This window comes from Cobetia sp. BMC6, from assembly GCF_029991385.1.
Taxonomy (GTDB): Bacteria; Pseudomonadota; Gammaproteobacteria; order Pseudomonadales; family Halomonadaceae; genus Cobetia.
On record NZ_JAKUMF010000014.1, the window covers coordinates 1 to 53529 of the forward strand.

Below are 53529 nucleotides of genomic sequence, written 5' to 3' on the forward strand. Positions count from 1 at the left end.
AACCGCTTAGCGCCGATGGTAGTGTGGAGTTTCTCCATGTGAGAGTAGGTCATCGTCAGGCACTTATACTGAACCGCCCCTGTAGCCTTGCTGCAGGGGCGGTTCTCTTTGTGCGCAGGAAAAGTGGGCTCAGGAAAGAATGCGGCTAGAACAGTTTCTCCCTGCAAGAGTCGCGGATGGCCGCCCCGATCCTCGTCAGGCACTTATACTGAACCGCCCTGTAGCCTTGCTGCAGGGGCGGTTCAGTATGTGACAGAGCGTAGAAGCGCAACCAGTCCTGCTGATGAAGGGAAGCGCGCAGGGATCCGCCTGTGGACAACCGGAACATGGGAGTGGCACCTGAATTACCCACAAGGGCTTGTCGAGCATGAAGAGTTTCCAGGGGCAGGCAACTCTTGCTGGAATCCTGGGTACAGCTGGCTGATGGTGGGAGCTGATCAGGCGTCGCGGGTTCTGCACCTCAGTGTTGCGCATGTTTTATGCGATCAGGCTGAACTAAAGCGCTATTGGCGACTCTGAGTATGTGAGTTTCGACGTTCCCTTGCTTAGAAACTTGTCTGTGCTATCCCATCAGCAGACTTTTTGCGATCTGGCGCTCCTGCCTTGCAGTCGAGCAGCCTATCCGCCGGTCACTTCCCCAGTGGCCGGTTTTTTTATGCCTGCCATTCGGGGCGGTGCCTTTGTGGTCTTCGGCGAACTGTTGCGAAGCCTCCGGTGATCTTCTGCAGCGAGACACAAAAAAAGCGGCCGGATGAGTGATCATCCGGCCGCCTTGGCATCTGATGTGGCCCTCACGGAATGAAGGTCATGTCAGTGAGAGGAGCGTCTTAGCTGTTCTGCTCGATGCCCTGGATGTGCCAGTCGGCGCCATCGCGCAGCTCACGGACCAGGTGCCAAGTCTCGTTGAACTCGTTCTGCTCGCCATTTTCATCCAGCACGCCGTGGAACAGGACCGTTGCTTCCGCCTGCTTGCCAATCTCCTGCACGCTGCCCAGTTCAGCAAACAGACGCACGATCTCGGTACGGTTGTTGGCCGGTTGCTGAGCGCGCTCTTCACGCAGCAGATTGTAGAGCTCTGGCGTGACGTACTCCTGAATGCGCGGCAGGTCATTGTTGTCCCAGGCGCGCTGCAGGGTCATGAAGTGTTCCTTAGCACCGCCGAGGAACTGCTCCTTGTCGAACCAGGCCGGTTCGCTGGTCGGGGCGCCGCCTGTCAGGCCTGCCCCGATACCACCGGCAGGAGCCAGCGACTCGCCTTGCGGTTGATGCGCTTCACGCGCCTGCACATTGCGGGGCTGGTCATCGTGGCGTGTAGAGGTACCACCACCGCTACCTGCCGGCCCGCCGCTCGCCATGGCGGCCTTCTTGCGCGCGCTGAGGAACTTGAAGGCAATGAAGGCGATCACCGCGATGATCAGGAAGTCTGTCATGCGCAGACCATCGAAGGCGCCGCCGAAGAACAGCGATGCCAGCAAACCGCCTGCCAGCAGGCCTGCCATAGGCCCGGCAAACTTGGACAAGCCGCTGGAGGGCTTGGACTTCGCTGCAGTGCTGCTGTTGGTGGCCTTGTTGCTGCCGAACAGTGAGCTGGAGGATTTTCCGCTGTCAGCGGAGCGTGAGTAGCTACCGAAACTCTTGCCGCCGCCGAGGCGCTTGGCCTCTGCGTGTTCGACGCTCAGACCGAAGCCGAGCAAGCCGACCATCAGCATGATGAACAGATGGCGCATGTGGGATCTCCTTGGATGCGCTAGCGTGTAAGTGGAAGCTCCATTCTAGCCTTAGAATCGTCGTGGGAGGACCAATGGACGACGAAAAGTCTCAACATCTGATGGCGAGGCGATCATTGTTGTTGCTGATCGATTTCCAGGCTCGCCTGATGCCGGTTCTGAATGGCGGAACCGAAGCCATCAACAGTGCCATCTGGCTGGGCGGAATCGCCCAGGCGCTGGAAATTCCCGTCTGGCTGACCGAGCATTGCCCCGACAAGCTAGGCGCAAGTGCCCCGATGACGCACCTGTTGAGCGAACGCACACGCTGCTTCACCAAGCGCAGTTTCAGTGCGCTGGATGCGCAGGACTTTTGCAAGGCATTGGAGCAGAGTGGCTGTGACCAGTTGGTGGTGTGTGGTGCCGAGGCGCATGTCTGTGTGATGCAGACCGTGCTGTCCCTATGCGGCGCAGGCTATCGAGTGGCGTTGGTCGCCGATGGGATCGCCAGTCGCCGCCCGCGGGAGGCGGCGCTGGGAGTGGCCCGCTGCGAGGCCGCGGGCGCCAGTATCGTCAGTGCCGAGATGGTGGCGTATGAATGGCTTGGGTGTGCAGACCACGTCCTGTTCGGCGATATTCATCGCCGTTACTTCAAACCGCGCGCCGCGGAACACCTGACTTTCCCGGGGCTGGGGGGGTGAGGCGTGAAGTGCCTGCCATCACGTATCAGGCGCGTGCCGCGTCGGCCTCACTGCGCGTGAAGACCAGCGTATCGACCTCGGAGGCGGCATTGGAGAAGCGGTAACCGGCTACGTCGAAGTCCTTGAGGTCTTCGGCTGTCTCGATATCGTGCTTGAGCATCCAGGCGCTCATCAGGCCGCGTGCACGCTTGGCGTAGAAGCTGATGATCTTGGACTGGCCATTCTTCTCGTCCTTGAAGACCGGCGTCACGATGCGATGGCGGAACGCCCTGGCATCGATGGCCTTGAAGTATTCATTGGAGGCCAGGTTGACCAGTATCGGTGTGCCACTCTCTTCGACGGCCTGTTCCAGTGCCGGTGTCAGTGTCTTGCGCCAGTAGGCATACAGATCCTTGCCGGCTGGATTGCTCAGACGCGTCCCCATCTCGAGGCGGTATGGCTGGATAAGATCCAGCGGGCGCAGCAGTCCATAGAGGCCGGAGAGAATGCGCAGCTTGTGTTGTGCGCGTTCGAAGTCTTCCTCGCTGAACGTCTCTGCCGCCATGCCCTGATAGACATCCCCCTGGAAGGCCAGTACTGCCTGCTTGGCATTCTCCGGCGTGAAGGGCGGCTGCCATTCCTGGAAGCGAGCGGCATTGAGGCCGGCCAGCTTGTCGGAGAGCTTCATCAGGCTTGCGATGTCCTGCGGCGACTGCTCGCGCAGGATGTCGATCAGTGGTTGAGCCTGCTCGAGAAAATCGGGTTGGCTATGACGGGAGGTCACGGGGGCGCTGTCGAAATCCAGCGATTTGGCGGGCGAAATCACACTCAGCATGTAGACCTCCAGGCAGGGAAAGGTCTCAGTATATCAGGCAGACAAGATGGCCCCGAGTCCGTCAGGACTATCGGGGCCATAGATTGCACTGCGTGACGCCAGAGGCATCAATAGCGGCGGATCAGGAAGACCCCCGCGAACAGCAGCAGGACGCCTGCCACGCGCCCCAGCGAAAGATCATGCTGCGGGAAGGTCGCCCAGCCGAAGTGGTCCAGCACTACCGAGGCCGTCAGCTGCCCCGCCAGGAAGGTGGCCATCATGGTGGCAGCGCCCAGCTTGGGGACCAGTATCACGCTGGCCGCGACGAAGAAGGCACCCAACAGACCGCCGGTCCAGCTCCACCAGGGGGCCGCCTTGAGGGCGCCGACGCCCGGCATGGGCAGGCGCATGGCCAGCACGATGACGACGAGCGCGATCGAGCCGACCACGAAGCTGACCATGGCAGCCATGAGCGAGCTGTGAGTCTGCAGGGCCAGTGTGGAGTTGACGCCAGCTTGAATCGGCATCATGGCACCGGCGGCGACAGCCATGAGGATCATGCTCAATTCAGCGAGATTCATGAGGGGTCCTTGGTCACGAGCAGGCCGGTCATGATGGCCGGCCTGTCGGGGGTTGTGTATCCGCTACGGGTCAGAGGTGATTCAGGGACACGGGTTGGGCGCGGTGTTGTGGATCATCTCGATCTCGGCCAGCACTTCTTCGCTCAGCTCCACCTCGAGGCTTTTGATGTTGCTTTCCAGCTGGGTCATCGTCGTGGCACCGATGATGTTGCTGGTCAGGAACGGACGAGTGTTGACGAAGGCAAGGGCCATCTGGGCCGGATTCAGGCCGTGACGGCGGGCGATGTCCACGTAGCAGGCGATGACGTGCTGAGCCGGCTCGGCGTTGTAGCGCTGGAAACGCTCGAACAGCGTCAGGCGAGCGCCTTGTGGACGGGCACCGTCCAGATACTTGCCGGACAGGGTGCCGAAGGCCAGCGGCGAGTAGGCCAGCAGGCCGACATCTTCACGGTGCGCAAACTCGGCCAGGCCCACTTCGAAGCTGCGGTTGACCAGGTTGTACGGGTTCTGGACGCTGGCCACGCGCGGCAGATTCAGACGCTCGGCCAGGTTCAGGCACTGCATCACGCCCCACGGCGTCTCGTTGGACAGGCCCACGGCGCGGATCTTGCCGGCGGTGACCAGCTCGCCGAGGGCTGACAGGCTTTCCTCCAGCGGCGTCATGTCTTCATCTTCGGTCGGCTGGTAGCCCAGCTTGCCGAAGAAGTTGGTCTTGCGGTCCGGCCAATGCAGCTGATAGAGATCGATGTAATCGGTGCCCAGACGACGCAGGTTGTCGTCACAGGCGGCGATGATCTGCTCACGCGTCAGGCGTGAACCACCGCGCAGGTAATCCATGCCCGGGCCGGTGACCTTGGTGGCGATCTTGACCTGATCACGATTGCCGCGTGCCGCCAGCCAGCTGCCGATGTATTCCTCGGTACGGCCCTGGGTCTCGCCATTCGGGGGCACCGGGTACATCTCGGCGGTATCGATGAAGTCGATGCCAGCGTCGAGCGCGCGGTCCAGCTGCTGGTGGGCATCGGCTTCGCTGTTCTGCTCGCCGAAGGTCATGGTGCCAAGGCATAGCAGACTGACGTCGATGCCAGTACGGCCAAGAGCTCTACGTTGCATGCAGGATCCCCTTATCGGGTAGGTGTCAATGTAGCGGGCAGGACGAGTGCTTCCAGCACGCGCGTGGCGCGTGGTTCGCGCGCGTACTTTATCCCAAGGATGGCGCACATATTAGCAGCGTAACAAAAACCCACAAGGCGGGCTTGAGTCCCCCCGATTGCGCGAGTATGCTTGGCGCCCCGCTGTCAGGGGAGCAGTCTTTCTAGGCCGCCCGCAAGGGCAAACTGACAGTGTTGGCAAGGAGAATAGCGTCGCGGGCTCAGGATCGGGCCAGGACACGGCGTCACCCCTCTTATTCTGTATCAAGGTTACTCGTCATGCCGCAGGCCCCAACCCTGATGACTGGACTGAAATACCGCCTGGCGGAGCGTCTGTTCCACGCCTCCTGGCTGTCCGGCTCTCAGCAGAAGCATCGTCTGACCATGCGTCTGTTCAATCACTGCGCCAACGCCGGTCACACCGGTGCGTTGTCATTGTACGGGCACATGCTGTTCCAGCGCGGCAACTCCGCTCAGGAAAAGGCCAAGGGCGCGCGTTTCGTCATCAAGGCCGCGCAGGCCGGTGACGTGCATGCCCAGTATCAGGCGGCGCGTATCTATGAGTATGGCTGTGCCCAGTATCAGAGCGATCCGGCCAAGGCCGTGACCTGGTACGCGCGTGCGGCCGAGTGCCGCCATGCTCTCGCGGCCCAGCGCCTGGCGCGAGCCTATCGTGAAGGTTCCCTTGGCCTGGCGGTCTGCCCGCACAAGGCCGAGCAGTGGGAAGCCCACGCCCGCACGGGTGGTGAGGCAGACCTGCACTGAGCTGATGTACTGATCGGATGCACCAGCTGCTGTACTGCCCTCGCTGCCACTGACAACGCCCTCTTCGTGAGGGCGTTGTCGTCTCTGGCCTTCCCGGGCGCGTCTCTTGAACGTGATGCCTGCGTGATGGAGCAGATCGACCTGATGTCTGCGTTGACAGCGTCGTGTTCAGGACTCGCCAAGCAGGGGGCAATTCCCGTAACCTGAGGACATTCAACCTCTTCTCGCCCGGGCCCTGTCTGCCTGAGATACCTTGGGAGATTCGTGTGACGCTGCCTATTCTGCTCGATATTGAAGCCTCCGGCTTTGGCCGTGGTAGCTATCCGATCGAGATCGGGCTGGCGCGTGCCGACGGCAGCAGTTGCGCCTTCCTGATACAGCCTCTTGATGAGTGGGTGCATTGGGACCCCAAGGCGGAGCTGTTGCACGGCATCTCACGGGCACGGCTGGCACGCGAAGGGCGGCCAGTGCGCGAGGTGGCGCAGTGGGTCAATGATGAGCTGGGTGAGGCCGGAATCGCCTACAGCGACAGCTGGGGCTACGACAATACCTGGCTCTCGCTGTTGTTCTATCATGCCGGCATGCTGCCGCGCTTCCGTCTCGAGGCGCTCAGACGGCTGCTCGATGAGGAGCAGCTGAATTGCTGGGCGGAGCTCAAGGAAGCGGTGATCGCCGAGGGTGGCATCCAGCGCCATCGCGCCGGAGACGACGCCCGCCTGTTGCAACTTACCTGGCAGAAGGCCCAGTCGATCGGGCGCAGCGAATAAGCCTGCGCGAGGCGCCTCGGGGTCTACGCTTGGCGGCATTAGCGACACTGCAGTCAAGCCGGGTGTTGTCAGGTCAGAAGTTGTCAGGCGGAGCTGCAAGCACGAGATCGTGCCAATAAAGCCAAAAAAGCGGCAGCCCAACGGGTTGCCGCTTTTTTATACTGCCGTTTTTTCATGCTGCGGATGTCATCAGCGCCATGATGAGGCTCAGGCGCCTGTCACCGCCAGCAGCACCTTGCCGGTGCTGGCGTTGTCCTGCACATAGGCATGCGCGGCATCGGCTTCCTGGATCGGCCAGCTCTTGTCGATATGCGGGCGCAGCTCACCCCGCGCCAGGCGTGGCCACACATGCACGTAGAGCGCATCCAGCACCATGCCCTTGCCATCGGGAGAGCGCGAACGCAGGGTCGAGCCGATCAGGCGCTGACGCTTCATCAGCATGCGGCCCAGATCCAGCTCATCCATGCGCCCGCCCATCAGGCCGATCAACACCATGCGGCCGTCCTGCTTCAGCACCTGCTGATTGTCGGCCAGATAACCGCCGCCTACCGGGTCGAGAATCATGTCGGCACCGCCCCAGTCGTTCACGGCCTCGACGAAGCTGCCATCGTGGCGGTTCCAGCCGGCATCCGCGCCGAGGCGCAGGCAGGTCTCCAGCTTCTCCTGGCTGCCGACGGTCACGAAGCACGGATGCCCGAACAGCCCGCAAAGCTGGATGGCGGTAGTACCGATACCGCTGGCACCTGCGTGCAGCAGTACGCGCTCCTTGTGCTTGAGATTGCCCTCGATGAACAGGTTCAGCCAGGCGGTGGCGAACATCTCCGGCAGGGCGGCGGCGTCTCTCAGGCTATAGCCCTCCGGCACTGGCAACACCTGCAGGGCATTGACGACCACCTCCTCGGCATAGCCGCCACCGGACAGCAGCGCACAGACCGGATCACCGACCTTGAAGCGCTCGACGTGGCGGCCAACCTCACGAATGGTGCCGCTGACTTCCAGTCCCAGAATCTGACTGGCGCCTTCGGGGGGCGGATATTGGCCGGCACGCTGCATCAGATCGGCGCGATTGACGCCGGCCCAGGCTACTTCTATACGCACCTCATCCGAGGCAATCCCGTGCGGGGCCTCGGTTTCCTGCCAGACCAGTGATTCATTCTCGACGGCTATCGCAAACATTCGCTCTCTCCTTGGCGTGGCAGTCGCGCTGCCTGTTCGTACGCGGATGATCTCTGTGCCGAGGCGCATCGGCCGCGGTCCACGTGGGCGACTGTCATCTCACTGTACGGGGACTGTGACGCATCTGTCATGAAGTGGCGCGAACCTGACGTGATATCAAGCCCCATGATCCAGACATCGCGCTCCGCACTCCGTGCGGCCAAGGAGAGAGCATGATCGATACTGCCCGCGTCATCGCTGCCAAGTATCCTGCCTTTGCCAAACGTCACCCGCTGATCCGACGGCCAGCTCTGGCCATGCTGCGACGCCTGGTGCATGAGGGGGAGATCAATGCCTTCCTCGGCGAGAACTCGGACCAGCGCGGCTTTGATTTCATTGACCGCGTGCTCGATCACTTTTCCTTCGGCTACTCGGTGTCCTCGCGGGAGCGCGAGAACATTCCGGCCTACGGGCGTGTCGTCATCGTCGCCAATCATCCGCTGGGGTCATTGGATGGACTCGCGTTGCTCAAGCTGGTCGGCGAAGTGCGCCGCGACGTCAAGATCGTCGCCAACGACATCCTGATGAAGGTCGAGCCGCTGGCACCCTTGCTGCTGCCACTGGACAACCTCAGTCGACGTGGCTATCGCAAGAGCAGTGGTCAGATCTGCGATGCGCTGATGAATGAAGAGGCCGTGATCATCTTTCCGGCCGGCGAGGTCTCGCGTGCAGGCCCGACCGGGCCGCGCGACGGCAAGTGGCTGTCGGGTTTCCTGCATTTCGCGCGCAAGACCAATGCGCCGGTGCTGCCTATCCACGTCAGCGGTCGCAACTCGACGCTCTTCTATGCGCTGTCGTCGATCAATCGCAGCTTCGGCACGCCCCTGCTGGCCCACGAGATGTTTCGCCAGCGCGAGCGGCAGCTCAAGCTGCGCATCGGCGAGCTGATTCCGCTGGAGCGCCTCGACAGTGATGCCCTCAATACCAACGCCAAGACGCGTCTGCTACGCAAGCATCTGTATCGCATCGGGCGCGGCAAGCGTGGCCTGTTCGTGACAGAGAAGGCCATCGGCCATCCGGAGGAACGCCAGGCGCTGCGGGAAGAGCTGACGCCCTGTGAATTGCTGGGCGAGACTCGTGACGGCAAGAAGATCTACCTGTTCGATGCCTTCCCGGGCTCCAGCGTGATGCGCGAGATCGGTCGTCTGCGCGAGATCAGTTTCCGGCGTGTCGGCGAGGGCACCGGCGAGCGGCGCGATATCGATCGCTATGACGCCCACTACAGGCATCTGGTGCTGTGGGATGACGCCGACCTCGAGATCGCCGGTGCCTATCGCATCGGAGAGGTGCGAAAGATCATGGCGGTACATGGCGAGAAGGGGCTCTACAGCCCGACCCTGTTCCGCTTTACACCGGAGATGTTCGAGCGCATGCAGGACGGTCTGGAGCTGGGGCGCAGTTTCGTGCAGCCGCGTTACTGGGGGCGGCGCAGCCTCGATTACCTGTGGCAGGGGCTGGGCGCCTATCTGCGCTGTCATCCCGAGATTCGCTGGCTGTTCGGCCCGGTCACGCTTTCCAACAGCTACCCGGAGCCCGCCAGGGCGCTGACCGTCAGCTACTACCGTCATTATTATGGCGACGATGAAGGCTTGGCGCGCGCGCGGGCGCCTGTCGCCCGGAGCGTGCCGGGCAGCGCCGCCCATGAGGCGGAGCGCCTGTTCGATGGCCAGGATGCCGATGGCGATTTCCGCCGCCTGCGTGCCCAGCTGGATGCGATGGGCGTGACGGTACCGACGCTCTACAAGCAGTACGCCGAGGTCACCGAACCCGGTGGCACCCGTTTTCTCGATTTCAGTGTCGACGCCGATTTCGGTTACTGCATCGACGGCCTGGTGATGGTCGATGTCGAGCAGGTCACCGCCAGCAAGCGGGCGCGTTATATCGGCAGCCCCGTTCAGCAACAGGCCGCCTCGGACGATACCGTTGAGGTTGTTGGCGAGGCGGTGCTGAGCTGAGGCGCACTGCTGAAAGAGCGCGCTGAACTGAGGCGGCCGCTCGCATCGTCACTCCCCATGGCGGCGGCGTACGCGCTTGATGGGGAGTGACACGACAGCCTGTCAGGCCTTACGTCTCATGCCTCACGTCTCGGGCGCCAGACGCTCCAGCAGGGGCGCGATCTCGCGCTCGCTGATCAGGCGTGCGCGAGTGTCCGCATCGAGGAAGCCTGCCTCGACGGTGCGGTCCAGAAACTCGAGCAGGGGCGCGAAGAAGCCGTCACTGTCGAGGACAGCGATCGGCTTGGCGTGAAAGCGCAGATACTGCCAAGTCCAGGTCTCGAACAACTCCTCCAGGGTGCCAATCCCGCCGGGCAGGGTCACGAAGGCATCTGCCAATGCGGCCATCTGCGCCTTGCGCTCATGCATGTCCGCCACCTCGATCAGGCGCGTCAGACCGGTATGCGCCTTCTCGTTGCGGACCAGCACCTGCGGGATCACGCCGATCACCTCACCGCCTGCTGCCAGCGCGGCATCTGCCAATGCCCCCATCAGCCCGGCGCGCGCACCTCCGTAGACCAGTCCCCAGCCGCGTTCGGCGATGGCCGTGCCCAGAGCCTCGGCCAGTTGACGGTGCTGCGGGGAGACGCCCTCGCGGGAGCCCAGATAGACACAGATGCGATGCATGTTGCTCTCCTGAATGTTTCTCGGCGGCGCTCACTGCTGCTGCCGTGCCTTGATGTCATGTCCTTCCTATCCTACGCGAGTTGTGCGGCGACGCTATGACGCCCATGAGGAACTCGGCATTGCCCCGTGGCCAATGCGGGCCGCGTGCTGAGTTTCGGCGTTGTCGCCTGCATTCGCGGGCCTGCTCTGCTACCCTTGCCGCCCCCGCAGGCGACGGCTGGCGGGCGCTGGCGCCCCGTGAGCTTGCACCGGGATGCACCCCAACTCATCGCGACGTCGTCTTCGACGGACGCGGAACAACAAGGCAGGAGAGGCAGATGGCGCAGGTGCGCGGACGCTTTGCCAGTCGGCTGGGCTTCTTGATGGCCGCCGCTGGTTCGGCAGTAGGACTTGGCAACGTGTGGGGCTTCCCGTCCCAGACGGCCAACAACGGAGGCGGAGCCTTCGTGGTGATGTATCTGGTGCTGGCCTTCCTGCTGGCATGGCCGGCCTTGATGGCTGAGCTTGTCATCGGCCGCCATGGTCAGGCCAACATCGTCACCAGCATGAGTCTCGGTCGAGGCATCACCAAGCGCTTCGGCGCGCTGGCGGGCTGGACGGGCATGCTGACCGCCAGCCTGATTCTGGCCTTCTATGCCATCGTCGCGGGCTGGCTGCTGGGCTATACCGCCGCGCCGGTCAGCGAGGCGCTGGGCATGAGCTCCGCCGCCAGCTGGCTGACCACCTTCGACTTCACGCGCAATGTCTCGCTGACGGCAGTCTTCCTCGCGTTGACGATGGCGATCGTGGTCGGTGGTGTGCGCGGCGGGATCGAGAAGTGGTCCACGCGTCTGATGCCGCTGTTGCTGATGCTGCTGGTCGGGTTGATCGGCTACGTACTGACCCTACCGGGTGCCGATGAAGGCCTGAGTGTCTACCTGACGCCGCAGTGGGACCGCATCTTCGATGCCGACCTGATGCTGAGCGCGATGGGCCAGGCGTTCTTCTCGCTGTCGCTCGGCGTGGGCGCGATGCTGATCTACGGCTCCTATCTGGGGCCGGAGCAGCACCTGCCGCGTCTGGGCGTGCTGGTGACGCTGATCGATGTCGGCATCGCCTTCCTCGCCGGTCTGCTGGTGATTCCGGCCATGTATGCCGCGCGTCATCTGGGGGTCGAGATCTTCGATGCCGACGGCCTGCTCAAGAGCTCGGATACTCTGCTGTTCGACACGCTGCCGGCGCTGTTCGGCCAGATGGGCGGCGCAGGTGACGTCCTGATGGTGGCATTCTTCGCGCTGATGAGCGTGGCGGGCATCACCTCTTCCATCTCGATGCTGGAAGTGCCGGTATCCTTCGTGGTCGAGCGTGGCTGGCTGGGTCGGCGTGCCGCCACTCTGGCCGTCGGTGCCGCCATCATGGCCATCAGCCTGACCATCGCCGCCAACTTCGGGGCACTATTCGGCCTGGTGATCATGTTGACCACCCAGTACAGCCAGCCGCTGGTCGCGCTGGTGATGTGCCTGCTGGTCGGCTGGGCGATGTCGCGCCATGCGCTGCTCAAGGAGATCCAGAGCGGGGCGCCGGACATCGAGTCCAGCCTGTTCTGGAAGATCTGGCCGTGGTACGTGCGCCTGATCTGCCCGCTGTGCATCGCGCTGGTCTTCGCGCACTCGCTGTAGACCTGACGCTCGTCCCGACGCAAGAAGCCCGCCAATTGGCGGGCTTCTTCGTCTTCTGCATTCAAGCCGACGGCATCGGGGCGAGCGTCGCCAGAGCTCAGGGCAGCTCGGACAGCACGTCGTAATGGGCATCGACCCAGTGACCGATGGCGTTGCCCTCGGCGTAGGCGAGATGCTGGGCGTACTGGGTGTGCAGGCAGCGCACCTGATTCCAGTCACGGATGCCGCCGACGCCACGTTCACGCATCAGCTCAGTGAAGCCCTGGGACTCGATGGCGTTGCGCTCGGCTTCGCTCATGAAGCTCCAGCGTTCGGCGACGTAGGCCTCATGGCTGGCACGGTAGCGCGCCAGCAGTTCCTCGTCGGTCTTGAGGCGTTCTTCCAGCCCCTTGATGACGCCTTCGGCCTCGATGCGTGACAGTGAGATCTTGAGGCGTTCATCGCACAGCCAATAGAGGGTCGGGAAGGGCTTGCCGTCCACCAGCGAATGCATGCGCAGCACCAGCGGGGTGCCCTCGCCATCGGTGGCGGCCACGGCCTGGATGCCGCGCGGCTTGCGCCCGAGCTGGCGCTCGATGATCTCGAGCTCCCGCGCGTCGGGACTATGATTGGTCAGGATCACCATGCTTGCGGTCAGGCTCCAGCACACACTTGTTGGACCGGGATACGGCCCGGAAGAAAGCCTGGTTGAGCTGCTGGGGGCTCGGCACATAGCCATGCCATTCACGCTCGCAGTAGTCACTGCCGCGCGCCATCAGCTCCGGGGCCAGACGATTGAACCAGCCATCATAATCGTAGGGGTCAAGGCCCGGCAAGCTGATGTGCGGGTAGTCGGCGAAGCGCTCACTGAACCATTGCTCCAGCGCCGCTTCGACCTGCGCATGCAGCTCGATCATGTCCGGATAGATCCACTTGCTGTAGCGAATGCCCATCGGGCCTCCTCGCTGACGCGGTGCTGTGGTGGCGGGGGGCGTCATGGTGTGCCACGCCCGTGGCCATCAGTCGTCACGAGCCAGCGGGGCGAACTGGCCATTGCCCAGCTCACACAGTAACGCGGGGGCGAGCGCTATCTCCAGTCCACGACGGCCGCCGCTGATGAAGATTTCCGCCTGTGTCGCGGCGCTGTCATCGACCCACAGTGGCAGGCGCTTCTTCTGCCCCAGCGGACTGATGCCGCCGACCACATAGCCGGTGGCACGTTCGGCGGCATCATGCGCTGCCAGCGCCGCCTTGCGTGCCCCGCAGGCGCGTGCCAGTGCCTTGAGGTCGAGCGTACCGCTGACCGGCACCACGGCGACCACCAGCGGCTGACGTGCATTGCCGCCTTCCAGCTGGCAGACGAGTGTCTTGAAGACCTGGGTGGGATCAAGCCCCAGCGTGCGGGCGGCCTCTTCCCCGTAGGCGGAAGCGCGCGGGTCGTGGGCATATTCGAGTGTGCGGTGCGGCTTGCCCTTTAGCAGCTTGAGCGCGGGTGTCATGCCGGCACGCTCCCCTCGGAGGTGGCGCTGTGCGTCCCGAGAGCCCGGGCGGCCTCGCGCAGGGCCGGGACATCCAGTTCGGCGCTGTCGGTGTGCTCGTGCACATGGCTGACCAGGGTCGCGCGCAGCTCGCCCTCGATGGGCAAGGATTGCTTGGCATGATGATCGAACTGCACCAGCACGCAGTGGCCGCGCGCGCCGCAGACGCCGCTTTGCCACGCCTCCTGGGTCACGGTGAAGGAACTGCCGCCGAGGCGCGACAGCCAGGTGCGAATCTCCACCGGCTGGCCGTATTGCAGCTCGGCAAGGAAGTCGACCTCGATGCGCGCCATGATCAGCGGCCACTTGCGCGGATCGAGGTCCGGCACGAAGACGCGGAACAGGTCATTGCGCGCCCACTCGAACCAGGCCGGCAGGCGCGTGTTGTTGATGTGCCCGAGGGCATCGGTGTCGAAGAAGGCCGGTTCCAGTGTCTTGAAGTACATGCGTCGCTCCTGGGCATCCATGCGGCATTTCAGCCTATCAGGAAGCTCAGGCGCTGGCTGTACGTCGTGAGGCTAGTCGACGTTGCAACGGCGTGAACACGCCCAGCCACGCCGTCGCCACGATGAAACCGAGCAGGGTGCCCAGGCCGACCCCCATGCCGGGGTAGCTGAGCGAGACCACCAGCGCATAGCACAATAGCGAGCCGAGGCCGGCCGGGTAGTGCTTGATGACGGTCGCGACGGCTACCGGCCCCTGGGTGAGATGCAGAATCACCAGCAGCGGGTACATGGTGACCGGGAAGGCTGCCACCAGGCCTGCCCAGGAGGGCGGCAGCAGGTGGGCCAGCGCGGTGATGCCGAACACGATGCCGGCGGCCAGTCCGGCGCGCGCCAGCAGCGAGACCCAGGAGAAGGGTGACTTGCGCGCCGTGCTTTCCGGTACGCCGCGATAGAGGCGCATGCACAGCACGATGGCGATCAGCGTCACGATCACGCCGCTGACGCGTGTGAACTCGAACTGCGCCAGTGCCAGACTGGCGATCAGCCAGCCCAGCAGGCCGCCCAGGGTGCCGTTGATGACGCCGCGCAGCCCTTGGGCACGCCCGCATAGCCAGTAACCGACCCCCAGCGCCAGCGTCGAGGAGAAGCCGGCCAGGGTATAGACGGCGCTCTGGCCGGCAAACTCGGGGGAAATCTCCACGCCGATGAAGCCCAGCGTGATGGCCGTACCCAGCGGGTAGCCGGACAGCAGCCCGGCCATGCGCGTCGAGAGGCGCTCCGCGATCAGTGACAGCCCGATCACCACCGCCACCGAGATCAGCAGCTTGAGCAGTTGCAGGCCCAGCTCACCCTGAAGTGCTGCGCTCATTGGGCGGCGTCCCAGAACTGACGACGCACCAGCGAGATCTTGCCCACTGCCTTGCCGGAGGCCTGATGACGATGAGCCTCGGCGACCTCGCTGAAGTCGAACTGATGCTCATCGAGGCGCACCTTGAATTCGCCTTCCTCGACCAGCTCTACCAGCTTGCCCAGCGCCTGGCGCTGCTGTTCATGTCCGATGCCAGCGGTCAGCGGCAGCAGGATCGACAGCACTTCCAGGCTGCGGCTGCCGGCGTGCAGCGGCGAGAGATCCACCGTGGTGCGCGCGTTGATGGTCACGATGCGCCCGCCCAGCTTGCTGGCGGCGAAGCTGGCGGCCAGGTTGTCGCCGCCGACGCAATCGAAGACCAGGTCGAAGCCCTCGCCTCCCGTCAACCGGGCCACGTAATCGGCCACGGCTTCCTCGCGGTAGCGGATGACGTGGTCCGCGCCGCAGTCGCGTGCTGCCCGGGCCTTGTCATCGCTGGACACCGTGGTCGCGACTTCCGCGCCGATGCAACGGGCGATCTGCAATGCCACATGGCCGACGCCACCGGCGCCGCCGTGGATCAGCACGCGTTGTCCCGCTTCCAGCCGGCCACGCTCCACCAGTGCCTGCCAGGCGGTGATGAACACTGCCGGCAACGCGGCGGCTTCCATGAAGCTCAGGCGGCGCGGCTTGCGGGTGATCAGGCGTTCATCGGCGAGCATGTATTCCGCCAGCGCACCCGGATGAGCGGCGACACCGCCGGCAAAGCCGAGCACCTCGTCGCCGGGCGAGAAGGCCAGCACGTCATCGCCGACGGCATCGATCACACCGGCCACGTCGCCGTGCAGCACGCAGGGCGCTGGCGGCAGGAGAGGCACCTGACCGCTGGCCAGCTTGAGATCCAGTGGATTGACGCTGGAGGCAGCGACACGAATGCGCACCTGGCCGGGGCCGGGAGTGGGCAGCGGGCATTCGGTCGCCACGAAGTCGGCATCCGGGCCGGGATTGCGCAGCACCATGGCATGCATGGAAGCGAGCATGAGACGTCCTCGTTGATACGGGTTCCGGCCAGTGTGGCCAGTGAGCGCCACACCCTACCCATTGCGCTGCGTTGCGGCAATCCGACTTGGGTGGTTTCAGCCATCCAATGCACGGAATTGCATGATCGACAACGAAAAAGCCCCTGCCGATGGGCAGGGGCCTGGGGTGATACGGCGGCTGACGGTGTGTCAGGCCTGCCTGGGCGTGATGGGGATCACGCGTTCTGGCGCTTGGCTTTCTTGTCCACCGGTGCGATCTCGCCGGACTTCAGCTTGGCGATGTACTGGGCCAGCTCACGCTTCACGACCGGCATCAGATAGTAGAGGCCGATGATGTTGGCGATGGACATGGCGAAGATCATGGCGTCGGAGAAGTCGATGACCGGGCCGAGGCTCATGGAGGCACCGATGACCACGAAGGCGAGGAAGATCAGCTTGTAGATGATCTCGGAGCCCTTGCTCTCGCCGAACAGGTAGGTCCAGGCCTTCAGGCCGTAGTAGGACCAGGACAGCATGGTGGAGAAGGCGAACATCAACACTGCCAGGGCCAGCACATACGGGAACCACGGGAAGGCGGTCTCGAAGGCGTAGGACGTCAGCTGGACGCCGCCGAGGCCTTCGACCTGGTAGGCGCCGGTGATGACGATGACCAGCGCAGTCATGGTGCAGATGACGACGGTATCGATGAACGGCTCGAGCAGGGCGACGATCCCTTCGGTCGCCGGCTGGGAAGTCTTGACGGCAGAGTGGGCGATGGCCGCGGAGCCGATACCGGCTTCATTGGAGAAGGCAGCACGCTTGAAGCCCTGGATCAGCACGCCGACGATACCGCCGCCGACCGCGACCGGTGCGAAGGCACCTTCGATGATGGCGCCGAAGGCGGCCGGAATCGCACTGAAGTTGAAGCCGAGGATGATGAGTGCCGCGATCACGTAGATGACAGCCATCATCGGCACCAGTTTCTCGGTGACACGCGCGATGGACTTGATGCCGCCGATGATGACCATGCCGACGATGGCAGCCATCACCAGACCGAACAGCCAGCCGTAGCCGACCAGGAAGCTGGCATCACCGCCGGTGACGTTGACGGCCTGCTGATAGGACTGGTTGGCCTGGAACATGTTGCCGCCGCCGATGGAACCACCGATGGCGCAGATGGCGAAGAAGATTGCCAGAATCTTGCCCAGCCCCGCCTTGCCGTTTTCCGCGAAACCCTTGGACAGGTAGTACATCGGGCCGCCGGAGATGGAACCATCCGCGTTGACGTTGCGGTACTTCACGCCAAGCGTACATTCACAGAACTTGGAGGCCATGCCGAGCAGACCGGCCAGAATCATCCAGAAGGTCGCGCCCGGGCCGCCCAGCGAAACGGCGACCGCGACACCGGCGATGTTGCCCAGGCCGACCGTGCCGGACAGCGCCGTGGCCAGTGCCTGGAAGTGGGATACCTCGCCTTCATCCTTCGGGTCGGTGTAGTCGCCCTTGACCAGGCGGATGGCATGGCCGAACAGGCGGAACTGCACGAAGCCGAAATAGAGCGTGAAGATGACGGCAGCGATGATCAGCCAGCCGACGATCAGCGGGAACTGGGTGCCGGCCACCGGCACTGAATAGAAGATGGTCGAGACGATCGGGTTGACGATCGGTCCGACGATGTCACTGATGGCCTGGTCCATGCCTTCGGCACGGGCAGAGCTTGCGGCCATGAGGGCTGCCATGGCGGCAGCCCAGGGGGCCAGGGAGCGGAATCGACTCATGAGAGGTAACCTCGAAAAGCGAATTGTCGTTATTGTCTGGTGCAAATCTCTGCAGGCGGCTGGTGCGGGAGGCGCCTGTCTCAGGGAACGATGGTGACGGGCACCGAGGCCTCTTGAATCAGATGGGCAGTGACGCTGCCGAAGATGCGTGAGCGGACGCTTTCCCCCTTGCGGCCGACGATGATCTGCTCGGCATTCACCTCACGCGCCAGCAGGCTGAGAATCTCGGCGGCATCGCCGTGGCGGACACGCCCCTCGACCTGATAGCCCTCCTTTTCCAGCTCGCTGATGGTGGGCGTCAGTACACGTTCGTGGGCCAGCTTGATCTCGTTCTCGCGGCGGCTGGCACGCTGGGCGTTCTCCTCCGGCGTGTTGAAGCTGTAGGGCGACCATTCGACCACGTAGCAGAGAATGATCCTGGTTTCCGCGCCCACCAGAGAGGCGACGCGCTTGGCATAGGCAATGGCACTGTCGCCGCCCGGGGTTCCATCCAGTCCGACAATCAGGGAGGTGGTCATGGAGCTTCTCCTGAAGCTTGCTGGTCGTCGTGTCGCGCCAGCGGATTCTTGTTGAATTACCGTTTCGTTGCGGTTGAAAGAACTTTACTCCTCGCTCACACAAGAAATCCCTGCGGGTGTGTCGCTTCACAAAACGATGATTAAACGAAATGGCGTCAGTTACGCGTTGACGAGACTCAGGTTTCCGCTACGCCATTAGCCGGTGGTGACAATATTCGCTGAGAAAACTGCTACCCATGGCTGTCAGCAATGCCGAGAGCGGGACGAGCTGTCCTATCGGGCGCCAGCAGGCCCCCCATCAAGGTCGCTTTCAGTGGCAGGGGGAGCGGGAGTGAAGAGGATGTGACCGGGGAGTGACGCAGGGGCAAGGAGAGGGAGCCACAAGAAGAAGTAGCGGCAAGGAGAAGTAGCGGCAAGGAGGGTGCGGACAGAGATAGAGCAGAGCGGACAAGAGAATAGAGCGGACAAGAGCGGGTAAGCAGAGGAGGGTAGGTCGAGGAGAGAGGTGAGGAAGGAGAGGAAAACGGAGAAAAACGCAGCGCTGCTCACCAACAGCGCTGCGGGCGCTCGACAACCGGCGCGGCTAGATCAGCCGCTGGTGCGTCAGGTCTTGCCAGGCGGCTTCGATGGGCCATGCCAGCGGCTGACGCAGGTGTTCCGGCAGCGCCATCAGGGCGGCCGCGGGACTGTCGTGTTCGCGCATGCGCAACCAGCAGTAGGCCCAGGCGCAGGCATCATCCGGCCCCTGCGGCACCGGGCGTGCCGGCATCTGCATCAACAGGAACAGCGCTGCCTTGGGCGCCCACAGCGGCGCACCTCCCTCGACGGCCCACTGTTCCAGTGTCTCGCCATCGGGGTTGCTGGTGGGCTGGCCAAGACTTGCGACGCGCGCGGTATCAGCCAGCAGCACGGCGAGGCGCTCGCTGTCGCCACGGCCATGGGTCAGCCAGGCGCGCAACAGACCGGGCAGCCCGCGCTGGGCCTGTGGGTAAAAGGTGTCTTCAGACATGCACAAAGGCTTATGCTGTAGTTGGTCCACAGGTATTCTTCTCGCCGCCAGAAGGCGGTGTGAGTCGAGCGCACTGCTCGCGTTGCCTGCCAAATTTGCCCGCCACAGGGAGACTCCATCTTGCCATTCGATTTCATCACCCCGCTCGATCGACGCCAGTACCCTTCCCAGAAGTGGGATCGCTACGCCTCGGACGTCATGCCCCTCTGGATTGCCGACATGGACTTCAGCGCCCCGCCCGCCGTGACACGAGCGCTGGCCGAGCGAGTGGCGCACCCGGTCTACGGCTATGCTAAGCCGTCGGAGAGCCTCGATGACAGCCTGTGTGACTGGAGTCGCGAGCATTATGGCTGGGAGGTGCCGCGTGACGCCATCGTCTGGCTGCCGGGCGTGGTGCCGGCCTTGCACCTGGCCAGTCTGGCATTGACCTCTCCCGGCGCGGGCGTGGTCACGACGACCCCGATCTACCCGCCCTTCCTCAAGGTGGCCCAGAAGACCGGGCGACTGGCGCAGATGGCGCCGCTGGCAGAGCCCGAGACGCAAGGCGGCCCCTGGCGTCTGGACCTGGAGGCCCTGGAAGCGGCCATCACGCCCGAGACCGAGCTGCTGCTATGGTGCCACCCGCACAATCCTACCGGCCGCGTCTGGCGCGAGGAAGAGCTCGAGGCGCTGGCGGAGCTGGTCGAGCGTCACGATCTGCTGGTGGTCTCCGATGAGCTGCATGCCGATCTGGTGGTGGACCCGACGGCCCGCCATATCCCGCTGGCCAGCCTGAACGAACGACTGGCGGCGCGCTGCGTGACCCTGTGGGCGCCCTCCAAGACCTTCAACACCGCTGGGCTGACGTTCGCCTGCGCGGTGATCACCGACCCCAGGCTGCGTGCACGCTTCACCGGCGCCGCCAATGGCTTGATGCCCGATACCAATGTGCTGGGCATGGCCGCGACCGAGGCGGCGTGGCGCGAGGGTGAGCCGTGGCGTCAGGAGTTGCTGAGCGTGCTGCGTGACAACCTCGATCTGCTGGAAAGCCATGTGGCACGCTGGGACGGCGTCAGCATGTCGCGCCCGCAAGCCACCTATCTGGCCTGGTTGGATATGCGCAAGGCAGGGCTCGGGGAGTCTCCGCAGCAGACGCTGCTCGAGGAATGCGATGTCGCGCTGTCGGATGGCGCCGACTTCGGCTGGCCGGGCTTCGTGCGCTTGAACTACGGCACCACGAGTGTGCAGCTGGAGAAGGCGCTGCAGCAGATGGATGAGCGCCTGCAGAAAGACTGAGGTTGGCGAAGGGATCGAGGGGGCGAGCGAAGCGGCCAAGAAGGGTAGTCGACAGAGCCGGAGTTGATCTGGGTCAGCCTGCAGCGTTTCGTTGGCAGCTATCGCTCATTGCAAACTTGAATTGAGAATCATTATCGTCAACTCTGAAGCTAGGCCGCTCATCGGGAGGGGCTTGTCATCAGGAGATGCGACGATGAGACATGAGGTGGCAGAGACGCCGCGACAGGGGCGGCCAGCAAGCAGGGATGCAGGCGCGACGGCCTGTCGTGAATGGTGTTGTCAGGGCGGAAGCCTGCGCCTGGCGCGTTCGTCGCCGCCATCTTCCCGCTGCCGTGCTCCCGCGGCGTCATCTGCTGCCCCGCCTGCGTCAGGCGCCGTGATGTCCGCGGGCCATGAGCTTGAGGTGGACTTTCCGCCCAGCGTGCGCGAATCGCGTGCCCGTCCCTCGCTTCTCAAGGGCTGGAGCCGTCGTCGTTAGTCCTTGAGTCGGCGCGACGGCTGACCATCAATGACAAGGCCCCGCTTCCTTGACCGGAGGCGGGGCCTTGTCGTCTGCGTGTCGTGTTCAACTCATTGCTACGATCAGCGCACCAGCACGATCAGTACATCAGGGCGAACAGTTGGCGACGGAAGCGCACGGTCAGCTCATGGGTCGCCCCAAGGGCGTCGAAGACGCGCAGCAGCGTCTTGCGTGCCAGATCATCGCCGTACTGGCGGTCGGTCTTCACCAGGCTGATCAGGGTATCCAGAGCCAGCTCGTAGTGGCCATCCGCCAGATCGCGCATGGCGCGTTGGTAGCGGGCTTCACTGTCGTCCCGCTCGATCATGGCCTGCACCTCTTCGGGAGACGGCGCCTCGGCGATGAAGTCGATGCGCGCACGTACGCCACGCGCCTGGGCGCCATCACGGTCTTCCGGCTTGAGGGAGTCCAGCAGTTGGCGGGCCTCTTCACCATTGCCCTCGGCAACCAGCACCGAGGCGAGATGGATGCGGTATTCCGGTGTCTCGGGAGATTCCTGCGCCAGCTGTTGATACAGCGTCTTGGCGGTGACGAGGTCGCCGTTTTCCAGTGCAGTGGCCGCCTGCTCCGCGAGGCTGGGGCCTGCCCCGGCCGCCGGCTGGACCTTGTGCTGCTCGAGGAACTGGCGAATCTCGGCTTCCGGACGTGCGCCGGTGAAGTTACCTGCCAGGCCGCCCTGGATGACCAGCTTGACATCCGGCACCGAACGCACACCCAGCTGGGCGGCGATGTCCTGTTGCTCCTCGGCGTTCAGCTTGGCAAGGATGAAGCCGCCCGCATATTCACGCGCCAGCTTCTCGAGGATCGGCGTCAAAACGAGGCAGTGCTCGCTCTGCGGCGACCAGCAATCCAGCAGTACCGGCACTTGCTGTGAGGCTTCCAGCACCTGCTGAAGATTGCTCATGTCCACATCGATGATGTAGGTATTGGCGTCTTCTGCCTGGCGCGGTGCACTGGCGGCACCGCCGCCGACTACCCCTTGTGGCTGGGTGGCGGTGGTGTCATTGCCGGTCAGTGGCTGGCCGGTATTGGGATCGATGATCATGGTGCATGCCCCGAAATTCTGTCTGCGATTCAAGGCTCGCGCGCGAGCCGGTTGGCCTGATGATGCGGCCCGTCGCAGTGGAGTTCAAGGCGCTGCCGGACACTTCCTCGCGCGATCGCCTCGGGCGCGTCGGTTCACGGCAGCAGGGTGTCGCCGGCCAGGCTGGCGATGCAGGCGGCTTCGCTCTCGCTGAGCGGCATCACGGACAGGCGTGCGCGGCGCACCAGGTGGCTATCCGCCAGCTCGGGCCGGGCCTTCAGGCGCGCGATGGGCAGGGAGTTGCGCAGCGGGCGAAGGTAGCTCAGGCGCGGGGCGACCCAGCGCGGAGGCTTGCCGGCATCGATATCCGCCACCTGACGTGGGTCGAAGCCCTTGTGCTCGGGGTCACTGGCCGTCGGGTCGGGCAGGGCGAGTTCGCTGACGATGGCAAGCCCGACCACTGCAGGTACCTTGCAGCTGGAGTGCTGGATGAGCACGACATCACCGAGCTGCATCTCGCGCAGGAAGTTGCGCGCCTGATAGTTGCGAACGCCATCCCATAGCGCCGGTGATTCGCGGCGCAGGTCATCCAGCGAGAAGGCATCGGGTTCGGTCTTGATCAGCCAGTGGCGCATGCGGCACTCCCTTGGGGCTTACGTGATGAGTGTGAAGGCGATGGGCGTTGAGAAAGGGACAGGCGAGGTCCGGGCGCTGGCCTCAGCGATATCCTCGCACAGGAATTTCACGCATACGAAAAAGGCCTGATGCATGGCATCAGGCCTTTCGAATTCTTGGTAGCGGGGACCGGATTTGAACCGATGACCTTCGGGTTATGAGCCCGACGAGCTACCAGACTGCTCCACCCCGCAACACTGGGTACTGCCTTTGCTCCAACTCTGACGCATCAGAAGTTGGTAGCGGGAACCGGATTTGAACCGATGACCTTCGGGTTATGAGCCCGACGAGCTACCAGACTGCTCCATCCCGCAACATCACGTTGGTGTCTGACTGGCAATCACCTTGATAGGCAACGACTTGTCAGTGGTAGCGGGGACCGGATTTGAACCGATGACCTTCGGGTTATGAGCCCGACGAGCTACCAGACTGCTCCACCCCGCATCAACGTGGGGCGTAGTATAAGGATATACAGTGCTGCGTCAACCGTTATCCCGTAATTGACGCAAACTTCTCGTGCCCGGTGAGTCGTCACCAACCCGTCTACGCATCTCGAGCGATTATCGGCATCTCGTGTGAGAGATCTGCTACATACATTCCCGCTGCATCCTGTCCATACTGAGAGTGACGCGCCTCGCACAGGCGGATGGCAGGCGTCACAGAGTGCACGATTGTCATCAGGCTGTTAGAGACACGGGTCATTGTTGTCGTTGCAGGCATTCTCGTTTTCTCAGGGCGGGGGTGTCCGCAGATTTGTCAAGCTGTGCCCAAGCCAAGGACACAGGACGTTCCAGGATTAGGGAGACACAATAAGATGACACAAACAGCACCCGTCGCATGGGTTACCGGTGGTACCGGTGGCATTGGTTCCGCCATCTGCCGCGAGCTGGCGAACCAGGGGTATCAGGTAATTGCGGGTTACAGGAACAAGGAAAAGGCAGAGGGGTGGCTATCGGAGCAGCGCGCTGCCGGGTTCGAGAACATCGCACTGTCCGGCATCGAGCTGGACAACTTCGAAGCCTGTCAGGCAGGCGTCAACGAAATCCGCGAGCGCTTCGGTCCGATCGCGGTTCTGGTCAACTGCGCTGGCATCACGCGTGATACCTCCATGCGCAAGATGAGCTATGAGCAGTGGCGCGAAGTCATCAACTGCAACCTCGACAGCGTCTTCAACACCTGCCGTGCCGTCATCAATGACATGCTGGAGCACAAGTACGGCCGCATCGTGAACATCTCCTCCATCAATGGCCGCAAGGGCCAGTTCGGCCAGGTCAACTACTCGGCCGCCAAGGCGGGCATGCATGGTCTGACCATGGCGCTGGCGCAGGAAACCGCGACCAAGGGCATTACCGTCAACACCCTGTCGCCGGGCTACATCGCCACCGACATGATCATGAAGATCCCCGAAGAGATCCGTGAATCAATCCGCGAGACCATCCCGGTCAAGCGTTATGGTCAGCCGGATGAGATCGCGCGTGCGGTCGCCTTCCTGGCCGACGAGAAATCCGGCTTCATCACCGGTGCCAACCTGGATATCAATGGCGGCCAGTTCATGGGCTGATGCTCTGCGCTGGAGTGAGCCAGTGCAGGGTCGGCACTCGGCTCCGCCTGGCGAGAGAATGAAAAAGCCCCCGTCTCGACAGAGGCGGGGGCTTTCCGTTGCCATGGTTTCAGTCTTGCGAGTGCATCATCACAGGTTCAGACGTCAGCGCTTCAGGCGTGCTGACTCAGTGATTGAACAGCGCATCGAAGCGCGGCAGTTCGGTCTGCCAGGCGTCCCAGTCCAGCGGCCCGTTGGCGAGCAGCGCATCCAGCACCTCATCCAGCTCTTCTTCACGCTCCATGCGCTCACCCAGCTGCTGGTTGATGCGCGCGACCTGCACGGTCAGGCGGCGTGACTCATCTTCGCTGCCCAGCGGGGCCTCGAACAGAATGGCCAGGTGAACACGCAGCTCGGCCAGGCGCTCGTTGGCGGCGCTGCAGTTGCTCGGCAGGGCCTGACGCATCTGGTTGCGCGCCGCATTGGCCTGGCGGCTGTTGTCGTCGAAGGCCGAGGTGTTCGGCAGCTCGACATCCTGCACGTCGCCGTTACGCGCGCTGGCATCCGCCACGGCGTGCTGTTCGAGCAGGTCACGCCATTGCTGCCATTCCTCGCGCAATTGCAGAGCGTGCAGTTCGTCCAGACGCTGCTCGCGACGCTTGAGAATGCCGGTCCAGCGACGACGCATGCCGTCGCCCCGCTTGCCGCGCGGTAGCGGGCCGAGGGTGTCGGCTTCCTTCAGGGCGTCATCAAGCAGGGCGGCGTCTTCCAGCGTCTCCGGCTCCCAGCTGTCGAGGCGCTCGATCAACGCCTGCCACTGATCCAGGCGTGCCTGCTCGCGGCTGTCGCGGTCTTCGCGGTCCTGATCGCGTGCGGCGAAGATACGGTCGCACGCCGCGCGGAAGGCGGCCCACAGGCGTTGTTCTTCGCCCTTTGGCGCGCGGCCCATCTCGCGCCAGCGACTCTGCAGGGCCTTGGCCTGTTCGGCGCGGGCACGTGCCGGCGTGTCCTCATTGGCCAGCGCCTCGACGGCCTCGACCAGAGCCTGCTTGGCGGCGGCGATCTGACCCGCGCGGCTGTCGATCAGCCCCTGCAGTGCCGTCAGCGCCTCGCCGAAGCGGTGTGACAGCTGGCGACCGGGGCCTGCGGGCACCGGCGTGTGGCGACGCCATTCCTCACGGGCGCGATCGCGAATCTGGCGCAGGGAGTCGGGGTCGGCATCGTCCATGGCGTTACCGTTGAGCGATTCAAGCTGCTCGCAGAGCGCTTCACGCATGGCCAGGTTGAGTTCACGCAGCTGCTTGCGCGATTCGCGGTAATCCCGCAGGCGCAGCTTGATGGCGTCAGAGGCGGTGCGGAACGCCTGGCTGGCATCGCGGCTGGCGGCCGCATCACCTAGCTCGCGCCATTGCTGAATCAGCTGCTGGTGCTGGCGGTCGCGCTGCTCATCGCTGATGTCATCGCGCTCGCTCAGGGTGGTGATGGCCTCGAGAAGCTGCTCGCGCTTGGGCGCCGCGACGAAGTTCTGCCAGTCACGGAGTTCGGCGACACGCGCGCCGAGCTGGCGCAGGCGTGTCTGGCGGGCATTGTCGAGCTGGCCTTCGGTGCGATCGCGCAGTGAGCGATGCAGGCGACTGGCCGGCTTTAGCTTGCCGGCATCGAGATCCGCTTCCAGGCGTGCCAGTTCGGCATCCAGTGCGTCCAGATCCAGGCTCGCCTTGCGCGCAGTGCCGTCGCCCTCGCGGGAGGCGTCAGCTGACTCTGTGTCTTGTGCAGGGCTTTCATCGAGCGCGTCCTGCTCTTGCGCTGCCTCTGCCGGTTCTTCCGGCTGCGCCGCGTTGATCGCCTGACGCACCGCGCTCAGGCTGGCGGTCTGCGGCAGACCCGCAGGCCAGGCCACCTCGCTTTCCAGACGACGCAGCTGGTCGATGTCATTGTCGACCAGCGCGGCATCCAACTCGCCCTGGCACAGCTGATGGCGATGCCAGGCATCGAGGGCATCCTGCAGCTGCTGTTGCAGGCGCTGCTGACGTTCGAGCAGTTCGGCCGGGGCCGAGAACTGGTCGGTCAGCTCGCGCCAGCGCTCTCCCTGCAGTCGGCGTTGGGCCTGCAGGCTGGCGAAGTCGTGATCATTGACGCAGTCGCGGCTGTAGAGGTCTGCCCGCGCCTGGTCCACGGCGCTGAGAATCTCTTCCAGGTGCGTGTTGAGGTTGGCGCTCAGGCGTTCATGGGCACGAATGGCTTCCTCGCGGGCCTCATGGTCGCTGATGACCTTGTGCGCCTGCTGGCGTGCCTCTTCGAAGCGCTGTTGAATCTCGTAGTCCGCGGCCGGCAGACGCTCCCACTCGCGCAGCAGCGAGCGGTAGCGCGAGGGCACGCTGTCTTCCCAGGCCTGACGCGGCAGCTTCTCCATCTGGCGCAGCAGGTTGTCGCGGCTGGCGGCCAGCGCGTCGGCCTGCTGGGCATCGGCACGGCGCTGGGCGAGGGTGTCGCGCGCCTGACGCTGCACGTGACGGTCCCGCTTGGCATCACGCACCAGACGCTCGAGGCCGGCCTGGCTGGTAATGCGGGCGGCAGCAGCATGGCGCACGGCGGCGATGGTGTTGTGGCAGGCCTGATGGATCAGCGTCTCTTCATCTTCCAGTCGGCTCAGTGCGGTCAGACGCAGTTGCTGGTTGTCGCCACGGGACGCCACGGCGGAGAGCAGTTCGCGATCTTCCAGGCGCGCGACCAGCTGTTCACGGCTCAACAGTGAGGGCGCATCCTGGCCGCCGCTCAACAGTTCGATCAGGCGCTCGCGTACCAGACCATCGGCGCGGTCGAGCAGCGGCAGCAGACGTTCGGGAGATTGCATGCGCGTCAGGGCGGCATGGCGCACCTCCAGGGCGTCATCTTCGAGAATCAGGGTCTCCAGGATCTTGCGCTGGTCTGGAATCTCCGGATCAAGCTGGTCAGTGGCAGCGGAGCGAATGGCAGGGTTGGCGTGTTGCCAGCGAGGAGTGAACAGGCGGCCAGTGAGGCGGGAGAGCAGTCCGGTCATGTGAGAGCGGTTATCCAGGCAAAAAATAGAGGGGCGCAACAATTGGCCGCACACTCGGCGGGTGCCATCGGGTGGGCACGACGGAGTGGGCGGAGTGACGGCGCATGAATTTCGTCACCCCGCTATCTTACCAGTCACAACCCCCCGTTGTGTGGTATCGCATGTCGATCGATGTGCCTTATTGCATGCGCGCGGCGGCGTGCGGGGCGAGCGGCGGCGGGTGACAGGTCGGCAAGGGAGCCACGTCGTAGGCACGCGACACCTGACAGTGCCTGCTGCTGGCCGTATCATCAGTTGCAGCACTGTGTTCGCTCACATAGTTTTGTACGTTACCGCTATGCCATTCAGTGTCTGTCATTCATGCTCGGCGCCTATCAAGCAGTCGCTGTGCCGTGTGCGACGGCGAGCTATGTTATTCAGGTGGCCTTTTTATTCGAGGGCCGCCTTGAGGATGCCGTGAACAGTACGTGCATCATCAAGAGTGTCGGAGGGCTTCGACACTCCTTACGCAACCGGAGTCAGGTCATGAGTCTCAGTACGGACAGGGCCCCTCAGGCCTTCACCTTCAAGGGCGGCATGCTGCCGATGACGGTCATGGAGCTGGTCAGCGGTGATCCGGAGCAGATCCGTGCTCAGCTGGCGAGCAAGCTCAGCCAGTCGCCGGCCTTCTTTCAACATACGCCGGTGGTGCTGAGCGTCGAGAAGCTCGACGAGCCGCATCTGGCGCTGGAGCGCATCTGTGCCGTCTGCCGTGGCCACAAGCTGTTGCCGGTCGCGGTGCGTGGCGGTGGAGACCCGGTGCGCCAGTCCGCCTGGGCGCTGGGGCTGGGGTGGTTCCCGCCGCAGGAGAATCGCGGGCGCTCCCTCGAGTCCGTGCCGCCGGTGGCCGCTGAGCCGATCGCCGAACCTGCCGAGACAGTCACGGACAGCGCGGCCGAGAAAGCGGAGCCGGCCCACGCCAGCAAGGTGTATCGCGGCACGGTGCGCTCGGGCCAGCAGGTCAGCGCACCGGAGGGCGATCTGGTCATCATCGGCGCGGTCAATGCCGGTGCCGAGATCCTGGCCGCCGGCAGCGTGCATATCTATGGCGCTCTGCGGGGCCGCGCGCTGGCGGGTATCCATGGCGATCGCAACGCCAGCATCTATTGCAAGGAACTGCACGCCGAGCTGCTCTCGGTGGCCGGAACCTACAAGCGGCTCGATGACATCGACAATCGCCTGCTGGGTGCCAATGTCGAAGTCGTGCTTGAACACGATCAACTCTGTATCGCACGACTCGGCTGATCTCAGCACTGTGTTCTGAACGATATCCAATATTTACAGGTGATCCTCGCTCGGCGAGGGACTCTCAGCAAGGAAGATACCTTTGGCCAAGATTATCGTAGTGACGTCAGGCAAGGGCGGCGTCGGCAAGACGACCAGCGCCGCCGCCATTGCCACCGGACTGGCTTTGCGCGGCAACAAGACCGTAGTGATCGATTTCGATGTGGGCCTGCGTAACCTGGACCTGGTCATGGGCTGTGAGCGCCGTGTGGTCTATGACCTGGTCAACGTCATCCAGGGCGAAGCCAATCTCAAGCAGGCTCTGATCCGCGACAAGCGCATCGACAATCTGCACATCCTTCCGGCTTCCCAGACCCGTGACAAGGATGCGCTGACGCTGGAAGGCGTCGAGAAGGTGCTCGACGCGCTGCGCGAGGAGTTCGATTACGTCATCTGTGACTCGCCGGCCGGTATCGAGCGCGGTGCCCAGCTGGCGATGTACTTCGCTGACGAGGCCGTGGTGGTGACCAACCCGGAAGTCAGTTCGGTACGTGACTCCGACCGCATCATCGGCCTGCTGTCTTCCAAGACGCGTCGTGCCGAGAATGGCGACACCCCGGTGCGTGAACACCTGCTGATCACCCGTTACCATCCGGCACGCGTCACCGGCGGAGACATGCTCAACCTGACCGATATCCAGGAAATCCTGTCGATCCCGCTGATCGGCCTGATTCCGGAGTCCGACGCCGTGCTGCGCGCGTCCAACCAGGGTGTGCCGGTCACGCATGACCAGAAGAGCGATGCCGGCCAGGCGTACGTGGATTGCGTGTCCCGCCTGTTGGGCGAGGAAGTGCAGTTGCGTTTCCACGAAGTCGAGAAGCGCGGTCTGCTGGCCAGAATGTTTGGAGGGGGGCGCAAGTGAAATTACTGGATTTTCTGAAGCGAGAGCGCAAGAAGACCGCCAATGTCGCCAAGGAGCGGCTGCAGATCATCGTCGCGCACCAGCGTAGCCAGCGTGACCAGCCGGATTACATGCCGATGCTGGAGCGTGAGCTGCTCGAGGTGATTCGCAAGTATGTGCAGGTCGACCAGGATGCCATCAACATCTCGCTGGACCGCGAAGACGACTGCTCGGTGCTGGAACTCAACGTCACTCTGCCGCGCCCCGGCGAGGCCTGAGTTCGCGGGGCGTCGGGTGCTTGCCACCTGAGGCGTTGCCGAGCGGGCAGCGCCTGCGACGTCCCGACCCAGCCCATGCCCATTGCCTGCCAGAGCACCGTGCCAGCCTCGCTGGAGACGGTGCTCTGGCACGTTCATTTTTCGACCGCCCGCGTGGAGACATCCTGTGGCAGAGCCCACCTTCCTGTGGCACGACTACGAGACCTTCGGCGCCGACCCGCGCCGTGACCGTCCTTCGCAGTTCGCGGCCATCCGTACCGATGCTGACTTCAATGAGATCGGCGAGCCGCTGACCCTCTATTGCAAGCCGGCCGATGACTTCCTGCCCCAGCCGATGGCGTGTCTGATCACCGGCATCACCCCGCAGCAGGCCGAGCGCCGCGGCATCCCCGAGGCCGAGTTCGCCGGGCGCATCAATGACGAGATGAGCGTGCCGGGGACCTGCACGCTGGGCTACAACAGCCTGCGCTTCGATGATGAAGTCAGCCGTCATCTGTTCTACCGCAACTTCCTCGACCCCTACGGGCGTGAGTGGCAGAACGGCAATTCGCGCTGGGACCTGATCGATGTCGTGCGCGCCTTCCATGCCCTGCGCCCGGAGGGCATCGAATGGCCCAAGCGTGAAGATGGGGCGCCCAGCTTCCGTCTGGAGCATCTGACGGCGGCCAATGGCATCGAACACGCCGGCGCGCATGACGCGCTGGTGGATGTGCGCGCCACCATCGCGCTGGCACGCCTGCTCAAGTCGCGCAATGCGCGACTGTTCGATTACCTGCTCAAGCTGCGCAACAAGCGCCATGTCGCCAGCCTGCTGGATATCGGCGCACGCAAGCCGATGCTGCACATCTCGCGTCGCTATCCGGCCTCGCGGGCCTGTGGCGCGCTGGTGGTGCCGTTGGCGGAGCATCCTTCGAATGCCAATGGCGTGATCGTCTATGACCTCTCGGTAGACCCGGCGCCGTTGATGGAGCTGTCACCGGAAGAGATACGTGCCCGTGTCTTCGCCAGTGCCGATGACCTCGCGGAAGGCGAGGAGCGGATTCCGCTCAAGGTCATCCATCTCAACAAGAGTCCGGTGCTGCTGCCGGCCAATGCGCTCAAGGATGTATCCGGGCCGCATGAGGGCGAATACGGCGAGATCGCGGCGCGCTTCAAGATCGACCCCGCCCAGTGTCGCGTGCACTGGAAATGGCTGAAGGACAACGCCGGTATCGGCGTGAAGGTGGCGCAGGTATTCGCCGAGGTGCCGCCGGCCGGGCCGGCTGATCCGGACTTGATGCTCTATTCCGGCGGCTTCTTCTCGCCCGCGGACCGCAAGGAGATGGAGCGGGTACGTGCCACCCATCCCGAGGCGCTGGATGATACGCCGTTCGCCTTCCAGGATGGCCGCCTCGAGGAGATGCTGTTCCGCTATCGTGCGCGCAGCTACGGCTACACGCTCAACTCCGCCGAGCGCGAACGCTGGGAGCAGTGGCGCTGGGAGCGCATGAACGATGAGCAGGTCGCGAGCCTGACCGTGAAGGGCTTCGTCAGCGAGATCCAGCGGCTGGCCCAGAGCGAACAGGACCCGGACCGCGTGCAGATTCTCGAAGAACTGGCGATGTACGTGGAAGGCATCATGCCGCCGCAGGCCTTCGGCTGATGACGGGCTAGCCGGCCCGCTGTGCTTGCCGGCAAGGCATGAATGAACAAGACCCCGACGCGGTCATTGAACTGCACCTCGTCGGGGTCTTGTCATTTCAGGCGCTCGTCCGGTGAGGGGCAGCGTCTGGTTTGCCCGTCAAGCCACTGGCGGGCCGTCGATGCTCAATGCTGAGCATTGCCACTGGCCTTGGCTGAGGGTGCCGCCAGGGTCGCGCCTGTCTCGGCGCGCGGCGCCTCGGGCAGCGGCGGCAGGTCCAGTTCGGTAAGGCGCTGGTCGAAGTCGCTGGGCGTGCCGGGGTCGAAGGCCAGTTCCAGCGCGCTGGAGGCATTCAGCTGCTGCCAGATGGCGCGGATATCCTGTGCGCTGACCTGCTCGACGGCCGCGACCAGTTGCTGGCGGCGGTCAAAGCCTGTCCAGCCGAAGCTCAGCTCGCTCCAGTTGCGCGCTGCCAGCTCGGACAGCTTGCGGGGCTTCTGGGTCAGGCTGTCGACGACGGCGTCGCGGTAGCTGGCAAGCGTGGCCTCATCCAATGACTGCACGCGGCTGTCGAAGCGGGTGAGGAAGGCATCCATGCGCGAAAACAGCGTCTTGCTGTCCCTGGACGGCGACTGCACCAGCAGGCTCAGCCCCGGCGCATCGAGCATGGGCGAATAGCGTGCGGAGACGATATAGCCGAGTTGCTCCTCAGTGCGCAGCTGGCTGTAGAAGGGGGCTTCGAGCAGCTGGCCCAGCACCGCGATGCGTGCCTGGGTCTGCAGCGTACGGTCCTTGCCCTGCAGGTAGCGCAGGGCGCCGGCATCGCCGCGTGTGCTGTCCGGACGCAGTACCGTGTGGTGGGTGGCCTGACGCACTTCCAGGTCTGGCACCGCATCACGAGTGATACGCGGCGCCAGCCCGTTGATCACCAGCTGTCCGGTCTCGCGGGCCTGGTCGGCGGTCAGGTTGCCGGTCACCATCGCCTGCACGTGCAGCTTGGCAAGGAAGCGCTTGCGGAAGCTGTCCAGTGACTGGGCGTCGATCTTGTCCAGGGCGGCCAGTTGTTGCTCGGCGGTGCTCGGCAGACCGACCAGCGCTTCACTGAGGCTGCGGCCCAGGCGCGTGTAGAGCGGTGCCTGAACGCGATTCTGCAGGCTGCGACGCAGGCGTTGAGTGATGCGCTCCAGGGTGGCGGGGGCCATCTCGCCATTCACCAGCTGGTCGAGCACTTCGCGCATTTCCGGCTGCTGACCATCACGCCAGCCACTGAACTGCAGCGTGATGCCACGCCCATGGGCGTAGACCAGCGCATCCTGCCCTGCCAGACGCGCCGGATACAGACGCGCGTTGAGACTGTCATTCAGCCACGCCGCCAGCACCTGACTCATGGCCTGGTCATCCACCGAGCGACTGACGTCGGGATTGAGCAGACCAAAACGCCATTCGGCCTTCGGCACACCGAAGCTCGCATCACCCTGATACCAGAGTTCGGCACCGGGCTCATCGATCAACTGGCTCGGCTTGGCGTCGGCCAGGTCGAGTACGCGGAAGTCCTTGGCCAGATAGGGGTTGGGCTTGGGCAACGCCAGCTGGCTGGCCAGGGTGTCGTCGCCGGCTGTCTGAGCAGCGGCATCCGCCGTCAGGCGCGTCAGGGTATAGGGCGCCTTGAACCACTCGCCCTGTTGATCCCCCTCCACCTGCGGGCCGGAGTAGACCTCCAGCAGGTTGTCGGGTGTCAGGCGAGCGAGGGTGTCCTTTATCAGGTCCGGATCGAAGTCCTGCATCAGGTAGGGCGCCGCCAGCACATCCTCGATCGGGTAGCGCGTCATCATCATCGCCAGATTGCTGGCCAGATTGACCGGTGAGCTGCGCTGCTGGAAGCGGAAGCTCTGCTCACCCAGCTGTGCCTGTTCGGTATAGCGCCAGTCGTTGATGCCCTCATCGCGGATCAGGGCCAGGTAGTCGAACAGCGCGGCACGGATCGCCGCCTGATGCTGCGCGCCTTCCGGGGTCAGGCTGATGTCGACGCTGAGCAGGGCATGCTCGCCATCACTGAGGCCACCGCCGGCCGAGAGGCCATCAGCCCAGCCCTTTTCCTTGAGCACCGCCAGCAGACTGCCTTCACCTTCATGACCGATCAGGTTGGCCAGGTAGCTGACCGGCTGCGATTGGTAGTGGGCGATCGGGTCGTCGATAGGGAACATGAATGACAGCTTGCGCTCCTGCTTGAGTGACTTGACCTCAAGGCGTGCCGGCAGTTCGTCACCGCTGGCCAGGGGCGTGTTGATCTCGGGACGCGACAACCCGCGATCTGGCACATCACTGAAGTTGTCACGGGCCAGCTGCTCGAGCGTTTCCAGCGACTGCGGTCCGACCAATGACAGGCGCATCACGTTGGCGCCGTAGTGGGCCTGATAGAAATCGACCAGACGCTGGCGCAGGCTACCGGCCTCGGTGTCCTTGAGGGTCTCGAGACTGCCGACGCTGAAGCGGTTGAAGGGGTGTTTTGGATTGAGGGCCGCTTCGACAGCCTCGTAGATGCGCCGGCCATCGTCCTGCAGGCGCGCCTGATACTCGGAATTGACCGCATGGCGCTCGCGATCCACGTAGTCGGCGTTGAACTGCGGTGCGACGAAGAAGCGCGCAAAGCGCGGCAGCGCTTCATCGAAGGCATCCGGGTCGATGTCGAAGAAGTAGTTGGTGTCCTGGCTGGCGGTGAAGGCGTTGTGCTGGCCGCCATGCCTGGTGATGAAGTCCTGGTAGGCGTCCGGCTTCGGGTAGCGATCGGTGCCGAGGAACAGCATGTGCTCCAGGAAGTGCGCCAGCCCCGGGACATCGTCGGGGTCCTGGGCGCTGCCGACTTCGACATCGACGGCGGCGGCGGCCTTGTCGGCCTTGGCATCACTGACCAGCAGGACCTTGAGGCCGTTGTCGAGGGTCAGGCTGCGATAAAGTCGCTGGTCGTTCTCGCTCTTGATGACCGGACTGGCCTGCTCGCCCCTGGCGGACGCCGTGCTTGAGGCGGAGTTGGCGGCCGGCGCGAGTGACGATGCGGGCGCAGAAGCCGGGCGGGTATCGGCATGGCTGATGGCCGGCGCCAGACCACCCATGACGATGGCTGCAATGGCCGTGCTCAGTGCAAGAGGGCGAAATCCTGAAGGCAGTGACATCTTCTCTCCTGATTCATGCCACCGCTGCTCGGGCAGGTGGCGCTGACTCGGTGATGGTTCTCATTGGGCGAACATGTGCGCGAGGCGATAGAGCGATGCAGTGCCACCATCGTCAATACGTGCCGTCGACGCAGGCGGATTCAGGTCAGCATCGGGCCGGTGGGGTGGGCGACGCTCCACTCCTGATGCTCGGGGTCGTTGACGAGGCGTGCGACCGGAAAGGCGGCCAGGCTGACGTTCGGTGTCAGCATGCTGCGGGCTGTCTCCAGCGGCGTCTCGGCATTCAGCCAGTCGCGTACCTGATGCGGCGCGATCACGGCGGGCATGCGATCGGTCAGGCGTGACGTGACCCCGGCGCACTCGACACTGATCAGCGCGAAGCTGTCGCGACCCTCGGGGGGGAGCCCCTCCATCAGGGGAGCGCTGAAGTGGCGCGTCCAGAGGGCGGCCAGCAACAGCGGAGCGCGGGTCGGGTGCGTGACCAGAAACGGCTGCTTCATGCGCGGTTGTTCCTTCCACACATAGACACCGCCGACGGGGATCAGTGCCCGTTGGCTGATGAACGACTCGCGGAACATGCGTCGCGTTTCCAGCGACTCTGCACGCGCCACGTGCGGGGCGTGGTCCATGATCTCCAGCCAGCTGGGTGTCAGGCCCCAGAGTGCCGGCACCAGCCGCAGGCTGGGGCCTTCCAGACGCAGCATCGAGGCGGGCATGCGCGGGGCGCGATTGGCACTGACCAGCAGTTCGCTGCGCAACTGGCGTTCGAGCGCGGGAGTCGCCAGCGACCCGAACAGTTCGTCGGGGGGCAGGTCAGCGGGGTAGGGGGGGATATACAGACGACCGGCCACGAGAATCCTTTGAGGCGATGAGGCGAAGGGAACATGCAGCGGCAGCTGCTGCCTGAGATGGGGTGTGGATCGCGCTGCACGTCACGCATGCCAGCATGCCACACCTTGGTGATGCTTGCGTTTGTGCTCAGTCTCGATATGCTGGACGGAAACACTGTTCGATTCAATGACTGATACGGGGTGCTCCAAGAGGTGCCCGCAAGGCGTCGCAACCCTTTGCCCACCCGTGCTGTCCGAACACACGCCGCGTCAGACTCGCTACGCGGTAACGCATCTCAAGCATCAGAGGAATTCGATGGCCCGTCCACGTCAGCATGCACCGGAAGCGCTGCATGCGCGGGTAATGGAGACCTGCGATGAATGGCTCAAAGAGCAGCCCGTTCACGCCCTGTCTCTGCGCAACCTGGCTCGCGAAGTCGGTTGTGCGCCCAGCACCCTGCTCAAGCTCTATGGCAGCTTCGGCAACCTGCTCCAGCACGTCAATCTGGCGACGCTGGACAGGCTGCGCGATGCGATAGCCGGACAGGAGACGCCGAGTCCTTCGGAGCGCCTCAAGGCCTTGGCGCGCGCCTACTGGAGCTTCGCCCAGCGCGACCCTTATCGCTGGCAGCTGCTGTTCGACTTCCCGCTCGCCCAGGAAGGGGAGCTGGACCAGCGTCAGAACGCGATGATCGAAGGGCTGTTCGAGCGTGTGGAGGGGGCTTTGGTCGAGTACGCCCCACGCGTCGAGTCCGTCGAGGCCAAGCGCATGGCGCGCACGCTGTGGGGTAGCGTGCATGGTCTGGTGCAGCTGGGCATGAACGAGCGTCTGGGGCTCTGGCAGGGGCAGCCACTGGAAGTGACGGAGCTTCTCGATCAGTTGCTGGACACCATGTTGGCAGGGCTCAAGGTACGCAGCGAGGCTGCGTGTGCGGGGGATGCCACGGAAGCTGGAAAATGAGTCGAGAACTGCTCCGGCGACCCCGTTTTGCGCCCTTCTTCTGGACCCAGGCCCTCGGGGCCTTCAATGACAATCTGTTCAAGAACGCCTTGCTGCTGCTGATGACCTTCGTGGTCATCGAGCAGCGGGGCTGGGACACCGGCATCGTCAACAACCTGGCGGCCGGTCTTTTCATCCTGCCTTTTCTGCTGTTCTCCGCCTGGGGCGGCCTGTTGGCTGACCGCCTCGACAAGCAGCGCCTGATCGTGCGACTCAAGTGGCTGGAGCTGGCTACCATGAGCGTGGCGGCCGGCGCCTTGATCTTCGAAGCCTGGGAGTTGCTGCTGGCGCTGCTGTTCATGATGGGCACCCAGTCGGCGCTCTTCGGCCCGGTCAAGTACGCCATCCTGCCCCAGCATCTCAAGCCGGATGAGCTGGTCAGCGGCAATGCCTGGGTCGAGCTGGGCACCTTTCTGGCCATCCTGATCGGTACCCTTGCTGCCGCGGCCTTGATGGCACTGGGCGGCGAGCTGGCACGCTGGGCGCTCTCCGCGTCGCTGGTTTCCTTGTCCCTGCTGGGCGTGATGGCGGCCGGCAAGATTCCGCCGGCACCCTCCGCTTCGCCCGGCCCCGTGCCGTGGCGGCCGCTCTCCGGCAGCATCGCGGTGATGCGTGAAGGGCTGAGCAACCGCCGGCTACGCTGGGCGCTGCTGGGCATCAGTGCCTTCTGGTTCCTCGGCGCCAGCTATCTGACGCAATTGCCGGCCTATGCGCGCGATATCGTGCATGGGGCCGAAGGGGCGACCTCTGCCTTGCTGGCGGCCTTTGCCATCGGTATCGGGTTGGGGTCGCTGGCCTGTGAACGTGTCTCGCGCGGGCGCCTCGAGACGGGACTGGTCCCCTTCGGCGCGCTGATCATCTTCGCTGGCGGGCTGGATCTTGCCCTGCGCCCGGCACTGGCTGAGGCGCAGATGGCCATGCCCTTGATCGAGCTGCTGGGCATCGCCGGTTTCTGGCGCATGTGGCTGGATCTCGGCGTCATCGGGTTCGGTGGTGGCCTCTATATCGTGCCGCTCTATACCCTGTTGCAGATCCGCAGTCCTGAAGATCACCGCGCGCGCATGATCGCCGCCAACAACGTGCTCAATGCCCTGCTGATGGTGCTGTCGGCCGGTGCCGGCATTCTGGTGCTGGGCGTGATGGGGCGCGATATTCCGGATTTCCTGCTGTTGCTGTCCCTGATCAGCGGACTGATCGCAGTGGTCTGCATGCTGCGCGACCCGCGCCCCTTCCTGCGCCTCAATATCTTCATCCTCATCCACCTGATGTATCGCCTGCACCTCAAGGGGCGCTGGCGGATACCGGCGGAAGGGGCGGCGCTGGTGGTGTGCAATCACGTCAGCTTCATGGATGCGCTGATTCTGGGCGGGGCCAGTCCGCGTCCGCTGCGTTTCCTGATGGATGCCGAGATCTATCACTCGCCGTGGCTCAAGTGGTTCTTCCGCATTGCCGGGGCGATTCCGGTGGATTCCTCACGCAAGGACCCGGCAGGGGTGCGCCGTTCGCTGGAGGAAGTCGGCAAGGCGCTGCGCGAGGGAGAAGTCGTGATGATCTTCCCCGAGGGCAAGCTGACGCGTGATGGTGAGGTCGGCCGCTTCCGGCGCGGGCTGGAGTTGATTCTGGCGCGTGACCCGGTGCCGGTGATTCCGATGGCGCTGGGCGGACTATGGGGGTCCTGGTTCTCCCACGGCGGCGGGCCTGCTTTCGCCAAGTTCCCGCGGCGTCTGCGCGGGCGGGTAGAGCTGTGTGTAGGACGTACCTTCGACCCTGTCGGCACCAAGGCGGTGGAGCTCGAAGAAGCGGTGCGTGATCTGCATCGCAAGGCGACACGCCTGGCAGGCAATCGGTGACAGGATGAAGCGGCCTCGCTCGTGTTCAGCCGTCACCCCGGTTGGTGAGAGCCAGCCCTGCCCCTGAAGACAAGACGCCGCCCGTGATCTCGCGGGCGGCGTCTTTTTGCGTGTGCCTCATCCAGGGCGGCCGGTGGGCTCACTCAAGCAGACGTGGTGGCGCCACTGCGGGCACTGGGCTGATTGGACGGGGCGGTATGGCGCGTGATCCAGAAGCCGATGCTGCCGATCAGGCAGGCTGTCAGCATCACCAGGGGCACCGGCAGCATGTCAGTGCCGTTCAGCCACAGACTGGCAATGGCACCATAGAGCCCGCCGCCCAGGAAGAGCGTGGTGCCCGAGATGGCATTGGCGACACCGTGACCGCGGGCGAAGAGCGACTGGTAGTCTGCCATCACGTTGGGGGTGATCATGGCGCCTGCGCCAAGTACCACCAGCATGCCGGGAATCATGGTAGCGGCGCTGATCATGCCGCTCAGGCCCAGCCCCAGCAGCCAGCAGATGCCTGTCAGCTGGACACCCAGTGCCAGCTTGACCAGGGTGCGCATGCGCAGGTGCTTGAGGCCGACATGATTGAGACGATTGCCGACGAACATCGCCACCACGTTGGCACCGAAAGCCAGCGCGAACTGAGGCGGTGTCATCCCGAGCAGCCCCTGATACAGATAGCTGGCATTGGTGATGAAGGTGAACATGATGCCGGGGCCGCACAGGATCAGCATCAGATGGCCGGGTACACCGCGCGTGGAGAGGATGTCACGATAGCTACGCAGCACATTGCGGGGCTTGAAGGGCGTGCGCTCGCTGGGCGGGTGGGTTTCCGGCAGCCAGCGATGGATGATCAGGCCGACCAGCAGTCCGTAGACCCCCAGCGCGAAGAAGATTGTCGTCCAGTGGCTCAGCGAGATCACCAAGGCCCCGAGGGACGGGGCGATCAACGGCGCGGTCATCAGCACCATGGTGACGTTGGTCATCAGGCGAGCGGCGTCCTTGCCGGTCGCGACATCCCTTACCACGGTGCGTGAGACACCACCTGTCATGCCGGTGGCGATGCCCTGCAGCACTCGCCAGAACAGCAGCCAATGGAAGTCGCGGGTCAGTGCGCAGCCCAGACCGGCGACGAGAAACAGCACGAAGCCGCTCAGGGCCACCGGGCGACGCCCCAGGCTGTCGGACAGCGGACCGCCGCCCAGCTGCCCCATCGCGTAGCCGAAGAAGAACATGGTGATGGTCAGGCCGATACGATGCTCGTCCACGCCGAAGTCGCCTGCCATGGACGGCATGGCAGGCAGATAGGCGTCAGTGGCCAGAGGGGCGAGGGCGACCATCAACGCCAGCATCAGCGTGAAGCGGGCGGGGTGGTGCTGCAGTGCAATCTTCGAAGGGGAGGCTGAGGTCATGTCGGCCCTTTGTGCAGGTGGTGGGCGTGGCGGAAAGACGGTCGGCGGATTCGGTGGCGGTGATCGTGAGTCAACAGGCCGGATGTCACCGTGCTCGTCGTGGCGCAGGCAGAGGATAACGCGTGTCTTCGCCATTGGCCGCTTCACGGCATGCAACACGGCATTGCAACGAGCTGGAACGTGAAGAGCCCGCCGGGTGGCGGGCTCTTTTTGGCATCACGACGTGATGCCGAGGGGCAATGGCGACATCAGGTGCGTGTGGTGCGGGCTGCCTGCCAGCAGCGTGCCGAGGTGATCTGGTTGTCCTTCACCTGCTGGATCTCGATGCGCGTAGTGCCGATGGCGAGACTGGCCGGAGCATCCGGGAAGGATTCCAGGTGTTCCAGAATCAGGCCGTTGAGTGTCTTGGGACCGTCAGTCGGCAGCTGCCAGCCGATGGCCTTGTTGATCTCGCGGATGTTGGCGGTGCCTTCGATCACGTAACTGCCGTTGTCCTGCGGGTGGATCTCCTGATGCGTACCGGCGACATCGGTGGTGAACTCGCCGACGATCTCCTCGAGGATGTCCTCCAATGTCGCCAGCCCCTGCACATCGCCATACTCGTCGACCACGATGCCGATGCGGCGTTTCTGCTTCTGGAAGTTGAGCAGCTGGGTATGCAGCGGCGTGGACTCCGGGATGAAGTAGGGCTCGCGGGCTTCCTGGATGATGGAGGCCTTGGTGACCTCGTCCAGTGACAGGAAGCGCGCCGCGTTGCGCAGGTGCAGGATGCCTATGATGTTGTTGATGTCCCCCTTGTAGACCGGCACCCGCGTGTGCTGACTGGCGCGGATATGGCTGAGGATGATGTCGAGGTCATCGTCCAGGTCGATGCCGAAGATCTCCTGACGAGGCACCATGATGTCATCGACGGTGACGTTCTCGAGATCGAGGATCGACAGCAGCATGCCCTGGTGGCGACGCGGAATCATGCTGCCAGCCTCATGGACCACGGTGCGCAGCTCGTCACGAGTCAGGCTGTCGGCGCCGCCGCTGACATCGCGCACGCCGAAGAGACGCAGCAGGCTATTGGAGATGCCATTGACCAGCCATACCAGCGGGTAGAGCAGCTTGAGCAACGGCTCCAGTACCAGAGAGGCCGGATAGGCGATGCGCTCCGGGTTCACGGCGGCCATGGTCTTGGGCGTCACTTCGGCAAAGATCAGCACCACGATGGTCAACACGGCGGTCGAGACGGCCGGGCCTGAGACATCACCGAAGTAATGGATCGCGATGATGGTCGCCAGCGAGGCGGCCAGGTTGTTGACGAAGTTGTTGCCGATCAGGATGACGCCGATCAGGCGGTCCGGGCGGGAAAGCAGGCGGGTAACACGCTTGGCGCCGCGCTCACCGCCCTTGGCGCGGTGACTGAGACGGTAGCGGTTGATCGACATCATGCCGGTCTCGGAACTCGAGAAGAAGGCAGACAGGATGATCAGGATGACCAGTAGGCCGAACAGCAGCCCCAACGGGGTGTCGTCGCTCAAGAGTGAAGGGTCCTCGGTGGCGGATTTAGGCGCATGATACTGACACGCTCGCTGCAATGCATCAGGCGCAGCGAGCGATCTCTGTCGGGATGGCAGGACTTAGTGGGAAAATATCACTTGCAGCACGAACTTGGTGCCGAAGAAGGCCAGTGCCAGTACCAGGCAGCCGCCCAGTGTCCAGCGTGCGGCACGCTGGCCGCGCCAGCCCAGCACGTGATGCCCGAACAGCAGTACGGCGAAGATGATCCAGGCGCCAAGGCTGAGCACGGTCTTGTGAGCCAGATGCTGGGCGAACATGTTGTCCAGATAGATGGTGCCGCTGATGATCGATACGCTGAGCAGGATCATGCCGGCCCAGATCAGCTCGAACAGCGCGCGCTCCATGCTGGTCAGTGCCGGCAGCACCTGGACGATACCGCGGGTATGTCGCTTCTTGAGCGCATGCTGTTGCAGTGACAGCAGCCCGGCCTGCATGGCCGCGATGCTGAAGAAGGCCAACGCCGCCACCGAGGTGAAGATGTGGGCGACCAGGCCGGGGGAGAGCGGGTTCTCGGTGGTGGCGCTCGGCAGGTTCATCACGCCGAGCACGCAGGCGGCGGCGACCGGGAACAGCGCCGCGCCCCCGGCGATCACCGGCTTGAACAGGCTGGCGATGACCAGCAGCAGGCAGATGGCCCAGCTGACCAGCGAAGCGCTCTCGAACAGTCCGAGGTGCAGCGCGCCACCGTGGTTGAGCGTGACCCAGACGATGACGGAATGGCAGGCGACGGCGATCAGCGCCAGGCTGCGCACCAGACGCGTGCGTGCCGGGACGCGGCGTGTCAGGGTAAGGCCCTGCCAGAGGCCGGCGCCGAGATAGAAGATGATGGCCAGAAAGGCAAAAGGCAGAGCCTGCATGTGCTGTTGTCCAGGTGCCGGAGGGTAGCGGGAGATCAGGCCTCGCATGAGACACTGTCTATCTGCAGAGACTATACCGAATGCGCCGCCGGGATTGCATCCACTCGCGGTGTCCTGTCGCGTGCTCTGACGGGCGATGAGGCCCGCGCGGCAACAGACTCCGCATTGCATGACGATTGTCGGCGCTGCTTCCTTCATGCATGTCATCGCCAGGATGGCGACTTGCAAGTCTTGCATGCATGGAGACACGGCCGCCCTGTGCGTATAATGCGCGACAGGATAACCATTCACGCGCTGGGGCGTCATGCCGTGCGCCGGTCACGAGGTGGCTTACGCCCTCGTCCCCGCAGCGCGGACCCCAGACGTCCCTAGCCGGAGAGGCCCATGTTTCAAAGTTTGAGTGATCGCCTGTCGCATACGCTGAAGTCGATTACCGGCCAGGCCAAGCTGACGGAAGACAACATCAAGGACACCCTGCGCGAAGTGCGCAAGGCGTTGCTTGAAGCCGATGTCGCGCTGCCGGTGGTCAAGGCCTTCATCGAGCGAGTGCGCGAACGTGCCGTCGGTCAGGAAGTGTCCAAGAGCCTGTCGCCGGGCCAGCAGTTCGTCAAGATCGTCCAGCAGGAGCTGGAAGCGATCATGGGCGAAGCCAATGAAGGTCTGACGCTCAAGGGCAGTCCGGCCGTCATTCTGATGGCAGGCCTGCAGGGCGCGGGCAAGACCACCACCGTCGCCAAGCTGGCACGCTACCTGCGTGAGCGCGAGAAGAAGAAGGTGCTGGTGGTCTCGGCGGACGTCTATCGTCCGGCCGCCATCGACCAGCTGGAAACGCTGGCCAAGGAAGTCGGGGTCGATTTCTTCCCCTCCGACTCCTCCCAGCAGCCGGTGGCCATCGCCGAAGCGGCGATGAAGCACGCGCGTATCCAGTTCCACGACGTGGTGCTGGTCGATACCGCCGGTCGCCTGCATGTCGATGCCGACATGATGGACGAGATTGCCGCCCTGCACCGCAGCGTCAATCCCGACGAGACGCTGTTCGTCGTCGATGCGATGACCGGTCAGGATGCCGCCAACACCGCCAAGGCCTTCCATGAAGCCTTGCCACTGACCGGTGTCGTGCTGACCAAGGCCGACGGTGATGCGCGTGGCGGTGCGGCCCTGTCCGTACGTCACATCACCGGCAAGCCGATCAAGTTCATGGGCATGGGGGAGAAGGTCGACGCCCTCGAACCCTTCCACCCGGACCGCATCGCCTCGCGCATCCTCGGCATGGGCGACATGCTGTCGCTGATCGAGGAAGCCGAGCGCACCGTCGACAAGAGCAAGGCCGAGCAGCTGGCCAGCAAGGTCAAGAAAGGCGAAGGCTTCGATCTCGAGGACTTCCGTGACCAGTTGCAGCAGCTCAAGAACATGGGGGGCATGGGCAGCCTGATGTCCAAGCTGCCGGGCATGGGGCAGCTGGCGGAAGTCGCCCAGAGCCAGGCCAGCGAGAAGGAGCTGGGCAAGCTGGAGGCGATGATCAACTCCATGACGCCCAAGGAGCGCCGCAACCCAGCCCTCATCAATGGGTCGCGCAAGCGCCGCATCTGCATGGGCTCCGGTACTCAGGTGCCGGACCTCAACCGTTTGCTCAAGCAGCACAAGCAGATGGCCAAGATGATGAAGAAGGCCGGCAAGAAAGGTGGCATGCAGAAGATGATGCGTGGCATGTCCGGCATGATGGGCGGTGGCGGTGGTCCTGGCGGCCCCGGCGGTATGGGGGGCATGGGCGGTATGGGTGGCCCCGGCGGCATGGGTGGCGGACGCTTCCCGCGTCGCTGATTGCTGACCCGATGCCCGATGCAGCGCTGATGAGACATGGGCGCTGACACCTGGAATAGCGCTCCGTGGCACGTCCCGTGTCGCGGAGCGTGTGTATGGCCTTGGAAAAAGGTTTCCAAGGCTTGCCAATTTCCGTAGAATGTCGCCTCTTCGTGTGGACCCTCCATGCGAAGACGAGTTCTGTGGCACGATTTTCACTTCAACACGAAGGACAGATTACGCAATGGTTACCATTCGTCTGGCACGTGGTGGCGCCAAGAAGCGTCCCTTCTACCACCTGGCTGTAGCTGACTCCCGCACAGCCCGTGATGGCCGCTTCATCGAGCGCGTCGGCTTCTTCAACCCGGTCGCTCGCGGCCAGGAAGAGCGTCTGCGCGTCGATCTCGAGCGCATCGCTCACTGGCAGCAGCAGGGCGCACAGGTCTCTGACCGTGTCGCTCAGCTGATCAAGGAAGCTGGCAAGCAGCAGGCTTGATTCCAGGATGCCTACTCAACCGAACAATCCGCAGCCGACCGCAGCGTCATCGCATGACGATGATGTGGTGGTAATGGGGAAGCTTACCAGCCCCTATGGCGTCAAAGGCTGGCTCAAGGTGTATTCCTACACCAGCCCGATTGACGGCATCTTCGATTACGCTGGCTGGATGCTGAAGCTGGACGGGAAGCAGATTCCCGCCCGCCTCGCTCAGGCACGTCGCCATGGCAAGGGCCTGGTGGCACAGCTCGAAGGTATCGACAGTCGCGAAGCAGCACAGGAGCTGGCCGGGGCGGAGATTCTCCTGCCCAAGCAGCACCTGCCGCAGCTGGAAGTCGGTGAGTACTACTGGCATCAACTGGAAGGTCTCGAGGTGGTAACGCTGGATGGCCAGCGCCTCGGGAAAGTGAGCACCCTGATGGAGACCGGTGCCAACGACGTTCTGGTGATAAAGCCGAACGACGACAGCATCGATGAGAAGGAACGGCTCGTGCCGTACCTTCCCGATCAGGTGGTTCGCGATGTGGATCTCACCTCTGGGCGCATGAGCGTCGACTGGGATCCCGAATTCTGATGTTAAGCACAGAGAGCTGACGCCTGTGTGGATTGGTGTAGTGAGCCTGTTTCCGGAAATGTTCACGGCGATTACCGCCAGTGGCGTGACCGGCCGAGCGGTCGACAAGGGCCTGCTCGAGGTTGATTTCTGGAATCCTCGCGACTACGCCACCGACAGGCACCGTACGGTCGATGATCGTCCCTACGGCGGTGGTCCCGGCATGTTGATGAAGGTCGAGACCCTGCGAGGTGCCATTCGTGACGCCCGTGCCGCTGGTGGTGACGACGCCCGCGTGATCTATCTCTCCCCGCAAGGCCGCAAGCTGGATCAGGCCGGTGCCCGTGAACTGGCGACGAATGAGCGCCTGATCGTGGTGGCCGGACGCTATGAAGGCATTGACGAACGCGTGGTGGAAGAGGAGATCGATGAGGAGTGGTCGATCGGCGATTACGTCCTGTCTGGCGGGGAACTGCCGGCCATGGTCCTGATCGATACGGTTGCGCGCCTGGTGCCGGGCGTACTCGGGCATGAAGCCAGCGCGGAGGAGGATTCCTTCACTGATGGCCTGCTCGATTGTCCGCACTATACCCGCCCTGAAGTCATCGACGGCAAGCGGGTGCCGGATGTTCTGCTCAGTGGCAATCATGCCCTGATCAAGCGCTGGCGGTTGCAGCAGTCTCTGGGACGTACCTGGCTCAGGCGTCCGGATTTGCTGGAGAGTCGCACGTTGACTCGTGAGGAGCGCAAGCTGCTCGACGAGTTCATCGCGCAGCACGCCCGGAAAGGCAAGGCCTGACCGCTGCGAACCGAAGGTTCGCTGTCAGGAGAAGGCCACCACCGTGGCGGAGGTGCGGCACGGCCCGGAGTCATCTTGCGGGAGTTCCGTGGCGCGTCACACACAAGGTCGATCCCCGTGTTCAAGGCCGTTTGCGGTGCCGGGGTCATGACGAACATCAATCTCGGGATTGATGCTAACGAATTTGGAGCTAGCGATGAGCAGCAAGAATAAACTGATCCAGGCGATCGAAAACGAGCAGATGGCCAAGGAAGTCCCGGCCTTTGCACCGGGCGACACCATCGTCGTCCAGGTCAAGGTTGTCGAAGGTACTCGTGAGCGTCTGCAGGCCTTCGAAGGCGTGGTGATCGGCAAGCGTAACCGCGGTCTGAACTCCGCCTTCACCGTCCGCAAGATCTCCCACGGTGTGGGCGTCGAGCGTACCTTCCAGACTTACAGCCCGCAGGTTGCCGCTATCGACGTCAAGCGTCGTGGTGACGTCCGTCAGGCCAAGCTGTACTACCTCCGTGAGCGTAGCGGCAAGTCTGCACGCATCAAGGAAAAGCTGGGCTAAGCGCTCCGCATTCCCTGACTGCAGAACTCGGCAGTACTGCGGGGGAGCGAATTGCCACTTGCTCCTCCGCCACACGAAGACCCCGCCATGCATCGCATGGCGGGGTCTTCGTGTGTGCGCCAGGGAAATCCGGTGTGACTTGCAGCGGGTTCATTTCATCGTCAGGGCATCACGGTAGAATCGAGGCTCACGCAGGCCCGGTGCCGCGGTACATGACGGCCACGCGAGCGTGGATGGCGCGTCATTCAGGATGGGGGAGCGGGAATGATGGACGACGATGCGTTGGTCGAGGCCTTTCTCGATACGTTGTGGCTAGAGCGGGGCGCCAGTGACAATACGCTCGGTGCCTATCGCAGTGATCTCACGGCCTGGCGGCGCTGGTTGGCCGATCAGGCGGAGGCGGGTGCTGACACGGTGCCCTTGCTGAGCGTGGCACCGCAGAAGGTGCAGGTCTTCTGTGACTCGCGGCGTGAGTCGCATGCGCTGCGCTCCACGGCGCGCCTGCTGTCGGCATTGCGGCGCTTCTATCGCTGGGCGCTGGCCGAAGGCATGATCGAGGCGGACCCGCTGCATGAGGTGCGCCTGCCGCGCGTGATTCCCAGCCTGCCGGGCACGCTGGATGAGGAAGAGGTCGAGCGCCTGCTGGAGGCGCCGGATCTCGAGACGCCCATCGGGCTGCGTGACCGCACCATGCTCGAAGTGCTCTATGGGGCGGGGCTGCGTATCAGCGAGCTGGTCAACCTGAGTGTCGATGCGCTCAATCTGCGCCAGGGCGTCGTGCGTGTCACCGGCAAGGGCGATCGTGAGCGGCTGGTGCCGCTGGGCGAGGAGGCCTGTGACTGGTTGTCACGCTGGCTGTCCGTTGGCCGACCTGCGATGATGGCCGACCAGACGCGTCCGGCACTGTTTCCCGGCCGACACGACAAGGCCATGACGCGACAGACCTTCTGGCATCGCATCCGGCGTCACGCCGTGACTGCGGCCATCAGCAAGCCTCTGTCACCGCATACGCTGCGCCATGCCTTCGCCACGCACCTTCTCAATCACGGTGCCAACCTGCGTGTCGTGCAGCTGTTGCTGGGACATCGTGATCTTTCCACGACCCAGATCTATACCCATGTGGCCCAGGCGCGTCTGGAGCGTCTGCATGCCGAACATCATCCGCGTGGCTGAGTGTCCTTTCCTCTGCGCGCGGACGCCAAGGAGTGTTTGATGAGCAAGTCTTTCCGTCGTCCGCAGGCCCTGTCCCGTGCGATTCGCCTCTTGAGTGCCGGCGCCGTGCTGACGCTGGTGGCGCCATTGGCCCAGGCTGATGCCCTGGATGATCTGCGTGACAAGCTCGTCGTCAATGGCCAGCCGCTGCCGGTCGAATCACTGGCCTCAAGCCCCATCGATGGCCTCTATGAGGTGCGCCTGACCAGTGGCGAGAGCTTCTTTACCGATATCGACGGCAAGCATCTGATCGTGGGTGAGATGTACCGCAATGATGGCGACAAGGGGCTGGTCAATCTCAGCGAGCAGAAGGCCAATGGCGAGCGTCTCAAGCTGCTGGCCGAGGTCAGTGAAGATGATATGGTCATCTTCCGCCCGGCGGGTGAGGTCAAGGCGGTGATCAGTGTCTTCACCGACACCACCTGCCCGTATTGCCGCAAGCTGCACCAGGAAGTGCCGGAGCTCAATGCACGCGGCATCGAAGTGCGCTATCTGGCCTTCCCGCGCGGTGGCATGCGCTCGCAGGGCGCACGTGAACTGGCGCAGGTGTGGTGCGCCGAGAATCGCACCGAGGCGATGAACCAGATCAAGAATGAAGGCGAAGTGCCCAGGCAGGCGGCCAGCTGCGATGCGCCGGTGCAAAGCCAGTATCAGCTGGGCACGCGCATGGGAGTGCAGGGCACCCCGGCCATCGTGATGCCGGATGGCCAGATGGTGCCGGGCTACCTGCCGGTGGAGCGTCTTGCCACCATGCTGGGCATCGATGACTGAGCCACACGAATCACATGAACCACAGGCGACAAGACTGCGCGTTGACAGGGCGTCCTGCCTTGCTACCGTGGTCACGACAGACGTACGTGCAGGATGTCTGGATAATAGACCGACGTGAGATCGGCAAGGCCGTCGCTGACAGTGGCGCGGCCCTCAAGGCTGGATACCGTAACAAGAGAGGAAAGCGACGTTGAAACCGGTGAAAGTAGGAATCTGTGGTCTAGGGACCGTAGGCGGCGGCACTTATAACGTGCTGATTCGCAATGCCGATGAGATTGCGCGTCGTGCTGGACGCCCGATCATCGTCGAACAGGTCGGCGCACGACGCGACAATCCTGACTGCGACATCACCGGCGTCAGCCGCACGCATGACATCTTCGAGGTCGCGCGTAATCCCGAGGTCGACGTGCTGGTCGAGCTGATCGGCGGCTACGATGTCGCCTATGAGCTGGTGATGGAAGCCATCGCCAACGGCAAGCATGTCGTGACCGCCAACAAGGCGCTGATCGCCGTCCACGGCAATGAGATCTTCCGTGCCGCGGCCGAGAAAGGCGTGATGGTAGCCTTCGAAGCCGCAGTGGCCGGTGGCATTCCCGTCATCAAGTCGCTGCGTGAAGGTCTGGGTGCCAACCGCATCCAGTGGCTGGCCGGCATCATCAACGGCACCGGCAACTTCATCCTCAGCGCGATGCGTGATGAAGGTCGCAGCTTCGAGGACGTGCTGGCCGAGGCTCAGGCGCTGGGCTATGCCGAAGCCGATCCGACCTTCGATGTCGAAGGCATCGATGCCGCGCACAAGCTGACCATCCTGGCCTCGATCGCCTTCGGCGTGCCGCTGCAGTTCGACAAGGCCTACACCGAAGGCATCTCGCGCATCACGGCCGAGGACATCGAGCAGGCCGATAACCTGGGCTACATCATCAAGCATCTGGGCATCACTCGCGCCACGGCCAAGGGCCTCGAGCTGCGCGTGCATCCGACGCTGATTCCCAAGGAGCGTCTGCTGGCCAATGTGCATGGCGTCAAGAATGCCATCGAGGTGATGGGCGACGCTGTCGGCCCGACCCTTTATTACGGCGCTGGCGCCGGTGCCGAGCCGACGGCCTCTGCCGTGGTCGCGGACCTGCTCGACGTGGCGCGCGATATCGCCACCGACCACCGCTACCGCGTGCCGTATCTGGCCTTCTCCGAGATTAATCAGCACGGCGACACTCTGCCGATCCTGCCGATGGAAGAGATCGAGACGGCCTGCTATCTGCGTCTGCACGCAGTGGACCGCCCGGGCGTGTTGGCACGTGTCGCGTCGATACTCTCCGATCAGGGCATCTCCATCGAGGCGATCATCCAGAAGGAAGCCACCGAAGGGGAGCTGGTGCCGATCATTCTGCTCACGCACCGTGCGCGCGAACTGCACATGAACGAAGCGATTCGTCAGCTGGAAGCGCTGGTGGATGTCGCCGGGTCCGTGGTGCGCATTCGTGTCGAGGATCTCGACGACAACGCCTGATCGCGGGCAAACGGGGTGGGGCTATCGACGCTGATGGCACCGCCCCGCTGGGCAGCCGGCGCAGGCCGGAAGAGCAAGAATCATAACGGTGGCAAGAGCCACGGGAAGACACGACATGCGTTATATCTCCACGCGCGGCCAGGCGCCGGCGCTCGGTTTTGAAGATGTGGTTCTCACGGGGCTTGCCAGCGATGGTGGCCTGTACGTGCCGGAAACCCTGCCGCAGTTCAGCGCCGAAGAACTGACGGCGATGGCCGGTGAGTCCTACGCGGAAATCGCCTTCCGTGTCATGAAGCCCTTCGTCGATGGCGCCATCGATGACGAGACCTTCCGTGACATCGTGCGCGAGACCTACGCGACCTTTAGTCACGATGCCGTCGCGCCGCTCAATCAGCTCGACAGCAACCATTACCTGCTGGAGCTGTTCCACGGCCCGACGCTGGCCTTCAAGGATGTCGCGCTGCAGCTGCTGGGTCGCCTGCTGGATCACTTCCTCGCCAAGCGCGGCGAGCGTGCGGTGATCATGGGCGCGACCTCCGGCGATACCGGTTCTGCCGCCATCGAAGGCTGCCGTGCCTGCGATCATGTGGATATCTTCATTCTGCATCCGCACAACCGTGTCTCCGAAGTGCAGCGTCGCCAGATGACCTCCGTGCTGGCGCCCAACGTCTTCAACATCGCCATCGAAGGCAACTTCGATGATGCCCAGGCGATGGTGAAGGCCAGCTTTGCCGATCAGGACTTCCTGAACGGCACGCGTCTGGTTGCGGTCAACTCGATCAACTGGGCGCGTATCATGGCTCAGACCGTCTACTACGTGGCCGCCGGTGTGGCGCTGGGTGCTCCGGCGCGCCAGGTCAGTTTCACGGTGCCGTCGGCCAACTTCGGCAACATCTTTGCCGGCTATCTGGCCTCGCGCATGGGGCTGCCGGTGCGCCAGCTGGTGATCGCCACCAACGCCAACGACATTCTGCATCGCACCATCTCCTCCAATGACTTCTCGCGTCAGGAGCTGAAGGCGACGCTGGCACCGTCGATGGATATCGTGGTGTCCTCCAACTTCGAGCGCCTGCTGTTCGAGGCCTATGGCCGCGATGGTCAGGCGATCCGTGAGCTGCTCGAGCACTTCTCGCGTGAACCGGCAGCACTGGCGGATGTCCCGCTGGCGAAGCTGCGTGAGCTGTTCTCCAGTCACAGTGTCGATGACGAGACGATCCTCGAAGTCATCCGTGAGGCCCACCATCGCACCGGTGAGATTCTCGATCCGCATACGGCAACCGGCTATCGTGCGGCTGAGGTCTGCCGTACCGATAGCGCGACGCCGATGATCACGCTGTCGACGGCGCATCCGGCCAAGTTTGCCGAAGCCGTGGCGCGTGCCGGCTTTGCTGGCGTCGACCTGCCGCCGCACCTGCATGACCTGCTGGAGCGCGAGGAGCGCTATAGCGTACTGCCGGCGGAGTTGGCGGCAGTGCAGGACTTCGTGCGCGAAAATCGCCGCGGGTGATTGCAACAACTGCCGGTTTGCCCGCTCGGGGTGATCGGCAGTCATCTTTTCATGGCCGTCATGTCTGCAGTCCGCTGCCGAGATGACGGCCATGTCGTTTGTCAGGAGCTCTTCATGTCTGTCACTTCCCCCGTGTCGCCCCCATTCTCGCAAGATTCCATGAGTCGACCGGATGAGCGCATGCTCGCGGCCAGCATTGCGCGAGTCATTCAGCCGCGCGTGCGGGACGAGCGTCTCTATCAACAGGGCATCGCGACCGGGCTCAGTGAATTGCAGGCGCGTGTGCTGGCAGGGCGCCTGACGCTGGAGAGCTGCAAGGCCCCCCTGGAGGCGCTGGTCACACCGGCGCTCCGGCATATCGAGCATCCCGAACGGCTGGCCGATGGCCGGCGCGCGGCAGAGCGCATCGCGCGCGCCGTCGCCGAGGGGGAGCATATCGGCATCCTCACGGACTATGACGTGGACGGCATCACCTCGCATGTGGTGATGCTGCGCACGCTGACCGAGCTGTTCGATGTGCCTTACGACCGCGTGCATAGCCTTATCGGCCATCGCATCCATGATGGTTATGGGATCAGTCTGCCGCTGGTCGAGCGCATCATGACGCTGTCGCCGCGCCCGTCATTGATCGTGACCGCGGACTGCGGCTCCAGTGATGAGGCGCGTCTGGCGTTGCTCAAGGAAGCGGGGATAGATGTCGTGGTGACGGATCACCATGCACTGCCTCAGGAAGGGCCGCCGGCTTCCGCCTACGCGACCGTCAATCCGACACGCGATGACTGCGCCTACCCCGACGCGACCATTGCCGGTTGCATGGTCGCCTGGCTGACCATGTCCTTGACGCGCAACATCTTGATCGAACAGGGCAGGTTGGCGAGCGACGCCCCCAAGCTGTCGCCGTGGTTGTCGTATGTGGCACTGGGGACAGTGGCGGACTGTGTGTCATTGGGGGGGAGTGCGATCAATCGTGCGGTCGTCAATCTGGGCCTCACGCTGATCAACCGCATGCAGGAACCCTGCTGGCGCGCGATGGCAGAACGGCTCGGGGCGGATAGCGTGCCCTTCAATGCCGAGACGCTGGCCTTCCAGATGGGGCCGCGTATCAATGCCCGCTCGCGTCTGGATGACCCGTACGCCGCGCTGCATTTCATGTTGGCGCGTGAAGATGATGCTGCCCAGCGTGCACTGGAAGTGCTCGATCAGGACAACCAGTCACGCAAGGCGATCGAGGCCGAGATGGTGGAGTCGGCGCGTGCCCTGGCGCTCACCTCCTTGCGGGAAGGTCATCAGGTGATCGTGGTCCACCTGGAGGATGGTCATCCCGGGGTGCAGGGCATTGTCGCTTCGCGCCTGGTGCAGCAGTTCGGGCGCCCGACCGTCGTGCTGACACCAGCCGCAGTGCCCGGCATGTTGACGGGCTCCGGGCGCTCCATCGAAGGATTGCACCTGCGGAATGCGCTGCAGCGCGCCCATGATCTCGTGCCGCACTGCCTGCCGCGCTTCGGTGGACATCGCGGCGCCGCTGGGGTGGGCTTGCCGCTGGCGGAAAAGGATACCTTCACTCGTGCTCTGCAACAGGCAGCCGCGGAGCAGTTGGGGGAGAGGGCGCTCAATCCCTTGATTCTCAGCGATGGTGAGCTGGTGGAAGGGCAGCTGAGTCTGGAAACGCTGGATGAGCTCGAGCGTCTGGCGCCCTTCGGACGTGAGTTCGAGGCGCCTCTCTTCGAGGGCAGCTTCCTGGTCGAGAGTCTCAGGCCGGTAGGCGCCGATGGCACGCACCTGTCATTGGAACTCTCGCTCGGGCGTACGCGCCTCAAGGCGATCTGGTTCCGTGCGCTGTCGCCGGGGGAATCGCCGGCATTCGGTGTGGGTTCCTCTGTGAAGTGTGCTTACAAGCTGTCGCGCAATCGCTGGCGGGGGAGAGAGTCACTGCAGTTGATGCTGGAGCACGCAGTGCCTGCATGAGCTTGTTTGGATGAATTGAAATTCCAGGCCCAAAAACCCTTGCCATCAAACCGATTTCTGCGTAAAGTACGCATCCGCTGCCGGGGACGCATGGCGTTACCAGCGGTGAAAGAGGTTTGCAGGTGATTGTTTTGCTTGATGTTTTTGAAGCCCGCTTCGAAAATCATCGATTGACAATCCCGGGCGATTGGCTAGAATACGCCGCACTCCTTGTGGAACAGGTGATCGAGCAATGCTCCTCACCGCTTGATGATGCTTAGAGGCAGTCGATTGACTCATCATCAAGTGCTTGACTTATCAAGCGTTCCGGGTAGAATATGCCTCCTCGCTTCACAGTGACGCTCTTTAAAAATTTGATCAGGTAATTCGTGTGAGCGCTTGCCGATGAGTGGTGACAAGGTCACCAAATATCGGAGCAAGCCTCTCACGAGAAGTTTGACTCTGAACCAAGTTTGGTCTGCTTA

General features: G+C 63.7%; 45 protein-coding genes, 3 tRNA genes and 1 pseudogene. 23 read left to right on the forward strand and 26 right to left on the reverse strand.

Features of this window, described 5'->3' with window-relative positions; all coding sequences use genetic code 11:
- Positions 1-827: 827 nt before the first annotated feature.
- Complete coding sequence (locus tag MKZ40_RS16205; RefSeq protein ID WP_175090769.1) at positions 828-1727, reverse strand: TIM44-like domain-containing protein; 900 nt, start codon at positions 1725-1727, stop codon at positions 828-830.
- A gap of 74 nt (positions 1728-1801) precedes the next feature.
- Between MKZ40_RS16205 and MKZ40_RS16210 the strand changes: the two genes are divergently transcribed.
- Positions 1802-2407 (forward strand): isochorismatase family protein, encoded by a 606-nt coding sequence (locus tag MKZ40_RS16210; RefSeq protein ID WP_254627233.1) that lies wholly within the window; start codon positions 1802-1804, stop codon positions 2405-2407.
- Between the two features lie 25 nt (positions 2408-2432).
- On the opposite strand, the gene yaaA is transcribed toward MKZ40_RS16210, so the two are convergent.
- The 3 genes from yaaA to MKZ40_RS16225 form a co-directional block, all read right to left on the reverse strand.
- Positions 2433-3221 (reverse strand): peroxide stress protein YaaA, encoded by a 789-nt coding sequence (gene yaaA, locus MKZ40_RS16215; RefSeq protein WP_175090768.1) that lies wholly within the window; start codon positions 3219-3221, stop codon positions 2433-2435.
- A gap of 107 nt (positions 3222-3328) precedes the next feature.
- Positions 3329-3781: a DMT family transporter gene (locus MKZ40_RS16220; protein ID WP_175090767.1), complete on the reverse strand. Its 453-nt coding sequence runs from the start codon at positions 3779-3781 to the stop codon at positions 3329-3331.
- A gap of 81 nt (positions 3782-3862) precedes the next feature.
- Positions 3863-4894 carry an NADP(H)-dependent aldo-keto reductase gene (locus MKZ40_RS16225; RefSeq protein ID WP_175090766.1) on the reverse strand — a complete coding sequence of 344 codons (1032 nt, stop codon included), beginning with the start codon at positions 4892-4894 and terminating at the stop codon, positions 3863-3865.
- Between the two features lie 317 nt (positions 4895-5211).
- Here MKZ40_RS16225 and MKZ40_RS16230 point away from each other — a divergent pair, with 317 nt between their 5' ends.
- Both MKZ40_RS16230 and MKZ40_RS16235 read left to right on the forward strand, forming a co-directional pair.
- Complete coding sequence (locus tag MKZ40_RS16230) at positions 5212-5697, forward strand: sel1 repeat family protein (RefSeq protein WP_043336560.1); 486 nt, start codon at positions 5212-5214, stop codon at positions 5695-5697.
- Positions 5698-5957: 260 nt separating this feature from the next.
- Positions 5958-6464 (forward strand): hypothetical protein, encoded by a 507-nt coding sequence (locus MKZ40_RS16235; RefSeq protein ID WP_107335865.1) that lies wholly within the window; start codon positions 5958-5960, stop codon positions 6462-6464.
- Positions 6465-6671: 207 nt separating this feature from the next.
- Here MKZ40_RS16235 and MKZ40_RS16240 read toward each other — a convergent pair whose 3' ends face one another.
- Positions 6672-7640, reverse strand: coding sequence for an NAD(P)H-quinone oxidoreductase (locus MKZ40_RS16240; protein ID WP_043336555.1), 969 nt, complete (start codon positions 7638-7640; stop codon positions 6672-6674).
- A 212-nt stretch (positions 7641-7852) separates the two neighbouring features.
- Here MKZ40_RS16240 and MKZ40_RS16245 point away from each other — a divergent pair, with 212 nt between their 5' ends.
- Positions 7853-9634 (forward strand): lysophospholipid acyltransferase family protein, encoded by a 1782-nt coding sequence (locus MKZ40_RS16245; RefSeq protein WP_175090765.1) that lies wholly within the window; start codon positions 7853-7855, stop codon positions 9632-9634.
- Between the two features lie 123 nt (positions 9635-9757).
- Here MKZ40_RS16245 and MKZ40_RS16250 read toward each other — a convergent pair whose 3' ends face one another.
- Positions 9758-10300 carry a TIGR00730 family Rossman fold protein gene (locus MKZ40_RS16250; protein ID WP_175090764.1) on the reverse strand — a complete coding sequence of 181 codons (543 nt, stop codon included), beginning with the start codon at positions 10298-10300 and terminating at the stop codon, positions 9758-9760.
- A 317-nt stretch (positions 10301-10617) separates the two neighbouring features.
- Between MKZ40_RS16250 and MKZ40_RS16255 the strand changes: the two genes are divergently transcribed.
- Positions 10618-11958: a sodium-dependent transporter gene (locus MKZ40_RS16255; protein ID WP_175090763.1), complete on the forward strand. Its 1341-nt coding sequence runs from the start codon at positions 10618-10620 to the stop codon at positions 11956-11958.
- 97 nt (positions 11959-12055) lie between these two features.
- Here MKZ40_RS16255 and MKZ40_RS16260 read toward each other — a convergent pair whose 3' ends face one another.
- From MKZ40_RS16260 to MKZ40_RS16300, 9 genes and pseudogenes are all read right to left on the reverse strand, one after another.
- The gene (locus MKZ40_RS16260) at positions 12056-12583 is read right to left on the reverse strand and encodes a DUF501 domain-containing protein (protein WP_175090762.1); all 528 of its coding nucleotides are present in this window, start codon (positions 12581-12583) and stop codon (positions 12056-12058) included.
- The gene (locus tag MKZ40_RS16265; RefSeq protein ID WP_175090761.1) at positions 12561-12890 is read right to left on the reverse strand and encodes a hypothetical protein; all 330 of its coding nucleotides are present in this window, start codon (positions 12888-12890) and stop codon (positions 12561-12563) included. Before MKZ40_RS16265 ends, MKZ40_RS16260 begins: the two co-directional genes overlap by 23 nt.
- Before the next feature lie 66 nt (positions 12891-12956).
- Positions 12957-13436, reverse strand: coding sequence for a Cys-tRNA(Pro) deacylase (ybaK, locus tag MKZ40_RS16270; protein ID WP_175090760.1), 480 nt, complete (start codon positions 13434-13436; stop codon positions 12957-12959).
- A gap of 86 nt (positions 13437-13522) precedes the next feature.
- Positions 13523-13921 (reverse strand): annotated as a pseudogene (locus MKZ40_RS16275) (thioesterase family protein); the annotation flags it as partial.
- Between the two features lie 46 nt (positions 13922-13967).
- Positions 13968-14789: a hypothetical protein gene (locus MKZ40_RS16280; protein ID WP_175090758.1), complete on the reverse strand. Its 822-nt coding sequence runs from the start codon at positions 14787-14789 to the stop codon at positions 13968-13970.
- Positions 14786-15808 (reverse strand): zinc-binding dehydrogenase, encoded by a 1023-nt coding sequence (locus MKZ40_RS16285; RefSeq protein ID WP_217485973.1) that lies wholly within the window; start codon positions 15806-15808, stop codon positions 14786-14788. Before MKZ40_RS16285 ends, MKZ40_RS16280 begins: the two co-directional genes overlap by 4 nt.
- A gap of 215 nt (positions 15809-16023) precedes the next feature.
- Positions 16024-17565 carry an alanine/glycine:cation symporter family protein gene (locus MKZ40_RS16290; RefSeq protein ID WP_175090757.1) on the reverse strand — a complete coding sequence of 514 codons (1542 nt, stop codon included), beginning with the start codon at positions 17563-17565 and terminating at the stop codon, positions 16024-16026.
- A gap of 80 nt (positions 17566-17645) precedes the next feature.
- Positions 17646-18083 (reverse strand): universal stress protein, encoded by a 438-nt coding sequence (locus MKZ40_RS16295; RefSeq protein WP_175090756.1) that lies wholly within the window; start codon positions 18081-18083, stop codon positions 17646-17648.
- 583 nt (positions 18084-18666) lie between these two features.
- Positions 18667-19092 (reverse strand): hypothetical protein, encoded by a 426-nt coding sequence (locus MKZ40_RS16300; protein ID WP_175090755.1) that lies wholly within the window; start codon positions 19090-19092, stop codon positions 18667-18669.
- Between the two features lie 120 nt (positions 19093-19212).
- On the opposite strand from MKZ40_RS16300, the gene MKZ40_RS16305 reads away from it, so the two are divergent.
- Positions 19213-20367, forward strand: a complete 1155-nt coding sequence (locus tag MKZ40_RS16305) for a PatB family C-S lyase (RefSeq protein ID WP_175090754.1) — start codon at positions 19213-19215, stop codon at positions 20365-20367.
- A gap of 599 nt (positions 20368-20966) precedes the next feature.
- Here the strand turns inward: MKZ40_RS16305 and MKZ40_RS16310 are convergent.
- From MKZ40_RS16310 to MKZ40_RS16330, 5 genes are all read right to left on the reverse strand, one after another.
- A complete protein-coding gene (locus MKZ40_RS16310; RefSeq protein WP_175090753.1) occupies positions 20967-21932 on the reverse strand; it encodes a tetratricopeptide repeat protein in 966 nt (321 codons plus the stop codon).
- 134 nt (positions 21933-22066) lie between these two features.
- The gene (locus MKZ40_RS16315) at positions 22067-22546 is read right to left on the reverse strand and encodes an EVE domain-containing protein (RefSeq protein WP_175090752.1); all 480 of its coding nucleotides are present in this window, start codon (positions 22544-22546) and stop codon (positions 22067-22069) included.
- 157 nt (positions 22547-22703) lie between these two features.
- Positions 22704-22780, reverse strand: a tRNA-Met gene (locus tag MKZ40_RS16320).
- 43 nt (positions 22781-22823) lie between these two features.
- Positions 22824-22900: transfer RNA gene (locus tag MKZ40_RS16325), tRNA-Met, on the reverse strand.
- A 53-nt stretch (positions 22901-22953) separates the two neighbouring features.
- A tRNA-Met gene (locus MKZ40_RS16330) sits at positions 22954-23030 on the reverse strand.
- Positions 23031-23400: 370 nt separating this feature from the next.
- Between MKZ40_RS16330 and phbB the strand changes: the two genes are divergently transcribed.
- Entirely contained in the window at positions 23401-24147 is a 747-nt protein-coding gene (gene phbB, locus MKZ40_RS16335; RefSeq protein ID WP_043336510.1) for an acetoacetyl-CoA reductase, read from the forward strand.
- 166 nt (positions 24148-24313) lie between these two features.
- Here phbB and MKZ40_RS16340 read toward each other — a convergent pair whose 3' ends face one another.
- Entirely contained in the window at positions 24314-27166 is a 2853-nt protein-coding gene (locus MKZ40_RS16340) for a DUF349 domain-containing protein (protein ID WP_175090735.1), read from the reverse strand.
- A 525-nt stretch (positions 27167-27691) separates the two neighbouring features.
- On the opposite strand from MKZ40_RS16340, the gene minC reads away from it, so the two are divergent.
- From minC to sbcB, 4 genes are all read left to right on the forward strand, one after another.
- Positions 27692-28450 carry a septum site-determining protein MinC gene (gene minC / locus MKZ40_RS16345; RefSeq protein ID WP_175090734.1) on the forward strand — a complete coding sequence of 253 codons (759 nt, stop codon included), beginning with the start codon at positions 27692-27694 and terminating at the stop codon, positions 28448-28450.
- Positions 28451-28532: 82 nt separating this feature from the next.
- Entirely contained in the window at positions 28533-29351 is an 819-nt protein-coding gene (gene minD, locus MKZ40_RS16350; RefSeq protein WP_175090733.1) for a septum site-determining protein MinD, read from the forward strand.
- Positions 29348-29608, forward strand: a complete 261-nt coding sequence (gene minE, locus MKZ40_RS16355) for a cell division topological specificity factor MinE (protein ID WP_043336475.1) — start codon at positions 29348-29350, stop codon at positions 29606-29608. The genes minD and minE overlap by 4 nt, the downstream gene beginning before the upstream one ends.
- A 166-nt stretch (positions 29609-29774) precedes the next feature.
- Positions 29775-31250, forward strand: a complete 1476-nt coding sequence (gene sbcB, locus MKZ40_RS16360) for an exodeoxyribonuclease I (RefSeq protein ID WP_175090732.1) — start codon at positions 29775-29777, stop codon at positions 31248-31250.
- A 164-nt stretch (positions 31251-31414) separates the two neighbouring features.
- Here sbcB and MKZ40_RS16365 read toward each other — a convergent pair whose 3' ends face one another.
- Positions 31415-34399, reverse strand: coding sequence for an insulinase family protein (locus MKZ40_RS16365; protein ID WP_175090731.1), 2985 nt, complete (start codon positions 34397-34399; stop codon positions 31415-31417).
- Positions 34400-34539: 140 nt separating this feature from the next.
- The gene (locus MKZ40_RS16370; RefSeq protein WP_282627968.1) at positions 34540-35250 is read right to left on the reverse strand and encodes an SOS response-associated peptidase family protein; all 711 of its coding nucleotides are present in this window, start codon (positions 35248-35250) and stop codon (positions 34540-34542) included.
- Between the two features lie 295 nt (positions 35251-35545).
- On the opposite strand from MKZ40_RS16370, the gene MKZ40_RS16375 reads away from it, so the two are divergent.
- Both MKZ40_RS16375 and MKZ40_RS16380 read left to right on the forward strand, forming a co-directional pair.
- On the forward strand, positions 35546-36190 hold the full coding sequence (locus tag MKZ40_RS16375; RefSeq protein ID WP_175090730.1) for a TetR-like C-terminal domain-containing protein: 645 nt from the start codon (positions 35546-35548) through the stop codon (positions 36188-36190).
- Positions 36187-38079, forward strand: a complete 1893-nt coding sequence (locus MKZ40_RS16380; protein ID WP_175090729.1) for an MFS transporter — start codon at positions 36187-36189, stop codon at positions 38077-38079. The genes MKZ40_RS16375 and MKZ40_RS16380 overlap by 4 nt, the downstream gene beginning before the upstream one ends.
- Positions 38080-38222: 143 nt before the next feature.
- Here MKZ40_RS16380 and MKZ40_RS16385 read toward each other — a convergent pair whose 3' ends face one another.
- The 3 genes from MKZ40_RS16385 to ccsA form a co-directional block, all read right to left on the reverse strand.
- Complete coding sequence (locus MKZ40_RS16385; protein ID WP_175090728.1) at positions 38223-39479, reverse strand: multidrug effflux MFS transporter; 1257 nt, start codon at positions 39477-39479, stop codon at positions 38223-38225.
- A 248-nt stretch (positions 39480-39727) separates the two neighbouring features.
- A complete protein-coding gene (locus MKZ40_RS16390) occupies positions 39728-41005 on the reverse strand; it encodes an HlyC/CorC family transporter (protein ID WP_175090727.1) in 1278 nt (425 codons plus the stop codon).
- A 99-nt stretch (positions 41006-41104) separates the two neighbouring features.
- On the reverse strand, positions 41105-41902 hold the full coding sequence (ccsA, locus tag MKZ40_RS16395) for a cytochrome c biogenesis protein CcsA (RefSeq protein WP_175090726.1): 798 nt from the start codon (positions 41900-41902) through the stop codon (positions 41105-41107).
- Positions 41903-42286: 384 nt separating this feature from the next.
- Here ccsA and ffh point away from each other — a divergent pair, with 384 nt between their 5' ends.
- The 10 genes from ffh (at position 42287) to MKZ40_RS16445 (ending at position 53065) form a co-directional block, all read left to right on the forward strand.
- The gene (ffh, locus tag MKZ40_RS16400; protein WP_175090725.1) at positions 42287-43723 is read left to right on the forward strand and encodes a signal recognition particle protein; all 1437 of its coding nucleotides are present in this window, start codon (positions 42287-42289) and stop codon (positions 43721-43723) included.
- A gap of 223 nt (positions 43724-43946) precedes the next feature.
- Positions 43947-44198 (forward strand): 30S ribosomal protein S16, encoded by a 252-nt coding sequence (gene rpsP, locus MKZ40_RS16405; protein ID WP_175090724.1) that lies wholly within the window; start codon positions 43947-43949, stop codon positions 44196-44198.
- Between the two features lie 7 nt (positions 44199-44205).
- Positions 44206-44772, forward strand: a complete 567-nt coding sequence (gene rimM / locus MKZ40_RS16410) for a ribosome maturation factor RimM (RefSeq protein ID WP_175090723.1) — start codon at positions 44206-44208, stop codon at positions 44770-44772.
- A 25-nt stretch (positions 44773-44797) separates the two neighbouring features.
- Positions 44798-45550: a tRNA (guanosine(37)-N1)-methyltransferase TrmD gene (gene trmD, locus MKZ40_RS16415; RefSeq protein WP_175090722.1), complete on the forward strand. Its 753-nt coding sequence runs from the start codon at positions 44798-44800 to the stop codon at positions 45548-45550.
- A gap of 196 nt (positions 45551-45746) precedes the next feature.
- A complete protein-coding gene (gene rplS / locus MKZ40_RS16420) occupies positions 45747-46103 on the forward strand; it encodes a 50S ribosomal protein L19 (protein ID WP_175090721.1) in 357 nt (118 codons plus the stop codon).
- Positions 46104-46370: 267 nt separating this feature from the next.
- Positions 46371-47276: a site-specific tyrosine recombinase XerD gene (gene xerD / locus MKZ40_RS16425; RefSeq protein ID WP_175090737.1), complete on the forward strand. Its 906-nt coding sequence runs from the start codon at positions 46371-46373 to the stop codon at positions 47274-47276.
- A gap of 39 nt (positions 47277-47315) precedes the next feature.
- Positions 47316-48086, forward strand: a complete 771-nt coding sequence (locus MKZ40_RS16430; RefSeq protein WP_175090720.1) for a DsbC family protein — start codon at positions 47316-47318, stop codon at positions 48084-48086.
- A 190-nt stretch (positions 48087-48276) separates the two neighbouring features.
- Positions 48277-49593, forward strand: coding sequence for a homoserine dehydrogenase (locus MKZ40_RS16435; protein WP_175090719.1), 1317 nt, complete (start codon positions 48277-48279; stop codon positions 49591-49593).
- Positions 49594-49708: 115 nt separating this feature from the next.
- The gene (gene thrC / locus MKZ40_RS16440; protein WP_175090718.1) at positions 49709-51100 is read left to right on the forward strand and encodes a threonine synthase; all 1392 of its coding nucleotides are present in this window, start codon (positions 49709-49711) and stop codon (positions 51098-51100) included.
- 159 nt (positions 51101-51259) lie between these two features.
- Positions 51260-53065 carry a DHH family phosphoesterase gene (locus MKZ40_RS16445; protein WP_175090736.1) on the forward strand — a complete coding sequence of 602 codons (1806 nt, stop codon included), beginning with the start codon at positions 51260-51262 and terminating at the stop codon, positions 53063-53065.
- Positions 53066-53529: the final 464 nt, after the last annotated feature.

Excerpts from the sequence above, each read along its gene's own strand:
- MKZ40_RS16205 (WP_175090769.1), bottom strand. The coding sequence starts at position 1,727 with ATGCGCCATCTGTTCATCATGCTGATGGTCGGCTTGCTCGGCTTCGGT.
- MKZ40_RS16210 (WP_254627233.1), top strand. The coding sequence starts at position 1,802 with ATGGACGACGAAAAGTCTCAACATCTGATGGCGAGGCGATCATTGTTG.
- yaaA (WP_175090768.1), bottom strand. The coding sequence starts at position 3,221 with ATGCTGAGTGTGATTTCGCCCGCCAAATCGCTGGATTTCGACAGCGCC.
- MKZ40_RS16220 (WP_175090767.1), bottom strand. The coding sequence starts at position 3,781 with ATGAATCTCGCTGAATTGAGCATGATCCTCATGGCTGTCGCCGCCGGT.
- MKZ40_RS16225 (WP_175090766.1), bottom strand. The coding sequence starts at position 4,894 with ATGCAACGTAGAGCTCTTGGCCGTACTGGCATCGACGTCAGTCTGCTA.
- MKZ40_RS16230 (WP_043336560.1), top strand. The coding sequence starts at position 5,212 with ATGCCGCAGGCCCCAACCCTGATGACTGGACTGAAATACCGCCTGGCG.
- MKZ40_RS16240 (WP_043336555.1), bottom strand. The coding sequence starts at position 7,640 with ATGTTTGCGATAGCCGTCGAGAATGAATCACTGGTCTGGCAGGAAACC.
- MKZ40_RS16245 (WP_175090765.1), top strand. The coding sequence starts at position 7,853 with ATGATCGATACTGCCCGCGTCATCGCTGCCAAGTATCCTGCCTTTGCC.
- MKZ40_RS16250 (WP_175090764.1), bottom strand. The coding sequence starts at position 10,300 with ATGCATCGCATCTGTGTCTATCTGGGCTCCCGCGAGGGCGTCTCCCCG.
- MKZ40_RS16255 (WP_175090763.1), top strand. The coding sequence starts at position 10,618 with ATGGCGCAGGTGCGCGGACGCTTTGCCAGTCGGCTGGGCTTCTTGATG.
- MKZ40_RS16260 (WP_175090762.1), bottom strand. The coding sequence starts at position 12,583 with ATGGTGATCCTGACCAATCATAGTCCCGACGCGCGGGAGCTCGAGATC.
- MKZ40_RS16265 (WP_175090761.1), bottom strand. The coding sequence starts at position 12,890 with ATGGGCATTCGCTACAGCAAGTGGATCTATCCGGACATGATCGAGCTG.
- ybaK (WP_175090760.1), bottom strand. The coding sequence starts at position 13,436 with ATGACACCCGCGCTCAAGCTGCTAAAGGGCAAGCCGCACCGCACACTC.
- MKZ40_RS16280 (WP_175090758.1), bottom strand. The coding sequence starts at position 14,789 with ATGAGCGCAGCACTTCAGGGTGAGCTGGGCCTGCAACTGCTCAAGCTG.
- MKZ40_RS16285 (WP_217485973.1), bottom strand. The coding sequence starts at position 15,808 with ATGCTCGCTTCCATGCATGCCATGGTGCTGCGCAATCCCGGCCCGGAT.
- MKZ40_RS16290 (WP_175090757.1), bottom strand. The coding sequence starts at position 17,565 with ATGAGTCGATTCCGCTCCCTGGCCCCCTGGGCTGCCGCCATGGCAGCC.
- MKZ40_RS16295 (WP_175090756.1), bottom strand. The coding sequence starts at position 18,083 with ATGACCACCTCCCTGATTGTCGGACTGGATGGAACCCCGGGCGGCGAC.
- MKZ40_RS16300 (WP_175090755.1), bottom strand. The coding sequence starts at position 19,092 with ATGTCTGAAGACACCTTTTACCCACAGGCCCAGCGCGGGCTGCCCGGT.
- MKZ40_RS16310 (WP_175090753.1), bottom strand. The coding sequence starts at position 21,932 with ATGATCATCGATCCCAATACCGGCCAGCCACTGACCGGCAATGACACC.
- MKZ40_RS16315 (WP_175090752.1), bottom strand. The coding sequence starts at position 22,546 with ATGCGCCACTGGCTGATCAAGACCGAACCCGATGCCTTCTCGCTGGAT.
- phbB (WP_043336510.1), top strand. The coding sequence starts at position 23,401 with ATGACACAAACAGCACCCGTCGCATGGGTTACCGGTGGTACCGGTGGC.
- MKZ40_RS16340 (WP_175090735.1), bottom strand. The coding sequence starts at position 27,166 with ATGACCGGACTGCTCTCCCGCCTCACTGGCCGCCTGTTCACTCCTCGC.
- minC (WP_175090734.1), top strand. The coding sequence starts at position 27,692 with ATGAGTCTCAGTACGGACAGGGCCCCTCAGGCCTTCACCTTCAAGGGC.
- MKZ40_RS16365 (WP_175090731.1), bottom strand. The coding sequence starts at position 34,399 with ATGTCACTGCCTTCAGGATTTCGCCCTCTTGCACTGAGCACGGCCATT.
- MKZ40_RS16375 (WP_175090730.1), top strand. The coding sequence starts at position 35,546 with ATGGCCCGTCCACGTCAGCATGCACCGGAAGCGCTGCATGCGCGGGTA.
- MKZ40_RS16380 (WP_175090729.1), top strand. The coding sequence starts at position 36,187 with ATGAGTCGAGAACTGCTCCGGCGACCCCGTTTTGCGCCCTTCTTCTGG.
- MKZ40_RS16385 (WP_175090728.1), bottom strand. The coding sequence starts at position 39,479 with ATGACCTCAGCCTCCCCTTCGAAGATTGCACTGCAGCACCACCCCGCC.
- ccsA (WP_175090726.1), bottom strand. The coding sequence starts at position 41,902 with ATGCAGGCTCTGCCTTTTGCCTTTCTGGCCATCATCTTCTATCTCGGC.
- ffh (WP_175090725.1), top strand. The coding sequence starts at position 42,287 with ATGTTTCAAAGTTTGAGTGATCGCCTGTCGCATACGCTGAAGTCGATT.
- rpsP (WP_175090724.1), top strand. The coding sequence starts at position 43,947 with ATGGTTACCATTCGTCTGGCACGTGGTGGCGCCAAGAAGCGTCCCTTC.
- rimM (WP_175090723.1), top strand. The coding sequence starts at position 44,206 with ATGCCTACTCAACCGAACAATCCGCAGCCGACCGCAGCGTCATCGCAT.
- rplS (WP_175090721.1), top strand. The coding sequence starts at position 45,747 with ATGAGCAGCAAGAATAAACTGATCCAGGCGATCGAAAACGAGCAGATG.
- xerD (WP_175090737.1), top strand. The coding sequence starts at position 46,371 with ATGGACGACGATGCGTTGGTCGAGGCCTTTCTCGATACGTTGTGGCTA.
- MKZ40_RS16430 (WP_175090720.1), top strand. The coding sequence starts at position 47,316 with ATGAGCAAGTCTTTCCGTCGTCCGCAGGCCCTGTCCCGTGCGATTCGC.
- thrC (WP_175090718.1), top strand. The coding sequence starts at position 49,709 with ATGCGTTATATCTCCACGCGCGGCCAGGCGCCGGCGCTCGGTTTTGAA.
- MKZ40_RS16445 (WP_175090736.1), top strand. The coding sequence starts at position 51,260 with ATGAGTCGACCGGATGAGCGCATGCTCGCGGCCAGCATTGCGCGAGTC.